Annotated in this window: 38 protein-coding genes, 5 tRNA genes and 6 rRNA genes (2 of these 49 running past the window's edge); 42 read left to right on the top strand and 7 right to left on the bottom strand. The window is 46.3% G+C overall.

The genetic code is table 11. The features are described from left to right. On the bottom strand, positions 1-707 hold the 5' portion of the coding sequence (ribBA, locus tag ACSSU7_RS06265; protein WP_492515719.1) for a bifunctional 3,4-dihydroxy-2-butanone-4-phosphate synthase/GTP cyclohydrolase II. Its footprint begins 388 nt before the window's first position; the window shows 707 of its 1,095 coding nt (coding positions 1-707); it begins with the start codon at positions 705-707; its stop codon lies off the left edge, out of view. Positions 708-730: 23 nt separating this feature from the next. Then, positions 731-1,366, bottom strand: coding sequence for a riboflavin synthase (locus ACSSU7_RS06260; RefSeq protein WP_492515718.1), 636 nt, complete (start codon positions 1,364-1,366; stop codon positions 731-733). 59 nt (positions 1,367-1,425) lie between these two features. On the opposite strand from ACSSU7_RS06260, the gene ACSSU7_RS06255 reads away from it, so the two are divergent. The 20 genes from ACSSU7_RS06255 (at position 1,426) to rrf (ACSSU7_RS06160) (ending at position 22,813) form a co-directional block, all read left to right on the top strand. Beyond that, positions 1,426-2,694 (top strand): lipoprotein-releasing ABC transporter permease subunit, encoded by a 1,269-nt coding sequence (locus ACSSU7_RS06255; RefSeq protein ID WP_492515717.1) that lies wholly within the window; start codon positions 1,426-1,428, stop codon positions 2,692-2,694. Further along, complete coding sequence (gene lolD / locus ACSSU7_RS06250) at positions 2,687-3,373, top strand: lipoprotein-releasing ABC transporter ATP-binding protein LolD (RefSeq protein WP_492515716.1); 687 nt, start codon at positions 2,687-2,689, stop codon at positions 3,371-3,373. The genes ACSSU7_RS06255 and lolD overlap by 8 nt, the downstream gene beginning before the upstream one ends. A 3-nt stretch (positions 3,374-3,376) precedes the next feature. Next, a complete protein-coding gene (locus tag ACSSU7_RS06245) occupies positions 3,377-5,758 on the top strand; it encodes a DNA internalization-related competence protein ComEC/Rec2 (RefSeq protein ID WP_492515715.1) in 2,382 nt (793 codons plus the stop codon). Positions 5,759-5,961: 203 nt separating this feature from the next. Further along, a complete protein-coding gene (locus ACSSU7_RS06240) occupies positions 5,962-6,567 on the top strand; it encodes a MotA/TolQ/ExbB proton channel family protein (protein WP_331020286.1) in 606 nt (201 codons plus the stop codon). A gap of 28 nt (positions 6,568-6,595) precedes the next feature. Next, positions 6,596-7,021: an ExbD/TolR family protein gene (locus tag ACSSU7_RS06235; RefSeq protein WP_492515714.1), complete on the top strand. Its 426-nt coding sequence runs from the start codon at positions 6,596-6,598 to the stop codon at positions 7,019-7,021. Positions 7,022-7,078: 57 nt separating this feature from the next. Continuing rightward, a complete protein-coding gene (gene msbA / locus ACSSU7_RS06230; RefSeq protein WP_492515713.1) occupies positions 7,079-8,851 on the top strand; it encodes a lipid A export permease/ATP-binding protein MsbA in 1,773 nt (590 codons plus the stop codon). Positions 8,852-8,862: 11 nt separating this feature from the next. Then, positions 8,863-9,867, top strand: a complete 1,005-nt coding sequence (gene lpxK, locus ACSSU7_RS06225) for a tetraacyldisaccharide 4'-kinase (RefSeq protein ID WP_492515712.1) — start codon at positions 8,863-8,865, stop codon at positions 9,865-9,867. Beyond that, positions 9,868-10,050: a Trm112 family protein gene (locus ACSSU7_RS06220; RefSeq protein WP_492515711.1), complete on the top strand. Its 183-nt coding sequence runs from the start codon at positions 9,868-9,870 to the stop codon at positions 10,048-10,050. It begins immediately after the preceding gene. Then, positions 10,034-10,819 (top strand): 3-deoxy-manno-octulosonate cytidylyltransferase, encoded by a 786-nt coding sequence (kdsB, locus tag ACSSU7_RS06215; protein WP_492517767.1) that lies wholly within the window; start codon positions 10,034-10,036, stop codon positions 10,817-10,819. The genes ACSSU7_RS06220 and kdsB overlap by 17 nt, the downstream gene beginning before the upstream one ends. Positions 10,820-10,977: 158 nt before the next feature. Further along, positions 10,978-11,054 (top strand) — tRNA-Met (locus tag ACSSU7_RS06210). A gap of 406 nt (positions 11,055-11,460) precedes the next feature. Beyond that, a 16S ribosomal RNA gene (locus ACSSU7_RS06205) occupies positions 11,461-12,998 on the top strand. A 103-nt stretch (positions 12,999-13,101) separates the two neighbouring features. Continuing rightward, positions 13,102-13,178, top strand: a tRNA-Ile gene (locus ACSSU7_RS06200). 15 nt (positions 13,179-13,193) lie between these two features. Beyond that, positions 13,194-13,269: transfer RNA gene (locus ACSSU7_RS06195), tRNA-Ala, on the top strand. A 367-nt stretch (positions 13,270-13,636) separates the two neighbouring features. After that, a 23S ribosomal RNA gene (locus ACSSU7_RS06190) occupies positions 13,637-16,532 on the top strand. Positions 16,533-16,735: 203 nt separating this feature from the next. After that, a 5S ribosomal RNA gene (gene rrf / locus ACSSU7_RS06185) occupies positions 16,736-16,849 on the top strand. A 575-nt stretch (positions 16,850-17,424) separates the two neighbouring features. Next, a 16S ribosomal RNA gene (locus ACSSU7_RS06180) occupies positions 17,425-18,962 on the top strand. A 103-nt stretch (positions 18,963-19,065) separates the two neighbouring features. After that, positions 19,066-19,142, top strand: a tRNA-Ile gene (locus ACSSU7_RS06175). Between the two features lie 15 nt (positions 19,143-19,157). Then, a tRNA-Ala gene (locus tag ACSSU7_RS06170) sits at positions 19,158-19,233 on the top strand. Between the two features lie 367 nt (positions 19,234-19,600). Beyond that, a 23S ribosomal RNA gene (locus tag ACSSU7_RS06165) occupies positions 19,601-22,496 on the top strand. Positions 22,497-22,699: 203 nt separating this feature from the next. After that, positions 22,700-22,813 (top strand): 5S ribosomal RNA (rrf, locus tag ACSSU7_RS06160). The 16S, 23S and 5S rRNA genes sit together here with 5 tRNA genes alongside, the layout of an rRNA operon. A 280-nt stretch (positions 22,814-23,093) precedes the next feature. Here rrf (ACSSU7_RS06160) and ACSSU7_RS06155 read toward each other — a convergent pair. Continuing rightward, a complete protein-coding gene (locus ACSSU7_RS06155) occupies positions 23,094-23,483 on the bottom strand; it encodes a PilZ domain-containing protein (RefSeq protein WP_492515710.1) in 390 nt (129 codons plus the stop codon). Positions 23,484-24,166: 683 nt separating this feature from the next. Between ACSSU7_RS06155 and aceE the strand changes: the two genes are divergently transcribed. The 6 genes from aceE to ACSSU7_RS06125 all read left to right on the top strand — a co-directional run bounded on the left by aceE (position 24,167) and on the right by ACSSU7_RS06125 (position 35,071). Beyond that, positions 24,167-26,836 carry a pyruvate dehydrogenase (acetyl-transferring), homodimeric type gene (gene aceE, locus ACSSU7_RS06150; protein ID WP_492515709.1) on the top strand — a complete coding sequence of 890 codons (2,670 nt, stop codon included), beginning with the start codon at positions 24,167-24,169 and terminating at the stop codon, positions 26,834-26,836. A gap of 12 nt (positions 26,837-26,848) precedes the next feature. Further along, positions 26,849-28,174 carry a dihydrolipoyllysine-residue acetyltransferase gene (gene aceF / locus ACSSU7_RS06145; protein WP_492515708.1) on the top strand — a complete coding sequence of 442 codons (1,326 nt, stop codon included), beginning with the start codon at positions 26,849-26,851 and terminating at the stop codon, positions 28,172-28,174. A 365-nt stretch (positions 28,175-28,539) separates the two neighbouring features. Continuing rightward, positions 28,540-31,050, top strand: a complete 2,511-nt coding sequence (locus ACSSU7_RS06140) for a sensor domain-containing protein (protein WP_492515707.1) — start codon at positions 28,540-28,542, stop codon at positions 31,048-31,050. 253 nt (positions 31,051-31,303) lie between these two features. Next, positions 31,304-33,070 carry a dihydrolipoyl dehydrogenase gene (gene lpdA, locus ACSSU7_RS06135; protein ID WP_492515706.1) on the top strand — a complete coding sequence of 589 codons (1,767 nt, stop codon included), beginning with the start codon at positions 31,304-31,306 and terminating at the stop codon, positions 33,068-33,070. 94 nt (positions 33,071-33,164) lie between these two features. Then, on the top strand, positions 33,165-33,680 hold the full coding sequence (locus tag ACSSU7_RS06130; protein ID WP_492515705.1) for a hypothetical protein: 516 nt from the start codon (positions 33,165-33,167) through the stop codon (positions 33,678-33,680). Continuing rightward, positions 33,677-35,071 carry an FAD-binding oxidoreductase gene (locus tag ACSSU7_RS06125; protein ID WP_492515704.1) on the top strand — a complete coding sequence of 465 codons (1,395 nt, stop codon included), beginning with the start codon at positions 33,677-33,679 and terminating at the stop codon, positions 35,069-35,071. Before ACSSU7_RS06130 ends, ACSSU7_RS06125 begins: the two co-directional genes overlap by 4 nt. Before the next feature lie 43 nt (positions 35,072-35,114). On the opposite strand, the gene ACSSU7_RS06120 is transcribed toward ACSSU7_RS06125, so the two are convergent. The 3 genes from ACSSU7_RS06120 to birA form a co-directional block, all read right to left on the bottom strand. After that, entirely contained in the window at positions 35,115-35,783 is a 669-nt protein-coding gene (locus ACSSU7_RS06120; protein WP_492515703.1) for an SPOR domain-containing protein, read from the bottom strand. Between the two features lie 11 nt (positions 35,784-35,794). Further along, positions 35,795-36,610, bottom strand: coding sequence for a type III pantothenate kinase (locus ACSSU7_RS06115; RefSeq protein ID WP_492515702.1), 816 nt, complete (start codon positions 36,608-36,610; stop codon positions 35,795-35,797). Between the two features lie 80 nt (positions 36,611-36,690). Next, a complete protein-coding gene (gene birA / locus ACSSU7_RS06110; RefSeq protein WP_492515701.1) occupies positions 36,691-37,683 on the bottom strand; it encodes a bifunctional biotin--[acetyl-CoA-carboxylase] ligase/biotin operon repressor BirA in 993 nt (330 codons plus the stop codon). 181 nt (positions 37,684-37,864) lie between these two features. On the opposite strand from birA, the gene ACSSU7_RS06105 reads away from it, so the two are divergent. The 12 genes from ACSSU7_RS06105 (at position 37,865) to ACSSU7_RS06050 (ending at position 52,304) form a co-directional block, all read left to right on the top strand. Next, entirely contained in the window at positions 37,865-39,631 is a 1,767-nt protein-coding gene (locus ACSSU7_RS06105) for a glutamine--tRNA ligase/YqeY domain fusion protein (RefSeq protein WP_492515700.1), read from the top strand. Beyond that, a complete protein-coding gene (locus ACSSU7_RS06100; protein WP_492515699.1) occupies positions 39,632-40,348 on the top strand; it encodes a hypothetical protein in 717 nt (238 codons plus the stop codon). Positions 40,349-40,356: 8 nt separating this feature from the next. Next, positions 40,357-40,929 carry a flavin reductase family protein gene (locus ACSSU7_RS06095; RefSeq protein ID WP_492515698.1) on the top strand — a complete coding sequence of 191 codons (573 nt, stop codon included), beginning with the start codon at positions 40,357-40,359 and terminating at the stop codon, positions 40,927-40,929. A gap of 86 nt (positions 40,930-41,015) precedes the next feature. Next, positions 41,016-42,128, top strand: a complete 1,113-nt coding sequence (corA, locus tag ACSSU7_RS06090; protein WP_492515697.1) for a magnesium/cobalt transporter CorA — start codon at positions 41,016-41,018, stop codon at positions 42,126-42,128. 180 nt (positions 42,129-42,308) lie between these two features. Next, the gene (gene purL / locus ACSSU7_RS06085; RefSeq protein WP_492515696.1) at positions 42,309-46,232 is read left to right on the top strand and encodes a phosphoribosylformylglycinamidine synthase; all 3,924 of its coding nucleotides are present in this window, start codon (positions 42,309-42,311) and stop codon (positions 46,230-46,232) included. A 144-nt stretch (positions 46,233-46,376) separates the two neighbouring features. Further along, a complete protein-coding gene (locus ACSSU7_RS06080) occupies positions 46,377-46,862 on the top strand; it encodes an ankyrin repeat domain-containing protein (protein WP_492515695.1) in 486 nt (161 codons plus the stop codon). Positions 46,863-46,973: 111 nt separating this feature from the next. Next, on the top strand, positions 46,974-47,366 hold the full coding sequence (locus ACSSU7_RS06075; protein ID WP_492515694.1) for a c-type cytochrome: 393 nt from the start codon (positions 46,974-46,976) through the stop codon (positions 47,364-47,366). Then, positions 47,359-48,639, top strand: coding sequence for an FCSD flavin-binding domain-containing protein (locus ACSSU7_RS06070; RefSeq protein ID WP_492515693.1), 1,281 nt, complete (start codon positions 47,359-47,361; stop codon positions 48,637-48,639). Before ACSSU7_RS06075 ends, ACSSU7_RS06070 begins: the two co-directional genes overlap by 8 nt. 58 nt (positions 48,640-48,697) lie before the next feature. Beyond that, positions 48,698-49,900, top strand: coding sequence for a PQQ-dependent sugar dehydrogenase (locus tag ACSSU7_RS06065; protein ID WP_492515692.1), 1,203 nt, complete (start codon positions 48,698-48,700; stop codon positions 49,898-49,900). Positions 49,901-49,909: 9 nt separating this feature from the next. Then, entirely contained in the window at positions 49,910-50,500 is a 591-nt protein-coding gene (locus ACSSU7_RS06060; protein WP_492515691.1) for a hypothetical protein, read from the top strand. Positions 50,501-50,613: 113 nt separating this feature from the next. After that, entirely contained in the window at positions 50,614-51,468 is an 855-nt protein-coding gene (locus ACSSU7_RS06055) for an SMP-30/gluconolactonase/LRE family protein (protein ID WP_492515690.1), read from the top strand. 47 nt (positions 51,469-51,515) lie between these two features. Beyond that, positions 51,516-52,304: a ferritin-like domain-containing protein gene (locus ACSSU7_RS06050; RefSeq protein ID WP_492515689.1), complete on the top strand. Its 789-nt coding sequence runs from the start codon at positions 51,516-51,518 to the stop codon at positions 52,302-52,304. A gap of 4 nt (positions 52,305-52,308) precedes the next feature. Here the strand turns inward: ACSSU7_RS06050 and serB are convergent, their stop codons facing one another. Beyond that, the gene (gene serB, locus ACSSU7_RS06045; protein ID WP_492515688.1) at positions 52,309-53,148 is read right to left on the bottom strand and encodes a phosphoserine phosphatase SerB; all 840 of its coding nucleotides are present in this window, start codon (positions 53,146-53,148) and stop codon (positions 52,309-52,311) included. A 138-nt stretch (positions 53,149-53,286) separates the two neighbouring features. On the opposite strand from serB, the gene sucC reads away from it, so the two are divergent. The 4 genes in view from sucC to ACSSU7_RS06025 are tightly spaced (at most 46 nt apart) and all read left to right on the top strand, a layout consistent with a single transcriptional unit that may run on beyond the window. Next, positions 53,287-54,450: an ADP-forming succinate--CoA ligase subunit beta gene (gene sucC / locus ACSSU7_RS06040; RefSeq protein ID WP_486210947.1), complete on the top strand. Its 1,164-nt coding sequence runs from the start codon at positions 53,287-53,289 to the stop codon at positions 54,448-54,450. Next, the gene (gene sucD / locus ACSSU7_RS06035) at positions 54,447-55,328 is read left to right on the top strand and encodes a succinate--CoA ligase subunit alpha (protein WP_492515687.1); all 882 of its coding nucleotides are present in this window, start codon (positions 54,447-54,449) and stop codon (positions 55,326-55,328) included. Before sucC ends, sucD begins: the two co-directional genes overlap by 4 nt. A 28-nt stretch (positions 55,329-55,356) precedes the next feature. After that, complete coding sequence (locus ACSSU7_RS06030) at positions 55,357-56,310, top strand: ankyrin repeat domain-containing protein (RefSeq protein WP_492515686.1); 954 nt, start codon at positions 55,357-55,359, stop codon at positions 56,308-56,310. A 46-nt stretch (positions 56,311-56,356) separates the two neighbouring features. Next, a protein-coding gene (locus ACSSU7_RS06025; RefSeq protein WP_492515685.1) for an NAD+ synthase crosses the window boundary here: on the top strand, positions 56,357-57,671 show its 5' portion. It continues 305 nt past the right edge of the window; only the first 1,315 of its 1,620 coding nucleotides appear in the window; its start codon is at positions 56,357-56,359; the stop codon falls past the right edge of the window.

The raw sequence follows: 57,671 nt of genomic DNA, 5'->3' as shown, positions 1-57,671 counted from the left end.
TGTGTTTCTTTGGCGATTTTATCTTGGTACGCAATCAGCTTCATTTCACCGTAAGGGGTCTGCACCATACGCTCTGCAGAACGCTCAATCAGGCTTTCAGTCTCAGCGCGATAGTGGATTAAGTCTGCAATCGTGCCAATTTTAAGCTTGTGTTCCGCAGCAAATGTCATTAAGTCAGGCAAGCGCGCCATGCTGCCATCATCTTTTAAAATCTCACAGATGACGCTTGCCGGCTCTAGGCCTGCAAGGTGTGCTAAGTCGCAGCCGGCTTCGGTATGGCCAGCTCGCACCAATACGCCACCATCCATAGCACTAAGCGGGAAAATATGGCCTGGGCTTACAATGTCTTGCGGTTTAGCTGCCTTCGCTACGGCTGCTTGTATCGTTCTGGCGCGGTCAGCAGCAGAAATGCCGGTGGTGACACCTTCAGCCGCTTCAATAGATACGGTAAAGTTGGTGCCCATGCGTGCGCCGTTTTTTTGTACCATTTTGCTCAAATTGAGCTGATGGCAGCGTGACTCTGTGAGTGTTAGGCAAATCAGGCCACGCCCATACTTTGCCATAAAGTTGACATGTTCGGCCGTTGCAAATTGTGCTGCAAGCACTAAGTCGCCTTCATTTTCACGGTGTTCGTCATCGACCAGCACCACCATGCGGCCCTGTCTGATTTCTTCGATAATTTCTTTGGCTGGGCTTATGTTGTTCATAAGTGTTTCTGTGTGATTCATGGCTAGTGCCCCTGCTTTTCTGGTGATACTTGTGTTGCCATTTGGTCTTCTGTTGACCACTGTGTCATGCGCTCTACGTAACGTGCAATCTGGTCTACTTCCAGATTCACAGGAGACCCTTCACTTAAAAGATTTAAGGTGGTGTGCTCCAGTGTGTGCGGTATTAAATTGATGCTGAAATCATCCCCCGTGATTTTGTTCACAGTGAGACTCACGCCATTGACGCAAATGGAGCCTTTAATCGAAATGTATTTTGATATGGCATGCGGTGCGCGAATATCCAGTTGCCAGCACTCGCCTAAAGACTGAAATTTTAGCACCTTGCCCACGCCATCTACGTGCCCGCTCACTAAGTGCCCACCAAGCCGATCGGATAAACGCAGGGCTTTTTCCAAATTGACAGGATGGGTCTTATCTAGTCCGACGGTCACGGAGAGCGTTTCCAGAGAGACGTGTGCCTCAAAGTGTGATTCGCTCATGTTAACCACGGTTAAACACGTACCATTGACTGCGATACTGTCGCCTAGATTCACATCGCTCATATCGAGCGCTGCACTGGCTATAAAAAGATGCATATCTGCGCCAATGGGATTGGCTTGCGTGATTGCGCCGACTGATTGAATGATTCCTGTAAACATAATTGGAATTTTAACAGATAACACTAGATAACGATTAGAAGCCTGCTAAAATCTGCCCTATGAAATCTTTACCATACGAATTATTTGTCGGTTGGCGCTACACACGCGCCAAGCGCAAAAATCACTTTATTTCATTTATTTCTTTGACCAGTATGATAGGCATTGCGCTTGGGGTAGCGGCGTTAATTGTTGTACTTTCGGTGATGAATGGTTTTCAAAAAGAGCTACGTACCCGTATTTTAGGCGTGGCCTCACATTTGGAAGTGACGGGTGGTGGTAATCAGCTCACAGATTGGCAGTCGGTAGCGGCTTTTTCTGCCAGGCAGCCCAATGTGCAGGCGAGCGCTCCTTACATTAGCGCACAAGCCATGTTGAGTTATGATCAAGGCGTGCAAGGGGCAATCGTACGTGGTGTGATTCCTAGCGCGGAAGATAAAGTAGCCGACCTAGGTAAACACATGAAAGTGGGCCGGCTGGAAGATTTGCGCGCTGGAGAGTTCGGCATTATTTTAGGTGTAGATTTAGCACAGGCGCTAGGTGCACAAATTGGCGACAAAGTGGTTTTAATGGCGCCGCAAGGGCAGTTCACGCCTACCGGTGTGGTCCCGCGTTTGAAGCAATTTACCTTGGTTGGCCTGTTCCAAATCGGGATGTATGAGTACGATGCCGGTTTGGCGCTGATTCATCTTGATGACGCCGCCAAGCTATACCGGATGGGCGATAAGGTTTCTGGCGTACGTTTAAAACTTGCTGACTTGTTTGATGCACCGACTGTGGCCGCGCATATTTCTGACCAACTCAATGCACAAGCCAATAGAAATGGTGATTATTACGTCTCTGACTGGACACGCCAGCATGCTAATTTTTTCCGCGCAGTACAAATGGAAAAACGCGTCATGTTTATTATTCTGACGCTGATTGTGGCGGTGGCTGCTTTTAATATCGTTTCTACCTTAGTGATGGCAGTGACCGACAAGCGTGCTGATATTGCCATTATGCGTACCTTTGGCGCCAGCCCAGGCAGTATTATGAAAATATTCATCGTGCAAGGCGCGTTGATTGGCGTGATTGGCACCGCATTAGGCGCGTTATTTGGTATTTTGATTGCACTCAATATCGATACCATTATCCCGTTTATAGAGGGCCTGTTTAACGTGCAGTTTTTGGCAAAAGATGTTTACTACATTAGTGATTTACCATCCGATTTAATCTGGTCGGATGTTGCCACTATCGTCACGGTTTCATTCTTCTTAAGTTTACTAGCAACGCTCTACCCGAGTTTTAAAGCCAGTAGAATCAACCCAGCAGAGGCGTTGCGTTATGAGTAGCCAGATTTCACAGCGAGTGATTGCATGTCAGAGTTTGTATAAAACCTATCAGGGGCTAGATGTTGCAGTGCTGAATGGCATTGATTTAAGCGTCAATACTGGTGAGCAAGTCGCTATCGTCGGCGCTTCCGGTTCTGGCAAAAGTACGTTGTTGCATTTGCTGGGTGGGTTAGATATTCCTAGCAGTGGCGATGTGCACATCCTTGACCAGAACCTTGCAAAATTGTCTGAAGCACAAAAGGGTAATTTACGTAATCAGTCCCTAGGCTTTGTGTACCAATTTCATCATCTGTTGCCAGAATTTACAGCGCTGGAAAACGTAGCCATGCCGCTTTTGATTCGCCGTGTTGCGCGTGAGCAAGCACTTACAACCGCGAGCGAAATGCTGGAAAAAGTCGGGCTAAAGCATCGTTTGGAGCATATGCCAGGCGAGCTTTCTGGCGGGGAGCGTCAGCGTGCCGCGTTGGCGCGTGCCATGGTCACTGCGCCGCAATGCATTCTTGCCGATGAGCCTACTGGCAATCTGGATCGGCACACGGCGCATGCGGTGTTTGATTTGCTTCTGGAAATGAATCAGACTCAGCATGTGAGTTTAGTGGTGGTAACGCATGACTTGGAACTGGCAGCAAAAATGCAGCGGCGTTACAAGCTGATTGACGGTCAGTTGGTGACTTTGTAGCACATGATTGTTTTTGCACTGGGGTTTGTTTTAGGTGCATTCTGTTTGCAGCAAATGCCAGTGCTGCCAGACCTGATCTGGTCGCTATTAATAATCTTACCTTTTGTTTGCATTTATCTTTATCTCCGCAGCACGCAATTTAGATACATTGCCCTGTTCCGACTGCCGTTGTGGTTGTTAATTGCAGTGATGCTCGGCTTCTTCTGGGCTGCAGCTTTTGCCAGCCTCCGACTAGCCGATGCGCTGCCTGCCCATTGGCAAAACAAGCCTATCGAATTGGTTGGTGTGGTGGCAAGCGTGCCGGCACTGACTGAGCAGGGTACGCGTTTTAATTTTACGGTTGAACGTGTAGTCACTAAAAATGCAGTTGTTCCCAAGCATATCTCGCTTAGTGTTTACCGCAAACGCGATTACCTAACCCAAGTGCAAGATGGCAGCCAATTCTTGGATTATCAGCCTGGTCAGCGTTGGCGTTTAACGGCCAAGCTTAAGCGCCCGCACAGCGTACAAAATCCACATGGTTTTGATTTTGAGTCATGGTCATTAGCTGAGAATATTCGTGCCACCGGCAGTGTGAAAGGCAAGCCTACCATGCTTGATGCGTTTGTCTGGCAGCCGCAATATGTGGTCGAGCGTATTCGCCAACTGGTTAAGCTGCGCATCGCCAATGTGCTGGCCGATAAGCCATATAATGGGGTGATACAAGCGCTGGTGATGGGGGATGATAGCCAGATTTCGGTACAGGACTGGCAGTTATTTTTACGCACTGGCATTACCCATTTGATGAGTATCTCGGGCCTACATATCACCATGCTTTCTGGGTTGATGTTTATGTTGGTGAGCTTTGTTTGGCGGCGCATTCCGCACTTTGCTAATCAAATTCCAACGCGTAAAGCCGCAACTTTTGCTGCCGTTATCACAGCGCTTGCCTATGGGTTGGTTGCTGGTTTTTCGGTGCCAACGCAGCGTACTTTGTATATGTTGATGGTATTTGGTGTCGCATTGTGGAGCGGGCGGCAGTTTGCAATTACGCAAGTATTGGCGTTGGCTTTACTCATTGTCGTGTTCATCGACCCATGGGCCGTAATTTCTGCCGGTTTTTGGCTATCTTTTGGCGCAGTTGCTCTGTTAAGTTTTGCCATGGGTGCTAGGGTAGCGCAGCCACACTGGCTAAAAGTTGCGGTGCGAACGCAATGGGCAGTCACAATCGGCATGTTGCCATTACTGTTAATCATGTTTCATCAGGCATCGATTATCTCGCCGCTGGCAAATGCCGTTGCAATCCCATTAATTAGCTTTTTTGTCACGCCGCTTGCTTTGTTAGGCAGTTTTTTACCTATTGATTGGCCATTGCATCTAGCTTATTACCTGCTGGATTACTGTGTTGTCTTTTTGCGTTGGTTAAACCAATTGCCGGTTGCGGTCTGGCAGCAGCATGCGCCTGCATTGTGGACACTAGTGCCAGCGTTGCTTGGTGTGGTGTGGATGTTGCTGCCTAGCGGATGGCCTATGCGGTGGTTAGGTGTATTTGGCTTGTTACCTATGCTGTTAATACAGCCGGTTAGGCCCATGCATGGCGACATGAAAGTCACGGTGTTAGATGTGGGGCAGGGTTTGAGTGTAGTGGTGCAGACCTCACAACACACCTTGCTTTATGATGCAGGCGCTAAATTTAACCAGCAAAGCGACGCCGGCAGCCGAATTGTTGTCCCATTTTTGCAGGGTGAAGGTGTGCAAAAACTAGATGGTTTTATTGTAACGCATGATGATAACGACCATAGTGGCGGCATGGCCTCGGTGTTGGCATTAATGCCAGTTGGATGGTTTGCCAGTTCTCTGCCTGACACCACATTGATCCCAATCAATACCGAGCAGATGAAGTGCTACGCAGGGCAGAGCTGGCATTGGGATGGGGTGGATTTTGAAGTGCTGCACCCTAGCTTACAGAATTATGAATACAGTGAAATTAAAGATAATGATCGTAGTTGTGTATTAAAAGTGACGAGTGCATCGGGCAGTTTGCTGCTAACGGGCGATATTGAGCGCAGGGGAGAGTCTGTCTTACTTGCCGCACACCAAGACAGTGTTCTGTTAAAAAGCGATGTTTTGGTGGTGCCGCACCACGGCAGCAAAACGTCGTCTGCCCCAGACTTTATTGAAGCAGTAGCCCCCAGTATCGCCATTTTCACTGTTGGATATTTAAATCGATTTAAGCATCCAAGGCCGGAGGTTGTGGCTAGATATCAAACGATAGACAGTAAAATTATGCGTTCAGATTATCACGGTGCGGTTACGCTGAGCTTTCATAAAACACAATCTTCAGCGCAGATTGAAGTTAATGCTTGGCGAAATCAGCAAAAGCGCTATTGGCATACTGTTTTTTAAAAGAAGGTATGTAATAGCAGGTGAGAGTGCCTTGAGCTGTTGAGAATGCTGTGGTGAGTGGTTGTATTTGACTGCGGTGCAGATGTAATGAATGATGCTAGCGCTTGCCCAAAAGCACATGACAAGCTAAAGTATCGCTGGGCCTGATATTAAGGCATTAGTCACAGAATTTTATTGAGTATTGATTTGAGGGGAATTTAACTGTGTGGGAAATCATTCTAGCTGCTGGTTGGCCGATCTGGCCACTTGTTATTGCATCAGTTATTGCTGTGGCGATTATAGGCGAGCGTAGTTTTGCGTTGCGCGAGAACATCGTATCCCCTAAAAATCTATTACCAGAGTTGCAGGCTTGGTTAGCCAAAGGCGGCATCACCAAAGATACAATTAATCGCTTAGAACAACACTCTCTATTGGGTCGCGTGTTTGCAACGGCGCTGGCCAATGCTAAAAACTCACGTGAAGTGACCAAAGAGTCTATCGAAGAAACCGCGCGTGCGGTTGCGCATCAGATGGAAAAATATCTTTCTACACTAGGCACCATTGCCACGGTATCACCTTTACTCGGTTTGTTAGGTACAGTGATTGGTATGGTTGAGTTGTTCGGTGCGTTTACTACGCAAGGGCACGACGTAGCACAATTTGCGCGTGGTATTTCCGTCGCTTTATATAACACTGCTGCGGGTATCGTAGTGGCCGTGCCTGCGATGATTGCCTATCGCTATTTCCGCACAAAAGTAGATGCGTTGCTGATTGAGATGGAGCAGCAAGCCATTAAGTTGGTTGAAATTATTCATGGCGAACGTCAGTAATTAGCGCGATAGTTTAAGGAAGCACCAAATGGATTTTCAGCGTGGGAAAAAACACGAAGAGCTAGAAATCAACTTTATTCCGTTGATCGATGTATTGTTGGTGATCATTATTTTTCTGATTGTCAGCGCTACATTTTCACGCACGAACGAGTTGCAGATTAATCTGCCAACTGCCGAGGCTAATGCACCTCAGGATAAACCGTTGACAATTGAAGTGGCTGTAGATGCTACCGGTAAATATTTGATTGACGGTAAGCCTTTGGCTGACGGCTCAGTGGCCGCAATTAGTGCGGCGTTGCAGGCTGCAGCAAAGGTCGGCACCCAAGAGCCAACTATCGTGATTAATGCTGATGCAAACACTACGCATCAGTCTGTAGTGAATGTAATGGAAGCGTCGCGAGTAGCTGGCTACTCAAAAATTACATTTGCTACACAAGTGCAATCTGGGTCTTGAGTTTCAAATACTCAATCCTTTTTGCATTTTCTTTCAATTCTAAATAGACGTTAGCCCATGTCTAACTCAAATCTTAAAAAATCCAAATCTAAAATAAATACGGCAGTGCATATACCAAACGCAAAGGTTTTATATTTGCGTTTGTTTCATTATGCGTGGCAATACAAATACATTTTTATGGTGAGCATTTTCGCGTTAGTGCTGCTCGCTGGCAGTAATACCGCATTTCTGGCGTTAATCAAGCAGGTTACTGACGAAGGCTTCGCGAAAAAAGCGGAAAGCCAAACTATATTATTACCGCTGATGGTGGTTGCCCTAATGGTAGCAAGAGGTGTTGCTGGGTTTATTTCAGATTACTGTATGCGTGTGGTTGCAAGGCGTGTGGTGGAAGATTTTCGCCGGGAAATGTTTGCCAAGCTGATGTTGTTGCCGGTGCAGTATTTTGATGCAAGGTCAGCGGGTTCAGTGGTTTCTAAATTTACCTATGATGTGGAGCGCCTCTCAACTGCAACTACACGGTCTTGGATGAACGTGCTGCGCGATGCATTAACTGTGGTGGGCTTGATTGGGTATATGCTGTATTTGGATTGGCGCTTGACGCTGATTTTTGCGATTGTGCTGCCATTTATCGCAATGTACTTAAAAAAGATGACGCCTAAGTTAAAGTCAAACGCTAAGCAGGTACAGCATAGTGTTGGTGAAATGACTAAAACTGCAGAAGAGGCAATTGCTGGGCAGCGAATCGTTAAGATTTTTGGCGCACAAGATTTTGAGTTTAACCGTTTCGCTCAGATTATCGCCAATAACCGGAAAATAGAATTACGCGTAGCACGTATTGCGGGCCTTAGCAGTTTTGTTGTTGAGTTATTTGCAGCCTTGGCATTGGGTTTGGTGATTTACTATGCGATTGGTAATTTCAGCGTAGGTGAGTTTGCTGCCTTTGTTGGCGCTTTGCTAATGCTAATCTCACCTATTAAACATATCGCCGCCGCTAACGAAGACTTGCAAGTCGGCTTGACTGCAGCGCAAAGTATTTTTGAGGTTGTAGACAGCCAGCCTGAAGTGGATCAAGGAAATGCGACGATAGCGCGAGCAAAAGGCGATATCGAGTTTAAAAACGTTACCTTGCATTACGCTGACACCCATAAGCCCGCATTAGACAATTTGAGCTTTAGTATCAAAGCAGGTGAAAAGATTGCACTGGTTGGGCGCTCTGGTGGTGGTAAGACCTCGCTGGTAAATTTACTGCCTAGATTTTATGCCTTAGAGCAGGGTGCTGTGTTGTTAGATGGCATAGACTGCAGCACCATACAGCTTAAAAATTTGCGCCAGCAATTTGCATTGGTTAGCCAAGATATTATTTTGTTCAATGATACTATTTTCAATAACATTGCCTACGGTGTGTTGCGTGGCGCCACGGAAGAAGAGGTTGTGGCCGCAGCAAAAGCAGCCCATATCTGGGAGTTTATCCAGCAACTGCCGAATGGCTTGCAAAATGAAATTGGCGATCGCGGTGTGAAACTCTCTGGTGGCCAGCGTCAGCGCCTAGCCATTGCACGTGCTATTCTTAAAAATGCGCCAATTCTATTGTTGGATGAGGCAACCTCTGCGCTAGATACCGAGTCTGAGCAGCATGTACAGCAAGCGATGGATGCATTGATGCGTAATCGCACCAGTATTGTCATTGCTCATCGCTTGAGCACAATCGAGAACGCAGATCGCATCATGGTGATGGAGCATGGCCGTATTGTTGAGTCTGGCTCGCATCAAGAGTTAATGACGCTTGATGGTTACTATGCCAAGTTATATCAAAAGCAATTTAGCGCATAAATGTGAGTGTGATGGCTAATTGGTTGCAAAAGCAGTGGCTTACTTTCACGCTGTGGCATTTGCTGCTATTGCCCCTCTCTTGGCTTTTCTTAATAGTCACCGCCTTTAGGCGATCTCTCTACAAGCGGGGCTTTTTAAGTAGCTACCGACTTCATGTTCCCGTTATTGTTGTCGGCAATATCAACGTAGGTGGCGCAGGCAAAACTCCAGTGGTGATCTGGCTGGCAGAGCATTTAAAGCAAGCTGGATATACGCCTGGCGTTATTAGCCGTGGCTATGAAAGCAATTTGGTTGGCATTGCTTCAGTGTCGCCTAAGAGTAGGCCTTCTGCCGTAGGTGATGAGCCAGTTCTGATTGCCACGCGTACTGCATGCCCTGTTTTTGTTGGGGCGCAGCGAGCGGAGGCTGGCTTGGCTTTGTTGAAAGCACACCCCGAGTGCGATATTCTGATTAGTGATGATGGTCTGCAGCATTATGCATTGCAAAGAGATGTGGAGCTGGTGGTTGTTGATAGTACAAAGAGATTTGGTAATGGCTTACTTCTGCCGGCAGGTCCGCTACGTGAGCAACAAAGCCGATTGAAAACGGTAGATGCAATCGTAAGTAATGGATCCGCATTCAATTTAAATGCGCTTGTCACGCCACCGCTTATAGAAATGCAATTAAAGGCGGCTAGCTTTTACAATCTTCTTCATCGTCAATCGGTGCTGGCACCAGCAGATTTTGCAGGAAAGTCCATCACAGCAATTGCAGGCATCGGTAATCCAGATAGATTTTTTAACCAATTAAGTGCGATGGGTTTGAATTTTAAACGCAAGGCATATAATGATCATTATCAATATTGCGCGCAGGATTTTGCGAGTCTTGAAACGGATATCGTCATCATGACCGAAAAAGATGCGGTTAAATGTGCATCGTTTGCCCAATCTAATTTCTGGGTGTTGCCCGTAAGTGCGGAGATTGATGCGCAGTTGATGACCGTCATATTAAATAAACTAGATAGATTGAGAAATTAAATGGATGTAAAGCTTTTACAGATTCTAGTCTGCCCAGTCACCAAGGGGCCTTTGATTTATAACAAAGCAACTAATGAGCTGATTTCTAAATCGGCGCGTTTGGCATACCCAGTTCGTGATGGTATTCCTGTGATGCTGGAAGATGAGGCTCGTAAACTCGCGGATGATGAAGAAATTGCATAATTGCTCAGAAGCAGTGCCAGAATTTCATGTAGTAATTCCTGCGCGTTATTCAAGTACCAGATTACCAGGGAAGCCTCTGTTAGATATTGCAGGGAAACCTATGGTCGTGTGGGTGGCCGAGCGCGCAAAAAATAGTGGGGCTAAACAAGTGATCGTGGCTACAGATGATGAGCGGGTGGCAACAGCTGTTCATCAACATGGTTATGCCGCTTTGATGACAAATGCTCATCATGTAAGCGGTACGGATCGCATTGCCGAGGTTGCCGCTATCGAAGGCTGGCATGATGATGCGATTGTGGTTAATGTGCAGGGTGATGAGCCGTTAATCGATGCTAACCTTATTATTGAGGTTGCTAAAACCCTATCGGCGAGCAGTCATGCAGTCATGGCGACCGCCTGCCACGCTATTACAGAAAAAACAGACTTTACCAACCCTAACGTGGTTAAAGTAGTGGTGGATGTAAATGGCTATGCCATGTATTTTAGCCGAGCGCCTATTCCGTATCCTAGGGATACATATAGTAGTGCGAATGAACTGGTGTTAGGTATTCCTGCTTATAGGCATATAGGTATATATGCATATCGCGCTAGTTTTCTAAAGCAGTATGCTAATCTTGCGCCAGCCGCGATAGAACAATTTGAATGTTTGGAGCAATTGCGTGTCTTATATCAAGGCTACAAAATAGCAGTAAGCGTTTCAGATAACGCACCTGTAGCAGGTGTGGATACAGAAAGTGATTTAGTGCGCGTTCGTGCATTAATGGCTTAATTTAACTAAGTTGTTAATCTATATGGGGTTTACTGAAATCGGCCCAGTAAGCTGATTGTATTTATCATAAATTCTCACAATAGTTCTTGCAGAAGCCATCCGCCTTTGCTATAGTCTCACCTCTCGACGCAACATGTATTAAGTGATGTCGAGCCGGACGCGGGATGGAGCAGTCTGGCAGCTCGTCGGGCTCATAACCCGAAGGTCACAGGTTCAAATCCTGTTCCCGCAACCAAGTATTTATGGTGTGTTATACGGTTAATTTTAATTAGTAAATATTACGAAATTAAGGTTGACGGGCGATAAAAGCTCTGTATAATGCGCACCTCGTTAACGCAAAGCGTAACGACGGAAACGAAAAGTTCTTTAACAATATAACAACTGATAAGTGTGGGTGCTTGTGAATGAAGCAGCTGACTTAATCGCAACTAACTTGTTTTAGTGTTTACATTAAAATTTAACTTAGTTGATTGGCATTAAGATCAGACTCAGAAAAACAAGTGCTTACACTTAAATTTATGACAAGATTGTAGTAATACAAACCTTGACAATGAATTTGAGTCATTACTTAATTATCTTAAGTAATAAAGCAAAAGCGAAATAACCACCTCGCAAGAGGAAAAAAGTAATAGTCAGAAATTAAACTGAAGAGTTTGATCCTGGCTCAGATTGAACGCTGGCGGAATGCTTTACACATGCAAGTCGAACGATGATTTCTAGCTTGCTAGAATGATTAGTGGCGAACGGGTGAGTAATGTATCGGAACGTATCCAATAATGGGGGATAACTAATCGAAAGGTTGGCTAATACCGCATACGCCCTACGGGGGAAAGCAGGGGATCTTCGGACCTTGCGTTAATGGAGCGGCCGATATCTGATTAGCTAGTTGGTGAGGTAAAAGCTCACCAAGGCGACGATCAGTAGCTGGTCTGAGAGGACGACCAGCCACACTGGAACTGAGACACGGTCCAGACTCCTACGGGAGGCAGCAGTGGGGAATTTTGGACAATGGGCGAAAGCCTGATCCAGCCATTCCGCGTGAGTGAAGAAGGCCTTCGGGTTGTAAAGCTCTTTCGCAAGGGAAGAAACGATGCAGTCGAATAAACTGTGTTAATGACGGTACCTTGATAAGAAGCACCGGCTAACTACGTGCCAGCAGCCGCGGTAATACGTAGGGTGCAAGCGTTAATCGGAATTACTGGGCGTAAAGCGTGCGCAGGCGGTTTTGTAAGTCAGATGTGAAATCCCCGAGCTCAACTTGGGAACTGCGTTTGAAACTACAAGACTAGAATATGTCAGAGGGGGGTAGAATTCCACGTGTAGCAGTGAAATGCGTAGAGATGTGGAGGAATACCAATGGCGAAGGCAGCCCCCTGGGATAATATTGACGCTCATGCACGAAAGCGTGGGGAGCAAACAGGATTAGATACCCTGGTAGTCCACGCCCTAAACGATGTCTACTAGTTGTTGGTGGAGTAAAATCCATGAGTAACGCAGCTAACGCGTGAAGTAGACCGCCTGGGGAGTACGGTCGCAAGATTAAAACTCAAAGGAATTGACGGGGGCCCGCACAAGCGGTGGATTATGTGGATTAATTCGATGCAACGCGAAAAACCTTACCTGGCCTTGACATGTAACGAACTTTCCAGAGATGGATTGGTGCTCGAAAGAGAACGTTAACACAGGTGCTGCATGGCTGTCGTCAGCTCGTGTCGTGAGATGTTGGGTTAAGTCCCGCAACGAGCGCAACCCTTGCCATTAATTGCCATCATTTAGTTGGGCACTTTAATGGGACTGCCGGTGACAAACCGGAGGAAGGTGGGGATGACGTCAAGTCCTCATGGCCCTTATGGCCAGGGCTTCACACGTAATACAATGGTCGGTACAGAGGGTTGCCAAGCCGCGAGGTGGAGCCAATCCCAGAAAGCCGATCGTAGTCCGGATTGTAGTCTGCAACTCGACTACATGAAGTCGGAATCGCTAGTAATCGCGGATCAGCATGTCGCGGTGAATACGTTCCCGGGCCTTGTACACACCGCCCGTCACACCATGGGAGTGGGTTTTACCAGAAGTAGTTAGTCTAACCGTAAGGAGGACGATTACCACGGTAGTATTCATGACTGGGGTGAAGTCGTAACAAGGTAGCCGTATCGGAAGGTGCGGCTGGATCACCTCCTTTCTAGAGACGTCTTTACTTTGCAAGCATTCACACTTATCAGTTGTTAGTAGTCAGCAGCATCAATGATTGACCAAACATTGGCGGAAACGCTAGTAAACCTTGAGGGTCTGTAGCTCAGCTGGTTAGAGCACCGTCTTGATAAGGCGGGGGTCGATGGTTCGAGTCCATCCAGACCCACCAGATTCACCTGAAAATGGGGGATTAGCTCAGCTGGGAGAGCACCTGCTTTGCAAGCAGGGGGTCAACGGTTCGATCCCGTTATCCTCCACCAAGTATTTGATGCTGTATGTAAGAAATTAGAAGTAAGTGTTACTTTGGTGTTTAAAGCCAAGTGAATATTTACTTCTAGTTTTTAACTAGACTGTTCTTTAACAAAATGGAAGAAGTAAAGTGAATACACATTATTGTGATGATATGTGTGTATTCAAAATGGGTAGTAATTGATTGCAAAATCGAAACATTTTGCTTTAGCTTGAGTTTCAAGAATGAAAGTTCTTAAAAACAAGTGAAGTAAAATAAACCAGTTAATGTTGTATAACCTTGCAGCATTAACGAAGTTGCTTTAGAAAAGCCTATGACGGATGTCTCATGCATCATGGGATCTGAATTTAAAAAGGGTTCAGGTTTTAACGTTATAGGATCAAGCGAATAAGTGCATATGGTGGATGCCTTGGCGATTACAGGCGATGAAGGACGTGATAGCCTGCGTAAAGTTTCGGGGAGCTGGCAAATAAGCTTTGATCCGGAAATGTCCGAATGGGGAAACCCACCCGCAAGGGTAACCGCTCCTGAATATATAGGGAGATGGTGGCAAACCGAGTGAACTGAAACATCTAAGTAGCTCGAGGAAAAGAAATCAACCGAGATTCCGTAAGTAGTGGCGAGCGAACATGGAATAGCCTGTTATTTTTAGCACATGCGATAGTAGAACGGAATGGAAAGTCCGGCCATAGAGGGTGATAGCCCCTTATACGAAATCCCGTGTGTGGAACTAGGGTAACGACAAGTAGGGCGGGGCACGAGAAACCTTGTCTGAACATGGGGGGACCATCCTCCAAGGCTAAATACTCGTAATCGACCGATAGTGAACCAGTACCGTGAGGGAAAGGCGAAAAGAACCCCGGGAGGGGAGTGAAATAGATCCTGAAACCGTATGCATACAAACAGTGGGAGCGGACTTGTTCCGTGACTGCGTACCTTTTGTATAATGGGTCAGCGACTTACATTCAGTAGCAAGCTTAACCGATAGGGGAGGCGTAGCGAAAGCGAGTCCGAATAGGGCGTCTAGTTGCTGGGTGTAGACCCGAAACCAAGTGATCTATCCATGGCCAGGATGAAGGTGCCGTAACAGGTACTGGAGGTCCGAACCCACAAATGTTGAAAAATTTGGGGATGAGCTGTGGATAGGGGTGAAAGGCTAAACAAACTTGGAAATAGCTGGTTCTCTCCGAAAACTATTTAGGTAGTGCCTCGTATATCATTCTCGGGGGTAGAGCACTGTTATGGCTAGGGGGTTCATAAGAACTTACCAAACCATTGCAAACTCCGAATACTGAGAAATGCAATTACGGGAGACAGACCATGGGTGCTAACGTCCGTGGTCAAGAGGGAAACAACCCAGACCGACAGCTAAGGTCCCAAATGACGTGCTAAGTGGAAAACGAAGTGGGAAGGCATAGACAGCCAGGATGTTGGCTTAGAAGCAGCCATCATTTAAAGAAAGCGTAATAGCTCACTGGTCGAGTCGTCCTGCGCGGAAGATGTAACGGGGCTAAGCACGTAACCGAAGCTTCGGATGCTACATTCTTCGGAATGTATGCATGGTAGGAGAGCGTTCTGTAGGCCTGCGAAGGTGTTCTGTGAGGAATGCTGGAGGTATCAGAAGTGCGAATGCTGACATGAGTAGCGATAAAGGGAGTGAAAAGCTCCCTCGCCGAAAACCCAAGGTTTCCTGCGCAACGTTCATCGGCGCAGGGTGAGTCGGCCCCTAAGGTGAGGCAGAGATGCGTAGCTGATGGGAAACAGGTTAATATTCCTGTACCTGTATACAATGCGATGTGGGGACGGAGAAGGTTAGGTCAGCCGGGTGTTGGATGTCCCGGTTCAAGCGTGTAGGCAGATTCTTTAGGCAAATCCGGAGAGTCGTTAATGCCAAGGCGTGATAACGAGCGTACTTGTACGTGAAGTGATTGATACCATGCTTCCAAGAAAAGCCACTAAGCTTCAGTTGTATAGAGACCGTACCGCAAACCGACACAGGTGGGTAGGATGAGAATTCTAAGGCGCTTGAGAGAACCCGGGAGAAGGAACTCGGCAAATTAGCACCGTAACTTCGGGAGAAGGTGCGCCCCGGTAGAGTGTAGAGACTTGCTCTCGAAGCTCGATGGGGTTGCAGTGAAAAGGTGGCTGCGACTGTTTAATAAAAACACAGCACTCTGCAAACACGAAAGTGGACGTATAGGGTGTGACGCCTGCCCGGTGCTGGAAGATTAAATGATGGGGTGCAAGCTCTTGATTGAAGTCCCAGTAAACGGCGGCCGTAACTATAACGGTCCTAAGGTAGCGAAATTCCTTGTCGGGTAAGTTCCGACCCGCACGAATGGCGTAACGATGGCCACACTGTCTCCTCTCGGGACTCAGCGAAGTTGAAATGTTTGTGAAGATGCAATCTACCCGCGGCTAGACGGAAAGACCCCATGAACCTTTACTGTAGCTTTACATTGGACTTTGACAAGATTTGTGTAGGATAGGTGGGAGACTATGAAGCGGTGTCGCTAGATATCGTGGAGTCAACCTTGAAATACCACCCTGATGTTGTTGAGGTTCTAACCTAGGTCCGTAATCCGGACTGGGGACCGTGTATGGTGGGCAGTTTGACTGGGGCGGTCTCCTCCCAAAGAGTAACGGAGGAGTGCGAAGGTAACCTAGGTACGGTCGGAAATCGTACTGATAGTGCAATGGCATAAGGTTGCTTGACTGCGAGACGGACAGGTCGAGCAGGTGCGAAAGCAGGTCATAGTGATCCGGTGGTTCTGTATGGAAGGGCCATCGCTCAACGGATAAAAGGTACTCTGGGGATAACAGGCTGATTCCTCCCAAGAGTTCATATCGACGGGGGAGTTTGGCACCTCGATGTCGGCTCATCACATCCTGGGGCTGTAGCCGGTCCCAAGGGTATGGCTGTTCGCCATTTAAAGTGGTACGTGAGCTGGGTTTAAAACGTCGTGAGACAGTTTGGTCCCTATCTGCCGTGGGCGTTGGAAATTTGAAGGGACCTGCTCCTAGTACGAGAGGACCGGAGTGGACAGATCTCTGGTGGACCGGTTATCACGCCAGTGGTATAGCCGGGTAGCTAAATCTGGAAGAGATAAACGCTGAAAGCATCTAAGCGTGAAACTCGCCTTGAGATGAGATTTCCCTGGGGGTTTAACCCCCCTAAAGAGTCGTTCGAGACCAGGACGTTGATAGGACGGATGTGGAAGCGCAGTAATGCGTTAAGCTGACCGTTACTAATTGCTCGTGAGGCTTGATCCTATAACCTTAAAACTTGAAGCAATTCGAGATTAATGGTTGTTTTAAAGCTAGATAATGTAATCAATACCCCGTTTGACCCCATACCTAAAGGTATGAAGACTTTACTTCTTCCAATTTGTTACAGACGCCTCATGAAAATGAGACGGCAACACAGCATAATCGCTTGTGTGTTTGAAGGCTAAACATGCGAGACACCAGTTATGCTTGGCGGCCATAGCGGTTTGGAACCACCCCTTCCCATCTCGAACAGGGCCGTGAAACGAACCAGCGCCAATGATAGTATGCTCCTTGCATGCGAAAGTAGGTCACTGCCAAGCTATTTATACCAAAAACCCCATTACACATGTAGTGGGGTTTTTTATTTATGTAAGCGCCTAATTTTAAGATGTAACAATTATGTAACAGATTAAAAAATAGTGTTTGGATTGGGCTAAGGTGCTGTAGAATGCGCACCTTGCTAACGAAACACTGTTGGCGAAAAGCAGTAGAAGGCGCAGTAAAAAGTACGGTTAATTTTAATTAGTAAATATTACGAAATTAAGGTTGACGGGCGATAAAAGCTCTGTATAATGCGCACCTCGTTAACGCAAAGCGTAACGACGGAAACGAAAAGTTCTTTAACAATATAACAACTGATAAGTGTGGGTGCTTGTGAATGAAGCAGCTGACTTAATCGCAACTAACTTGTTTTAGTGTTTACATTAAAATTTAACTTAGTTGATTGGCATTAAGATCAGACTCAGAAAAACAAGTGCTTACACTTAAATTTATGACAAGATTGTAGTAATACAAACCTTGACAATGAATTTGAGTCATTACTTAATTATCTTAAGTAATAAAGCAAAAGCGAAATAACCACCTCGCAAGAGGAAAAAAGTAATAGTCAGAAATTAAACTGAAGAGTTTGATCCTGGCTCAGATTGAACGCTGGCGGAATGCTTTACACATGCAAGTCGAACGATGATTTCTAGCTTGCTAGAATGATTAGTGGCGAACGGGTGAGTAATGTATCGGAACGTATCCAATAATGGGGGATAACTAATCGAAAGGTTGGCTAATACCGCATACGCCCTACGGGGGAAAGCAGGGGATCTTCGGACCTTGCGTTAATGGAGCGGCCGATATCTGATTAGCTAGTTGGTGAGGTAAAAGCTCACCAAGGCGACGATCAGTAGCTGGTCTGAGAGGACGACCAGCCACACTGGAACTGAGACACGGTCCAGACTCCTACGGGAGGCAGCAGTGGGGAATTTTGGACAATGGGCGAAAGCCTGATCCAGCCATTCCGCGTGAGTGAAGAAGGCCTTCGGGTTGTAAAGCTCTTTCGCAAGGGAAGAAACGATGCAGTCGAATAAACTGTGTTAATGACGGTACCTTGATAAGAAGCACCGGCTAACTACGTGCCAGCAGCCGCGGTAATACGTAGGGTGCAAGCGTTAATCGGAATTACTGGGCGTAAAGCGTGCGCAGGCGGTTTTGTAAGTCAGATGTGAAATCCCCGAGCTCAACTTGGGAACTGCGTTTGAAACTACAAGACTAGAATATGTCAGAGGGGGGTAGAATTCCACGTGTAGCAGTGAAATGCGTAGAGATGTGGAGGAATACCAATGGCGAAGGCAGCCCCCTGGGATAATATTGACGCTCATGCACGAAAGCGTGGGGAGCAAACAGGATTAGATACCCTGGTAGTCCACGCCCTAAACGATGTCTACTAGTTGTTGGTGGAGTAAAATCCATGAGTAACGCAGCTAACGCGTGAAGTAGACCGCCTGGGGAGTACGGTCGCAAGATTAAAACTCAAAGGAATTGACGGGGGCCCGCACAAGCGGTGGATTATGTGGATTAATTCGATGCAACGCGAAAAACCTTACCTGGCCTTGACATGTAACGAACTTTCCAGAGATGGATTGGTGCTCGAAAGAGAACGTTAACACAGGTGCTGCATGGCTGTCGTCAGCTCGTGTCGTGAGATGTTGGGTTAAGTCCCGCAACGAGCGCAACCCTTGCCATTAATTGCCATCATTTAGTTGGGCACTTTAATGGGACTGCCGGTGACAAACCGGAGGAAGGTGGGGATGACGTCAAGTCCTCATGGCCCTTATGGCCAGGGCTTCACACGTAATACAATGGTCGGTACAGAGGGTTGCCAAGCCGCGAGGTGGAGCCAATCCCAGAAAGCCGATCGTAGTCCGGATTGTAGTCTGCAACTCGACTACATGAAGTCGGAATCGCTAGTAATCGCGGATCAGCATGTCGCGGTGAATACGTTCCCGGGCCTTGTACACACCGCCCGTCACACCATGGGAGTGGGTTTTACCAGAAGTAGTTAGTCTAACCGTAAGGAGGACGATTACCACGGTAGTATTCATGACTGGGGTGAAGTCGTAACAAGGTAGCCGTATCGGAAGGTGCGGCTGGATCACCTCCTTTCTAGAGACGTCTTTACTTTGCAAGCATTCACACTTATCAGTTGTTAGTAGTCAGCAGCATCAATGATTGACCAAACATTGGCGGAAACGCTAGTAAACCTTGAGGGTCTGTAGCTCAGCTGGTTAGAGCACCGTCTTGATAAGGCGGGGGTCGATGGTTCGAGTCCATCCAGACCCACCAGATTCACCTGAAAATGGGGGATTAGCTCAGCTGGGAGAGCACCTGCTTTGCAAGCAGGGGGTCAACGGTTCGATCCCGTTATCCTCCACCAAGTATTTGATGCTGTATGTAAGAAATTAGAAGTAAGTGTTACTTTGGTGTTTAAAGCCAAGTGAATATTTACTTCTAGTTTTTAACTAGACTGTTCTTTAACAAAATGGAAGAAGTAAAGTGAATACACATTATTGTGATGATATGTGTGTATTCAAAATGGGTAGTAATTGATTGCAAAATCGAAACATTTTGCTTTAGCTTGAGTTTCAAGAATGAAAGTTCTTAAAAACAAGTGAAGTAAAATAAACCAGTTAATGTTGTATAACCTTGCAGCATTAACGAAGTTGCTTTAGAAAAGCCTATGACGGATGTCTCATGCATCATGGGATCTGAATTTAAAAAGGGTTCAGGTTTTAACGTTATAGGATCAAGCGAATAAGTGCATATGGTGGATGCCTTGGCGATTACAGGCGATGAAGGACGTGATAGCCTGCGTAAAGTTTCGGGGAGCTGGCAAATAAGCTTTGATCCGGAAATGTCCGAATGGGGAAACCCACCCGCAAGGGTAACCGCTCCTGAATATATAGGGAGATGGTGGCAAACCGAGTGAACTGAAACATCTAAGTAGCTCGAGGAAAAGAAATCAACCGAGATTCCGTAAGTAGTGGCGAGCGAACATGGAATAGCCTGTTATTTTTAGCACATGCGATAGTAGAACGGAATGGAAAGTCCGGCCATAGAGGGTGATAGCCCCTTATACGAAATCCCGTGTGTGGAACTAGGGTAACGACAAGTAGGGCGGGGCACGAGAAACCTTGTCTGAACATGGGGGGACCATCCTCCAAGGCTAAATACTCGTAATCGACCGATAGTGAACCAGTACCGTGAGGGAAAGGCGAAAAGAACCCCGGGAGGGGAGTGAAATAGATCCTGAAACCGTATGCATACAAACAGTGGGAGCGGACTTGTTCCGTGACTGCGTACCTTTTGTATAATGGGTCAGCGACTTACATTCAGTAGCAAGCTTAACCGATAGGGGAGGCGTAGCGAAAGCGAGTCCGAATAGGGCGTCTAGTTGCTGGGTGTAGACCCGAAACCAAGTGATCTATCCATGGCCAGGATGAAGGTGCCGTAACAGGTACTGGAGGTCCGAACCCACAAATGTTGAAAAATTTGGGGATGAGCTGTGGATAGGGGTGAAAGGCTAAACAAACTTGGAAATAGCTGGTTCTCTCCGAAAACTATTTAGGTAGTGCCTCGTATATCATTCTCGGGGGTAGAGCACTGTTATGGCTAGGGGGTTCATAAGAACTTACCAAACCATTGCAAACTCCGAATACTGAGAAATGCAATTACGGGAGACAGACCATGGGTGCTAACGTCCGTGGTCAAGAGGGAAACAACCCAGACCGACAGCTAAGGTCCCAAATGACGTGCTAAGTGGAAAACGAAGTGGGAAGGCATAGACAGCCAGGATGTTGGCTTAGAAGCAGCCATCATTTAAAGAAAGCGTAATAGCTCACTGGTCGAGTCGTCCTGCGCGGAAGATGTAACGGGGCTAAGCACGTAACCGAAGCTTCGGATGCTACATTCTTCGGAATGTATGCATGGTAGGAGAGCGTTCTGTAGGCCTGCGAAGGTGTTCTGTGAGGAATGCTGGAGGTATCAGAAGTGCGAATGCTGACATGAGTAGCGATAAAGGGAGTGAAAAGCTCCCTCGCCGAAAACCCAAGGTTTCCTGCGCAACGTTCATCGGCGCAGGGTGAGTCGGCCCCTAAGGTGAGGCAGAGATGCGTAGCTGATGGGAAACAGGTTAATATTCCTGTACCTGTATACAATGCGATGTGGGGACGGAGAAGGTTAGGTCAGCCGGGTGTTGGATGTCCCGGTTCAAGCGTGTAGGCAGATTCTTTAGGCAAATCCGGAGAGTCGTTAATGCCAAGGCGTGATAACGAGCGTACTTGTACGTGAAGTGATTGATACCATGCTTCCAAGAAAAGCCACTAAGCTTCAGTTGTATAGAGACCGTACCGCAAACCGACACAGGTGGGTAGGATGAGAATTCTAAGGCGCTTGAGAGAACCCGGGAGAAGGAACTCGGCAAATTAGCACCGTAACTTCGGGAGAAGGTGCGCCCCGGTAGAGTGTAGAGACTTGCTCTCGAAGCTCGATGGGGTTGCAGTGAAAAGGTGGCTGCGACTGTTTAATAAAAACACAGCACTCTGCAAACACGAAAGTGGACGTATAGGGTGTGACGCCTGCCCGGTGCTGGAAGATTAAATGATGGGGTGCAAGCTCTTGATTGAAGTCCCAGTAAACGGCGGCCGTAACTATAACGGTCCTAAGGTAGCGAAATTCCTTGTCGGGTAAGTTCCGACCCGCACGAATGGCGTAACGATGGCCACACTGTCTCCTCTCGGGACTCAGCGAAGTTGAAATGTTTGTGAAGATGCAATCTACCCGCGGCTAGACGGAAAGACCCCATGAACCTTTACTGTAGCTTTACATTGGACTTTGACAAGATTTGTGTAGGATAGGTGGGAGACTATGAAGCGGTGTCGCTAGATATCGTGGAGTCAACCTTGAAATACCACCCTGATGTTGTTGAGGTTCTAACCTAGGTCCGTAATCCGGACTGGGGACCGTGTATGGTGGGCAGTTTGACTGGGGCGGTCTCCTCCCAAAGAGTAACGGAGGAGTGCGAAGGTAACCTAGGTACGGTCGGAAATCGTACTGATAGTGCAATGGCATAAGGTTGCTTGACTGCGAGACGGACAGGTCGAGCAGGTGCGAAAGCAGGTCATAGTGATCCGGTGGTTCTGTATGGAAGGGCCATCGCTCAACGGATAAAAGGTACTCTGGGGATAACAGGCTGATTCCTCCCAAGAGTTCATATCGACGGGGGAGTTTGGCACCTCGATGTCGGCTCATCACATCCTGGGGCTGTAGCCGGTCCCAAGGGTATGGCTGTTCGCCATTTAAAGTGGTACGTGAGCTGGGTTTAAAACGTCGTGAGACAGTTTGGTCCCTATCTGCCGTGGGCGTTGGAAATTTGAAGGGACCTGCTCCTAGTACGAGAGGACCGGAGTGGACAGATCTCTGGTGGACCGGTTATCACGCCAGTGGTATAGCCGGGTAGCTAAATCTGGAAGAGATAAACGCTGAAAGCATCTAAGCGTGAAACTCGCCTTGAGATGAGATTTCCCTGGGGGTTTAACCCCCCTAAAGAGTCGTTCGAGACCAGGACGTTGATAGGACGGATGTGGAAGCGCAGTAATGCGTTAAGCTGACCGTTACTAATTGCTCGTGAGGCTTGATCCTATAACCTTAAAACTTGAAGCAATTCGAGATTAATGGTTGTTTTAAAGCTAGATAATGTAATCAATACCCCGTTTGACCCCATACCTAAAGGTATGAAGACTTTACTTCTTCCAATTTGTTACAGACGCCTCATGAAAATGAGACGGCAACACAGCATAATCGCTTGTGTGTTTGAAGGCTAAACATGCGAGACACCAGTTATGCTTGGCGGCCATAGCGGTTTGGAACCACCCCTTCCCATCTCGAACAGGGCCGTGAAACGAACCAGCGCCAATGATAGTATGCTCCTTGCATGCGAAAGTAGGTCACTGCCAAGCTATTTATACCAAAAACCCCATTACACATGTAGTGGGGTTTTTTTACGTCTGTACGCATGCAGCAATGTTGCTACGGTTCAGACCTCTCTATCAAGACTAGCCATCTGCATCGACTCACGCATTAGGTGACTAAGTTAGCACTTTCTGTATGGGCGACACTATAGGTTCAATAGGTGCTGAAGTCGGCTTCAATTGAGTATATTTATATGATTGGCGAAGTAGAAGCCTGTTGTATTGGCTATTTGCATTAGGTCGGATGTGTACCTCACTGTCTGCAGCACTACATTTTCATTTTTATGTTATTTAACATGTGGCTGAGTTCAGTACTTAATAGACTTTCACTGCCGGTATTGAGTAAAATCAGCTTTCGTAAGCTTGTCATACTGTCTACATCCATATGTAAGGCTTCTAGCCCGATGAGGCAACCTTCATGATGAACAACTTTTCCTTGCATTGTGATTTTTTCACCATTGCTACCAAGTGTGAGTGTCATGACGCAGCTGCGGAGCTGTATAAAGCCCGTAATGGGCTTGTCAGTTTCAACTAATGCGCCTTTGAGTGATATATCGAGTAATTGGGCTGTGTGAATATCATCTAATAAACGGATGTTAAGTTGGACGGTGGCATCGAAATGAATGCGTGAATAGTGTCTGGACTCATTGATAAGCATACGTACTCTCCTATAGCCACATACATGAAAAGAATAGTTTTACTTAGCTCTATATTGTTAATATACGCTTATCACTGATTTAAAGCACATGTATCTAACATACATTTCATCAATAGGTTTATTAGTCTCTTCACCTTGCGCTTTTAATGATTGGTTTATGCCCTTAACACAGGTTAAAAACTAGATTGTTTGTGCGAGAGCATGGTGCTAGATCAGTTAAGTTTGCTCACGATGCATTTAATTTTATTTTTTGTGTTTGGAGTAATTTAATTTGGGGGTTTTTGCTGAATGTATCGTTAACGAATCGTGCTTTAATGCCGTTGGTTAGTTGTGATTAGATGGTATTTTATGCTTAATTTAATGCATTTTTAGCGACAATGGCTACATTTTTAAGTAACTTAATTAATATGTAAAAGGTCTTAACTCTTATAGTAAATGTGGTGATTATGTATATGATATATGTGCAAAATGCTTAAAAAACACGACTAAACTTGACCAAAACCACTAAAAAAGACACACTACTGTTTTATAAAAAATTAAATTACAACGCATTTTGAATGCGCGGTATTTCAGACACGCTGTATTTGCTTTTGTTTCCTGAGTCGATTGATGATTACACCAGAGATGTTAGGTGTAATACGACTAAACAAGTAGGCAAATGCGGCTCACGGAGCTACAACTGAATGTCATTGAACACACCTTTGAATAATCCCGATATTGATAGTCAAGAAACTCAAGAGTGGCTTGATGCTTTAATGGCCGTTATTGAAAATGAGGGCACAGAGCGTGCGCATTTCTTACTTGAGGCGATGATTGATAAAGCGCGTCGCTCAGGTAGTAACTTACCTTATAAAGCAACAACAGCGTATTTAAATACGATTCCTACACATTTACAGGCAAAGTTGCCTGGCGACCCAGAAATGGAGCGTAGAGTACGTGCATTAGTGCGCTGGAATGCAGTGATGACTGTGTTGCGTGCGAATGAGAAGTCACCTGGTGTAGGCGGGCATATTGCAAGCTTCCAGTCAGCAGCTACTCTGTATGACACTGGCTTTAACTATTTCTTCCGTGCGCCGAATGAAAACTTTGGTGGTGACTGCGTCTATTTCCAAGGCCACTCATCACCTGGTGTGTATGCACGTGCATTCTTAGAAGGCCGTATTACAGAAGAGCAGATGGATAACTTCCGTCAGGAAACTGGCGGCAATGGTTTACCTAGCTACCCACACCCTTGGTTAATGCCAGATTTTTGGCAATTCCCTACGGTGTCTATGGGCTTAGGGCCTTTAGCTGGTATTTACCAAGCGCGTTTCTTGAAGTATATCCATGATCGCGGTATTGCTGATACTAGCGACCGTAAAGTATGGGTGTTCTGTGGTGATGGTGAGATGGATGAGCCTGAGTCATTAGGTGCGATTTCATTAGCGAGCCGTGAAAAACTAGATAACTTGATTTTTGTGATTAACTGTAACTTGCAGCGCTTGGATGGTCCAGTGCGCGGTAACGGCAAAATCATCCAAGAGTTGGAGTCAGACTTCCGTGGCTCTGGCTGGAACGTATTGAAAGTAGTTTGGGGCTCTTACTGGGATCCTTTATTGGCGATGGATAAAGATGGCTTGCTCAAAAAACGCATGGAAGAGTGCGTGGATGGCGAGTACCAAAACTTTAAACAAAAAGGTGGCGCGTATACACGTGAGCACTTCTTTGGTAAATATCCAGAGTTGAAAGAAATGGTTGCGGCCATGAGTGACCAGGATATCTGGCGCTTGAACCGTGGCGGTCATGACCCACATAAAGTATTTGCTGCTTACAATGCCGCAGTAAATCATAAAGGTCAGCCAACTGTAATTTTAGCTAAAACTGTTAAAGGTTACGGTATGGGCGATGCTGGTGAGGGTCAAAACACCACACACCAACAAAAAAGCATGGATATTGAGTCACTTAAAAAATTCCGTGATCGCTTTGACTTGCCAATCACAGATGAGCAGGTTGAGAGCTTGAGTTTCTACAAACCAGCTGAAGATTCACCTGAAATGAAATACATGGCATCACGCCGTGAAGCGATGGGCGGCTTTGTGCCACAACGTCGCCGTAAAGGTAATGAGCTTACTGTGCCTGCATTGTCTGCATTTGAAAATATGCTGACGGCTACTGGCGACCGTGAAATTTCTACCACCATGGCATTTGTACGTATTTTATCTACCTTGGTGCGTGATAAGCAGATCGGTAAGTATGTCGTACCTATCGTCCCGGATGAAGCGCGTACTTTTGGTATGGAAGGTATGTTCCGCCAGTTGGGTATCTACGCGAGCCAAGGTCAGTTATATGAGCCACAAGACTCAGACCAAGTGATGTTCTACAAAGAGTCAAAAGACGGTCAGATTCTTGAAGAGGGTATTAACGAGGCGGGTTCGTTCTCAAGCTGGCTAGCTGCTGCAACGTCATACTCTGTGACTGGCGTGCAGATGATTCCGTTCTACATTTACTACTCTATGTTTGGTTTCCAACGTGTTGGCGACTTGGCTTGGATGGCTGGTGACTCACGTGCGCGTGGTTTCTTGTTAGGTGCGACGGCAGGCCGTACTACATTGAATGGTGAAGGTTTGCAGCATGAAGATGGCCATAGCCATTTGATGTCGGCAACGATTCCGAATTGTATTTCTTATGACCCAACATTCTCTTATGAGTTGGCCGTGATCATTCAAGAAGGCTTGCGCCGCATGGTGCAAAACCAAGAGGACGTGTATTACTACATTACCCTGATGAATGAGAACTATAGCCATCCAGCAATGCCTGAAGGCAGTGCTGACGGTATCCTTAAAGGGATGTATAGCTTTAGCAAATCTAAAGCTAAGGGTGAAAAAGTGCAGTTGATGGGTAGTGGTGTGATTCTACGTGAAGTGATTGCCGCTGCTGAATTGTTGGAAAAGGACTGGGGCATCTCTGCTGACGTGTGGAGCGTACCTAGCTTTACCGAGCTACGTCGTGAAGGCCTGGAGTGTGATCGCTGGAATATGCTAAATCCGGAAAAGCCGCAAAAAGTGAGCTATGTTGCTGCTAGCTTAAAAGATGCGACAGGCCCTGTGATTGCATCTACTGACTACATGAAGAGCTTTGCTGAGCAAATCCAACGTTTTGTACCAAACAAATTTGTAGCGCTGGGTACGGATGGTTTTGGTCGTTCAGATAGCCGCGAAGCATTGCGCGACTTCTTTGAAGTGAATCGCTACTATGTAGTTGTTGCGGCGCTAAAAGCGTTGAGTGATGAAGGTAAGTTGCCAGTTGCTAAAGCGGCTGAAGCCGTTAAAAAATACAGTTTGGATGCTAATAAGCCAAACCCAACGACAGTTTAAGGATACGCATAGATGGCAGTTCAAGATATTTTTGTCCCGGATATCGGTAATTTCGATAGCGTGGATGTAATTGAAGTATTAATTAAAGCTGGTGATGTGATTGCCAAAGATGACTCCTTGATTACTGTAGAGTCAGATAAAGCTTCTATGGATATTCCTGCGCCTTTCGCTGGTGTTGTGAAAGAAGTGAAAATCAAGGTTGGTGACAAAGCGGCTCAAGGTACATTGTTAATCACAATGGACGTGAGCGATGCTGCACCAGCTGCCGAGGCTAAACCTGCTGTGGCACCTGCGGTTGTGGAAGCGCCAAAGGCGGTGATTCCTGAGCCAACTAGACCTGCGCCAGAGCCACCAAAACCAGTGCAGCCAGCACAACAGCCAGTACCTGTAGCTGAAAGTGTTGTTGTCGCTTCAGGCAAGCTTTCACATGCGAGCCCATCAATCCGTAAGTTTGCGCGTGAGTTGGGCGTGAACTTGGCCTTGGTAAGCGGTACAGGCGCTAAGAATCGTATTTTACAAAGTGATGTACAAGCCTATGTGAAAGGTGAGTTAGCAAAACCACGTACGGAAAACATGGCGGCTGGTGTCAATGGTTTAGCTACATTGCCAATGCCAGTGATTGACTTTAGTAAGTTCGGTGCGATTGAGACTAAGTCCTTATCACGTATTAAGAAACTTTCTGGCGCAAACTTGCACCGTAACTGGGTAACTGCACCACATGTGACACAGTTTGATGAGGCAGATATTACGGATCTGGAAGATTTCCGTAAGTCTATGCAGGCCGATGCTGAGAAGCGTGGCGTTAAACTGACGATGTTGGCGTTTTTAATTAAAGCCTCAGTCAATGCATTAAAAGCTTATCCTAATTTCAATGCTTCACTTTCTCCTGATGGTGATAACTTGATATTGAAAAACTATTTCAATATCGGTTTTGCCTGTGACACACCTGATGGTTTGGTGGTGCCAGTGGTGCGTGATGTGCATCAAAAAGATGTGCTGGATATTGCGCGTGACTTGATGGATTTATCTGCAAAAGCACGTGAGCGCAAGCTAAAAGTAGAAGAGATGCAGGGTGGCTGCTTCACTATCTCAAGTCTTGGCGGTATTGGCGGTACGATGTTTACGCCTATCATCAATTGCCCAGAGGTGGCGATTTTAGGTGTTTCACGTTCGTCTATGCAGCCTGTATATAACAAAGACACTAATGGCTTTGAGCCGCGCTTGATTTTGCCGATGTCATTGTCGTATGACCATCGTGTGATTGATGGTGCCGATGGCGCGCGCTTTACTAGCCATATGCGTATGATGTTAAGTGATGTGCGTAGACTATTGCTGTAGTTAACTGAGTAGTTTTGAGTGCCTTGCGTTTGCTGTTAGGCACCATCAAAAAAAGGACTGATTTCTGTAGATACAGAACAGTCCTTTTTTTATTTTTATAATCGCGATATTGATATCAGAAGCGATTCTGTGGTCTAGATTGCGTGGAAGGACTACTAATTTTTAAAATTTAAATAGCTATAAATCTAATTTATCGCTTTACGATTATCTACATGGGGATATAGACTAAAACAAAAGTGTATTTTAGATGTTGTAATGTTGCATTTAAGTGACTGATACCACGTAGCTTGTGGCTACTTATCATAGTTGTAGATTTCTCAATGGATGTGCATTCTTAGTAATGAACTGGTAATCGAGAGGGTAATATGGAGTGGTTTGGTCAAACATTAGGGGGGCAGTCATTGCTTCCTCATGGATATTGCCTTACATGGAATCCGTCCTTGCTTTGGACGCTGGTGGTTTCAGATGCGGTGATTGCACTATCCTATTTTTCAATTCCTTTTGCATTATGGTACTTTGCAAAAAAACGTCCAGATATTCCATATAGATGGTTAATGGTTGTGTTCGGGGTGTTTATTGTTGCGTGTGGTGTCACACACATTTTTGACATTCTAAACATATGGCATCCCTCTTACTGGGCAAGCGCATACGCCAAAGCTTTTACCGCTATCGTTTCTTTTGCTACCGCTATTGCACTTTGGTGCATTATGCCTTTAGCGCTTAGAGCCCCTTCTGCACAAAGCTTACAATTGCTCAATCAAGAGTTAGCACGTTCACATGCTGAGCTAGAAACTCGGGTGCAGCAGAGAACCGCTGAGTTAACCTCTGCCTTAAGCCAAAGCCGTCGTTTGAGTGAGGCGTTGGATCATATCCCCGCTTTTGTATACATTAAGGATATCAACGGTAAGTATGTTTATGCAAATCGCATGACATTAGACTTTTTTAAGTGCTCAGTTGATGAGTTGGTGCAGATAGATGAGAGTAAATACTTCTCAGCAAAAACGCTTGCCAGAATTAGGGATGTTGATAAAAGAGTTTTAGAGCGTGGGGAGGATGCTAGCGAAGAGATTGAAGCAATTTCTGACGATGATAAAAAACGTACTTTCTTGCAAATCAAAACCCCGATTTATGAAGAGGACGTGGGCCGTAGCATTGGCGGCTTATGTGGAATTTCTACAGATATTACTGACCTTAAAAATGCTGAGATATCGTTGCGCATCGCGGCTACTGCATTTGAATCCTCAGATGGTATCTTAATCACAGATGCCGACTGCTCGATTCTGCAGGTTAATCCTGCCTTTACTGCAATCACAGGCTATTCTGCCGAAGATGTGGTTGGTAGAAATCCTAATATATTAAGCTCCGGCCGGCATGACCGTCTGTTTTATCAGGCGATGTGGGATAGAGTTAATACCACAGGTACATGGTGCGGAGAGATATGGAATCGACGCAAAAATGGCGAAATTTACCCAGAGCGTATCACCATCTCAGAGGTGAAAGACAACGACGGTAAAGTCACCAACTACGTGTCTGTGTTTACAGATATTAGCGAGAGTAAGGCCTCATCTGAGCAAATTGAGCATTTGGCATTTTATGACCCATTAACGAACCTGCCTAACCGCTTGCTGTTGCTGGATCGTGTGCGACAGGCATTTTCTTCCAGTAGCCGTACTGGCAAAAAAGGTGCATTGCTGTTTGTTGATTTGGATCACTTTAAGGTGCTTAACGACACATTAGGCCATAGCACCGGTGATTTGCTGTTGAAGCTGCAAGCTGAGCGCTTGAGCCATTGTGTGCGGGCAGGTGATACCGTGGCGCGTTTTGGTGGTGACGAGTTTGTTGTTGTGCTTGAGGATCTAGACCGAAATGCGACCGATGCTGCAGCGATTGCGGAGCAAATTGGCAATAAAATACTATCAACTTTACATGAGCCATGCCTGTTTGGTACACACCAATATCAAAGTACTTCTAGTATCGGTATCACTTTATTTAGCGGCGATGAACATGAGATTGAGGACTTGCTGAAGCAAGCGGATATTTCTATGTATCAAGCGAAAAAAGCTGGCAGAAATACACTGCGCTTCTTTGACCCAGCCATGCAGGAAAAACTAAGTGTGCGAGCAAGCTTGGAAAGTGAGTTGAGATATGCAATTGAGAAGCATCAACTTGCACTTTATTACCAAGTACAAGTGGATGATAATCAGCGCATGGTTGGTGCGGAGGCATTAATTCGCTGGATACACCCTGAGCGGGGTATTGTATCTCCAGTGGATTTTATTCCGATTGCAGAGGAAAGTTCATTAATTTTAGATGTTGGACATTGGGTGATTGATACTGCTTGCAAGCAATTGGCCGATTGGGCAAAAAGTGCTGAGAAGAAGCATTTAATGATTGCTGTGAATGTGAGTGCGCATCAGTTTAGAGCGCTGGACTTTGTGCAATCTGTGCATCAAGCAATTGATCTACATAAGATTGATGCGTCTCGTTTGAAGCTGGAGTTAACCGAGAGTGTGATTTTAGAAGATGTAGATGAGGTGATTGCGAAAATGCACGCCCTCAAAGCACTGGGCGTTAGGTTGTCGCTAGATGACTTTGGTACAGGCTACTCTTCGCTTTCTTATCTGAAAAAGCTGCCGCTTGATCAGGTGAAGATTGATCAGAGTTTTGTGCGGGATTTGGCCTATGACCCTAACGATGCCATCATGGTGAAGACGATTATCGACTTGGCGAACAACTTCCGTATCAATGTGATTGCAGAGGGCGTAGAAACCGAGCTTGAGTTGGAAATTTTGAAAGATTATGGATGCAGGCTTTATCAGGGCTATTTGTTTGGCAAACCTGTTCCTATCGAGCAGTTCCAATTTTCTCTTGCCTAATCGTTAATTTGTAGTCTGCCTTATCACGCCCTCAATGGCACACAGGCCATCCATAGATGCAGTTGAGGGCGCTCTAAACCGCTAATTGCGTTTTAGCCACGTTTCCCTTTGCTTAGCTTCGGCACTCAGTATCAGCATAATACTGTTTAGATTTTGCTGCATCGCAGCAAGGTTATTGCATGTTAGTAGGCGATAAAATGAGAGGTTTGATGTTAAAATTGCAACAAATAACCAAAGTTTACAAAGGGTGTGCATGAGTAATTTAGTTGAAGTATTGGTGCCGGATATCGGTAACTTTGATAGTGTTGATGTGATTGAAGTGCTTGTTAAGGCTGGTGACACAATTGCTAAAGAAGATTCTTTGATTACTGTAGAGTCTGATAAAGCGTCTATGGATATTCCATCTTCACATGCTGGTGTTGTAAAAGAAATTAAAGTTAAAGTTGGTGACAAGGTAGCAAAAGGCTCACTAATCTTATCAGTAGAGGCTGCTGAAGCAGTCGTGCAAGTTAAAGCTGAGGCACCTGCTCCTGTTGTGGCTCCTGTGGCGACCCCAAGTGCAGCACCGGTTGCGGCTGTTGCAGTTGGCAATAGCGATATCAATACACAGGTTGTGGTGTTAGGTAGCGGCCCAGGCGGCTATACCGCAGCTTTCCGCGCGGCAGATTTAGGCAAGCAAGTAGTGCTAATTGAGCGCTACGCGACATTAGGCGGCGTTTGTTTGAACGTAGGCTGTATTCCATCTAAAGCCTTACTGCACACTGCAAAAGTGATTACAGAAGCAGAAGAGTCTAGCCATCATGGTGTGAAGTTTGGTGCGCCGCAAGTGGACTTGGATCAATTGCGCAGCTGGAAAGCCAACGATGTGGTTGGTAAGTTGACCGGCGGCTTAGCCGCAATGGCGAAGCAGCGTAATGTGACTGTGGTGCAAGGGGTGGGCAAGTTTACCAGCGCGAACCAAATTGCGGTAACCGCAGAAGATGGCAAAGTAACAACGGTAGGCTTTGAAAACGCGATTATTGCTGCCGGCTCACAAGCGACTAAGTTCCCGGGTGTTGAAGCCGATGAGCGCATTATGGATTCAACCGGCGCCTTGGCGTTAGCTGATGTGCCTAAACGTATGCTTGTGATTGGCGGCGGCATTATCGGTCTTGAAATGGGTACCGTATATGATGCGTTAGGCTCAAAAGTAAGTGTGGTTGAATTTACCGATGGCCTGATTCAAGGTTGTGACCGTGATTTAGTGCGTCCATTACAAAAACGTATGGAAAAACGTTTTGAAGCGATTATGCTTAATACCAAAGTGGCGAAGATGGAGCCTAAGGCAGACGGTATTCATGTCACCTTTGAAGGTGTGAATGGTAATGAGGATGCACCTAAGGGTGTTGAAGTGTATGACCGCGTATTGGTGTCAATTGGTCGTCGCCCAAATGGTAAAAACATCGGTGCGGAAAACGCAGGGGTGGCCGTGGATGATTATGGCTTTATCAATGTGGATAAACAAATGCGTACCAATGTGCCGCACATTTTTGCGATTGGCGATATTGTCGGTCAACCAATGTTGGCACACAAAGCAACCCATGAAGCTAAAGTAGCGGCGGAAGTGATTGCCGGTGAAAAAGTAGAGTTTGTTGCATCAGTGATTCCATCTGTTGCCTATACAGACCCTGAGGTAGCATGGGTTGGCGTAACGGAGATTGAAGCCAAGGCCAAAGGCATTGCTATTGAGAAGGCAAGCTTCCCATGGGCGGCAAGTGGCCGTGCGTTATCGATTGCACGTACTGAAGGTGCAACCAAGCTGATATTTGATAAAGAAAGCCATCGCTTAATTGGCGCAGGGATTGTTGGGGTAAATGCTGGCGAGCTATTGGCCGAGGCAGTATTGGCGATTGAAATGGGCGCAGATGCACATGATTTAGGCTTAACTATCCATGCTCACCCAACTTTATCTGAAACCGTGTGTTTCGCGGCAGAGATGAAAGAGGGCACGATTACCGATTTGTATATCAAAAAACGCTAGAATCTTAAGCGTTAGTATCTTAAATTGTTTCAACGCCTAACTAGCCTGACATATTGATATGTCAGGCTAGTTTTAATTCAAGAAGGCCATGCCAATGAAGAAGTTATTTCAATATAGTTCTCTAGCGCTGACGGTCATGATGTTTAGTGGCTGTGCATCACTCACTAAAGACACCTATCAACGTATGCAGATAGAGACTTATTCAAAAAACAATTCTTTTGTTAGTAACGCTAAATGCAGAGCTAAAAATGAGTATGGTGATTGGGTTGCTTTTACCTCGGGGACACTTACCATACATCGTTCTGATCAGAATTTATTAATCAGTTGTGAAAAAGAGGGTGAAGCGACTGGATATGCGACAGTGATATCACGCGCCAATAACGGTATGTACGGTAATATACTTTTACTTGGTGGTCTTGGTGTTGGTGCAATTATAGATCGTCAGAACGGAACTGCTTACAGTTATCCCGACTGGATTAGAGTGATAATGGGTGATAGTTTAGTGTTTGATCGTAAGAATAATGAAAAGGATCAGGTGATGCTTGGTAGTCCACCAGTACCGAACGATAAAAAAACCTTAGTAGAAAATGTCCTAAATTACCTACCATGACCAACACATCTTATGCAGCAACCGCTAGCGACGCTTTTTTAAGTGAACTGCAATCAGTTTTACCAAAAGAAAGGGTCTATACCGACCCTGTAGATTGCTATGCCTATGCTTACGATAACTCGCGTAATTATCATAGCCCTATCGCTGTTGTTTTCCCGCTCACCATAGAAGAAGTGCAAAGTGTCATCGTACTTTGTAATGCGCATAAAATACCTGTGGTGCCACGTGGGCGTGGTACTGGTACTGCTGGCGGCAGCGTGCCTGAAATGGGTGGCGTTGCGCTTTCATTGGAGCGTATGGATAAAATTATTAGTATCGACCCTGATAATCGTATGGCGATTGTTGAGCCGGGCGTGCTGAACCAAGTGTTGCAAGATGAGATTAAACCGATTGGTTTTTTTTGGCCACCAGACCCCTCGAGCGCTGCGTATTGCAGCATAGGTGGCAATCTGGCGACTTGTGCCGCGGGGCCGCATGCGGTGAAATACGGTGTGGCGCGCGACCATATTCTGGGCTTAAAAGCCGTGACCGGCAAAGGTGAAATCATTAAAACCGGCTGTTATACCAGTAAGGGCGTAGTAGGTTACGACCTTACTCGTTTGTTGGTAGGGTCTGAGGGCACATTGGCTGTGATTTGTGAGGCGACTTTGAAGTTGACGCCTCTGCCTAAGTTTACAGGCGGCATTACTGCAGAGTTTGTAGATACTGAAAGCTGTGCCAAAGCGATTGCTGCCATTATGGCGCAGCCTTATACCCCGAGCGCTTTAGAGTTTTTAGATAACGGTGCGTTAACATTGATTCGTGGCCGCCATCAAAACTTATTGCCTGAAAATGCACGCGCTTACTTGATGATTGAGGTTGATGGCTCGCAGCAGGAGATTGCTGAAGCCACGGATGCTATTTTGCAGGCATGCCAAGTAACTGGCCTGATTGAGGCTAAGCCAGCGCATGATACTAAAGCGTTGTGGGCTGCACGCAAGGCATTGTCACCTTTACTAAAGGACATTGCGCCTAAAAAGATTAATGAAGATATTGCCGTGCCGGTTTCTCATCTGCCTGCGTTACTGACTGGCTTAGAGCAGCTTGCGGCGCAGCATCAAATCTCAAATGTGAATTTTGGCCATGCGGGCAATGGCAATATTCACGTGAATTTGCTGGTGAATCCAGATAATGCTGATGAGATGAAACGTGCTTATCAGTGTTTAGATGAGGTGTTTAGCCTGGTGCTGTCGCTACAAGGTACCTTGTCTGGCGAGCATGGCGTAGGCATGGCAAAACGCCCCTTTGTGCCGCGTGAGATTGATGCAACAACCATAGGCGTGATGAAGTCGCTTAAGCTGACTTTTGACCCGAACAATGTGTTAAATCCGGGCAAGCTGTTCCCTGCATAATTTAATCATGCCTGAGGGGTAACGGCAGATTGGGTGAAGAGGCTTAAGTCGCGCTGCAGCTAACTTCTTTAAGTTCTGCTGCCGGAAAGCTTGGTTTTAGCTTTTTGATCTCTGCCACTTCATTTTCAGTCAGGTTTTTGAGTAGCAGGCTGGAATAGCTTTTACCTTGGTTACGTAAAGACTTTTCTACGTTTTTAATCCCTTTGGCCTGCAGCTCTTTTTGTAAGTGGATGGCTAATTGCTCATCACTAAAAATACCAAATGAAATTGCATTTTTCCATTTAGGCTCCTGCACCACAAATACGTCGGTTATGCCCTGTGCTTTAAACTCAGCAGCTTTTTTGAACGCCTCGGCGGTTGTTTTAAATGGCGGCCTGTACACCCAAAATCGTTTAGATTCTTGTATGGGTTGCTCTTTCACTGTGGCTTGTAGTGATAGCTTGCCTAGCTCACCTTGCGCATTAGCGATGTTGGCATCTGAAAATACGCTCCATTCAAAACAAACGTCGGCCACAGGCTCAGGCTTAATCACTGCAACTTTCTGTTCTTTTTTGCTCAGTGCATCAATTTGCTGTTGAGATAATACTTTGATTTTCTCCGGTGAAATCTCTGCCTGTTGCGTTGGGGCTGGTTTGGGTAATACTACGTCACGATTGAAATAGCCAAATAACCCAATGTTAATGAATGCTAGTAGCCAAAAAAGGTATTTCATGACAATGTGCTTTATGAGGTTGTGTGAATTGCAGGCTGTGCCAGTAGATACAAGCCTTGCAACACTAAATTATCTACGATGGTAACAGTTTTTTTGTTGTGTTCAATGGCACTGTACGTTGAATCTTGTTGCGTAAGGGCTTGCTGTATCGCGCTAGCATTGCCACCGCTAATAATCAGTTTAGGCGTTTGGTTCTGTTGCTCAACTGCTTGCAGCATCTGTGTAATGGCGCCCAAAGTGGCATGAATGGCTCCACTGTAGATAGCATCACTCGTGTTATTGGCAAGTGGTGTAATGACGGTTTTCTGGTCAGCCAGTGCCACGGTTTTGGGTAGCTGCGCGGTGGCTGCCCCTAAGCTTGTTTGCATCAGTTCTATACCGGGCAATATCATGCCGCCAATAAACTCGCCGTAGCTACGGCCTGCATCTTCTCGGTGAATAATAGCATCGATGGTGGTGGCAGTGCCTGCGTTAACCACGACGCAGGTGGCATGATGTAAGTGCCATGCTGCAATTAACGCAGCCCAGCGATCGGTGCCTAGCGATGCTGGGGTGGCGTAGTTGTTAACTACCTCAGCGGCTTGCTTGCTTGCAGTGACCCAAGTGATGGTGGCTGTGTATAGGCTTATACGTTGTTGGAGCTGCTCTGCATGCTGCGCACCGGCAACGTTAGAAATCACGATTTGATTACAGTCGAGCGTATCCGGTAGTAGCTTGGCGGTTGTAATTTCTGCGTTTAAGCACGCGTCTTGATGGCAGATGTTTCCACTCGCATCAAACAATGCCCATTTTGTTTTTGTGTTGCCAGCGTCAATTGTTAACACCATTTTTATGCGCGCCAATGCGAAAGAAATTAATGATTGCGTATTATTCTAACACTAAGTTTTTTTACCTCAGTGTTTTAACATCAAGCGCTATAGGCTTGTGTGGCGCTACGCAGGCTGATTTCACCTGACATCATTTTTTGCACGCCGTTAGCGGTTTCTATAATTAAGGTTCCATTGTCACTAATGTCCTGTACTACGCCAGTCACTTCGCTGCCATCAGGCATCAGCATGCGTACTGGTTGCTGATGATAAGCGTGGTGCGCCGTCCACTCTTCACGCAGTGCATCAAAGCCAGATTTTTCAAAGGTTAACAACACCTCAGCTAAGTGCTTGAGCAGCGTTGTCATCAATGCATTTGGGTTAACGCTGAGTGGCGTAGCATGACTTAGGTCAGTCACTGGCTGGTCAATTTTTTGTAACAGTTGTTCGGGTAAGTGCAGGTTGATGCCTACGCCAATCACAGCCGTGCTGGGGCCTTCCATATCCCCTTGCAGTTCAATCAGTATGCCTGCCAGTTTTTTCTGGTTGACCAATATGTCATTAGGCCATTTGAGTTGGGCTGTTGTGGCACCTAGTTCATGCAGGCCGCGAATAAGCGCTACACCTACGGCTAAACTTAAGCCGGATAGCGCAGCCGCCCCGCACTGAAAACGCCATAACAGTGAGAAGGTCAAACTCGCACCAAGGCTGGCTTGCCACTCGCGGCCACGTCGACCGCGGCCATTGGTTTGCAGGTTGGCAATCACACAAGTGCCATGCGTTTTGGCGCTCATGTTTTGCATCAAATAGCTGTTGGTGGAATCTATAGTGTCAAACACCTCTACATTCAGCCATGCTTGCTGCGGGCTCATGCTACTGATAATGGCTGGTTTATCCAGCAGGGTGAGTGCTTGCGCTAGCTTATAGCCGCGCCCACGGACGGAGAATATTTCAATGCCTAAGCTTTCTGCATGTTGCAATGCGTTCCATACTGTAGCGCGGCTCACATTCAAATGCTGTGCAATGGCCTCGCCAGAGTGAAACTTGCCATCAGCAAGCAGTTTTAATATCGGGAAAGTCAGGCTGTTCATCATGGGCTAAGTTTAGCATAGGCGTGTTGATAAGCTGAATTTGACCATAGTTTGCGGTGTGCTTCTTAAATAATGGCATAGAGATTAGTTGCTAAGCTTGGTTCACGTAATCAATTTCTACAGGTACACATACAAGTAAGTAAGCTGGTGTAAAATAACGGCAACTTAAATTGAATTTGTTGCTATGTCATCTGAAAAAACACCAATCCCTGCTGCCTCTAATTTTATCCGTGCGATTATTGAGAAAGACCTCTCACAAAGTAAATATGCCACCAAAAAGTGGGCAGGTAGCCCAGGCGATGCTGCGCATCAAGACACAGGCATTGTAGATGCAGCTAAAATTCGCACGCGCTTTCCGCCAGAGCCTAATGGCTATTTGCACATTGGGCATGCTAAATCTATTTTCTTAAACTTTGGCTTAGCGCGCGATTTTGATGGTATCTGTCATTTACGTTTTGATGACACCAACCCAGAAAAAGAAAGCCAAGAGTACGTAGATAGCATTTCAGATGCAGTGAAATGGCTAGGCTTTGGTTGGGATAACGCCAATGAAAGCAATCTGTATTTCGCCAGCAACTACTTTGATTTAATGTACCGCGCGGCTGAAAGCCTAATTGAAACTGGTCATGCGTATGTGGATGAACAAAGCGCAGACGAAATGCGCATTAACCGCGGCACGCTGACCGAAGCAGGTAAAGATTCACCTTTCCGTGGCCGCACTGTTGCCGAAAACTTAGCGCGCTTCCGTGAAATGCGCGATGGTAAGCATGCTGATGGCAGCATGATATTGCGCGCCAAAATCGACATGGCATCCCCTAACATCAACATGCGCGACCCTGCGATTTACCGCGTGCGTCGCGCACACCACCATAACACTGGCGACCAATGGTGCATTTACCCAATGTACACCTTTGCCCACCCGATTGAAGATGCACTAGAGCGCATTACCCACTCTATCTGTACGCTAGAGTTTGAGGACCAACGCCCATTCTACGATTGGCTGTTAGAGCGCTTGGCAGAAGCTGGCTTATTGGCGCACCCATTGCCAAAACAATACGAATTTGCACGTTTAAACCTCACCTATGTCGTGCTTTCAAAACGTAAGCTGATTCAATTGGTAGAAGAAAAACACGTGAGCGGCTGGGACGACCCACGCTTGCCAACCATTGCCGGTGCGCGCCGCCGTGGCTACACCGCCGCTGGCTTTAAATTATTTACCGACCGTATTGGCGTGAGCAAGGCTGACTCTTGGATCGAATACAGCATTCTTGAAGACTGCATGCGTGAAGTGCTCAATACAGATGCCGAGCGCCGCATTGCAGTGCTAGACCCAATTAAACTGGTGATTGATAACTACCCAGCAGACCAAAGCGAAGACTGCTTTGCCCCTAACCACCCACTCAAGCCAGAGTTGGGCAAACGTACCGTTCAGCTCACCAAAGAACTTTGGATCGAGCGCGAAGACTTTATGGAAACGCCAACCAAAGGCTTTTTCCGCTTAACACCAGAAGGCATGGTACGCCTGCGTTACGGTTATGTGGTGAAATGCACCGGCTGCGAAAAAGATGCAGATGGCAACGTGACCGTTGTGCATTGCGAATACCTGCCAGATACTAAATCAGGCACACCGGGCTCAGATAGCGTAAAAGTAAAAGGCAATATCCACTGGGTAAGCGTGGCGCATGCCTACGAGGCAGAAGTACGCTTGTATGACCGCCTGTTTAAAGAAGCGCATCCGGGCGAAGGTGACCGTGACTTCTTGGATGATATTAACCAAAACTCAGTGCAAGTGATTACTACGCAGTTAGAGCTAAGCTTGAAAGACGCAAAACCAGAGGAAAGCTTCCAATTTGAGCGTCACGGCTACTTTGTTGCAGATAGAAAAGACAGTGTGGCTGGTAAGCCGGTGTTTAATAGAACGGTGACGTTGAAGGACGCTTGGCAGAAATAAATGAATAAGATTATCTCAATAGGCGCTGCGTTTCTTTTAGGTGTGGGTGCTGGATGGATTGTGCAGGGCCGTCATTGGGATGCTTTTCTTACCTCATACATTCCAGCGTTAGCGACACTGCTAGCAGCTTTTTATGGCGCTAAATATGCATTTCAATTTCAAAAAGATAAAGAGCTTGATGATATAAAAAAGCAAAATATTGCAAATGCGAATGCCGCAATTTTCGATTTAATGCGGATGGCAAATACTCTTTTTGTTTATCAGCGAGACTTGATCCAGCCTATTAAAACTAGTCCTTTTTATTTTGTTGAGTTGATGCCTTCTCCACAGTTTGAGAAGTTAGTTAAGTTAAATATTCAAGGTCTATATTTCATATTAGAAACGGATTATAGAAACCTTATCGGTGCAATCATAGTTGAGGAGGAAAGATATCGAAGTGTTATTGACTCAATTAACATGAGATCTAAATTGCATTTAGAAGAGTTTCAACCTGCACTAGAGAGGACTGTATTGCCTGATGCGCATTCTCTTGAGTCCATCAGAAACGTAGTAGGAGATCGCATTTATGTAAGTCTTAAATCTTCTACTGACCAAGTGATAGATCAAGTAGAGAGTTACATTGCAAGCCTTGAGGAAGTGGGTAATAAATTGACTCAATGTATGAAACAAATATATCCAGATGATGTAATTATTAGCTTTATACTTCCACGGAATTGATTATCTTCATGCCTATCAAGATACTACTCGGTCAATCCTACCGCCTCCTCAATCACGGTCCCACCGTGCTTGTCACCGCTGCTCACGGTGAACAGCTCAATATCATGGCGGCCGCATGGAATATGCCGCTGGATTTTGACCCACCTAAAATCGCTATCGTCATTGATAAAAAAACTTATACGCGTGAGCTGATAGAGGCTTCTGGCAGTTTTGCCATTAACGTGCCATGCCGTGCGCAGGCAGAGATGGTGGTGCGGGTGGGCGCTAGCTCAGGGCGTGAGCTATTAGGAAAAGATGCGGATAATAAGTTTGCCGCGTTTGATTTACCCACGTTTGCTGCCAGCAAGATTGCCGCACCCCTAGTCACGGGCTGCGTGGCTTGGCTGGAGTGCAAGCTGATTGCCGAGCCGCATATTCAGAATACTTATGATTTGTTTTTAGGCGAAGTGGTCGCGGCGCATGCGGATGAGCGTGTGTTCTCAGACGGGCACTGGCATTTTGAAGGACATGATGAGTTACGCACCATACACCATGTGGCAGGTGGTAACTTTATGGCGATAGGCGAGGCGTTTAAAGCATAAGCGCTTAATACACAAGTGTTTGTTACACGGGCACTTAATGTATAAGTGCTTAAATATATGCACTTAAATATAAGTCAGGTTAATCAATGAAAAAACGGCGTAAACCTAAAAAGCATCTTTCTACAAAAATTGGTATGGCGCCGGGCTCGCTAGTCTATGTGGGTAGCATGGATGCAGATGCCGCAGAAGTAGCTAAGCCTATCGTAAGCGTAATGGCTTATGACGCCGCAGAGTTGACCGAGCAAGTGTTAACTGCCGAGGCGCTTGCCAGCTTTAACTTAAGCGATTACACCAGTGCTGGCAAGAAGGTTTGGTTGAATGTGCACGGTGTGCATGATGCTACGCTGATTAAGCAAATTGGCGACTTATTCCACTTGCACCCCTTGGTACAGGAAGACATTCTCAATACCGAGCAGCGCCCGAAAATAGACGAGTTTGATGATTATGTGTTCATGGAAACCCGTTGCTTTAGGTATGACAAACTTGCGATGGCGATGGATTCTGAGCAGGTGAGCTTTGTATTAGGGCGAGATTACTTGCTCACGTTTCAAGAGCGCTCTACCGGTAATTTTGAGCCAGTGAGAACGCGCATGCGTGCAAGCCGTGCGCATATTCGTGAGTTGGGCGTAGATTACTTAGCCTACGCGTTGCTAGATAGCGTGGTGGATAGGTACTTTAGCGTGCTGGAGGCGGTGGGTGATGCGAGCGAGGCGCTTGAAGAGGTGCTGCTGCGTAAACCAACCAATACGGAGCTGCATGCGATTCATCAGCTTAAGCATGTGAGCATTGAGCTGCGCCGCGCCGTGTGGCCGCTGCGTGAGGTGATTAACACCTTAACCCGTAACGAAAATGATTTTTTCAAACCCACTACCATGCCGTATCTGCGCGATGTGTACGATCATACCGTGAGTTTTATTGAGTCGCTAGAATCTATCCGCGATGCATTAAGCGGCATGATGGATATTTACATGGCGAGCGTAAGCCAACGCGTTAACCTAGAGGTGCGTGCCTTAACCGTGGTGGCAATGCTGTTTATGCCAGCAACACTGATTGCCGGTATTTTTGGTATGAACTTTCATGAGATGCCATGGCTGGCTGATAAAGACGGCTTTTGGTGGGCAATGGGCTTAATGCTGAGCATCGCGCTGGTGATGCTGACCATCTTTTGGCGCCGGCAGTGGTTAACCAGTAAAACCTAGGGTTCTGTTAGATTTCATCAGGCAAGCTTTAAGCGTATATTTAATCTCTAATACAGTTTTTTGCGTTGCGTACCTAACTCAAAATATCTTGATTAATTTGCCTGACAGATTAGCGACTTAACACGCGCTAATCTGTTAAAATCTCGGTTTATTCTTGTCCTTGATATTTAGCTGAGTTTAATGAGCCAATCTAATCCAAACACACAAATGATCAGCCTGCGTGGCAGTGCTGCTTTATCACCTTTCAGAATTGAAAAAATTCAAAATAAACTGAATGAAATCTGTCCAAACATTGGGCATATTTACGCTGAGTTCTGGCATTTTGTATGGGTAGATGGTGCGTTGTCAGCCCAGCAAGAAAATACGCTGAATCAGATTTTGACCTACGGCCCTAGCATGCAGGCTGAAGAGCCAAATGGCGAGTTTATTCTGGTGTTGCCGCGCGTGGGGACGATTTCTCCTTGGGCATCACGTGCTACAGACATCGTGCAACATTGCGGCTTGCCTGAAACACAGCGCGTAGAGCGTGGTATTGCTTACTATGTGCAAACCAAAAGCGGCCAGCCTTTAAGCGCTGATGAGCGCCAATTGTTGTTGCCATTGATTCATGACCGCATGACAGAAAACGTATTTGCGAACAAACAGGACGCTGGCAAGTTATTCCATACCGATACACCTAAACCATTAAGTACGATTGATGTGTTGCAGGGCGGTAAAGCTGCGCTAAACCAAGCGAACAACGAAATGGGCTTGGCGCTATCACCGGATGAAGTGGATTATCTTTTTGATAACTTCACTAGAATGCAACGTAACCCAACCGACGTTGAGTTAATGATGTTTGCGCAGGCAAACTCTGAGCATTGCCGTCATAAAATCTTTAATGCAGATTGGGTGATTGATGGCGAGCAACAAGAGTTGTCCTTGTTTGCCATGATTCGCAACACACACAAATTAAACCCAGGTAAAACTGTGGTGGCTTACTCTGATAATGCTTCAATCGTGGCGGGTCAGCAAGCTAACGAGCCAACTAAACGTTTTTACCCGGCAGAAAATGGCGCGTACCGCTTTATTGAAGAAGATATGCACTTCTTGATGAAGGTGGAAACGCATAACCACCCAACCGCAATCTCTCCATTTGCGGGTGCAGCGACTGGTGCCGGCGGTGAAATCCGCGACGAAGGTGCAACCGGTAGCGGCTCTAAACCTAAAGCAGGTTTAACTGGCTTCTCTGTATCTAATTTAAATATCCCTAACTTTACCCAGCCTTGGGAGTCAGAGGCTTACGGTAAACCTAACCGCATTGCTTCACCATTACAGATTATGGTGGATGGCCCATTAGGCGGTGCTGCTTATAACAATGAGTTTGGTCGTCCTAACATTACTGGCTATTTCCGTACTTTGGAAATTGAAGCGCCAAGCGCCAATGGTAATGCTGAGGTGCGTGGCTATCATAAGCCGATTATGTTGGCAGGCGGTATTGGTAATATCTCTGCGCAACACTCTAAAAAGAACCCAATCCCACCAGGTGCGGTATTGATTCAATTGGGTGGCCCTGCGATGTTGATTGGCTTGGGCGGTGGTGCTGCTTCCAGTATGGATACCGGCAGCAACGTAGAGAATTTGGACTTTGATTCTGTACAACGCGGTAACCCTGAACTAGAGCGCAGAGCGCAAGAAGTAATCGACCGCTGCTGGCAGTTGGGTGAAAACAACCCGATTTTAAGTATTCATGACGTAGGTGCGGGTGGTATTTCTAATGCATTCCCAGAGCTAGTGAACGATGCCGGCGTGGGTGCGATATTCCAATTACGCGATGTAAACAATGAAGAGCCGGGCATGTCTCCACGCGAGCTTTGGAGCAACGAGGCGCAAGAGCGTTACGTGATGGCGATTGCGCAAGAAGATTTGCCGCGCTTTAAAGAGATTTGTGCACGTGAGCGTTGTCCTTACGCGGTGGTAGGTTACGCCACAGAAGAGCGTCACTTAACGGTGGCTGATAGTCATTTTGACAATAAACCAGTAGATATGGATTTATCTGTATTGCTAGGTAAACCGCCAAAAATGACGCGTGATGTGAAAAGCGCAGCAGCAGTGCTGAAAGCGTTTGACACGAGCAAGGTAGATTTAAAAGATGCAGCAGCACGTGTGTTGCGTTTGCCGGGCGTTGCCGATAAAACTTTCTTGATTACGATTGGTGACCGCTCAGTGACTGGCTTGGTGGCGCGTGAGCAAATGGTTGGCCCATGGCAAGTGCCAGTGGCGGACGTTGGCGTGACCTTGGCAGGCTATGAAACCTACCGCGGTGAAGCTTTTGCCATTGGCGAAAAAGCACCGTTAGCATTGGTGAACGCACCGGCTTCTGGCCGTATGGCGATTGGTGAATCTATTACCAATATCGCAGCCAGCTTGATTGACGACATCAGCGACTTGAAACTTTCAGCTAACTGGATGGCGCCAGCTGGACATGCTGGCGAAGATGCTGCACTGTTTGAAACAGTGAAAGCGGTGGGTATGGAGTTATGCCCACAATTGGGTGTAAGCATCCCAGTGGGTAAAGACTCCATGAGTATGAAAACCGTATGGAATGACGACGGCGAGAATAAGTCTGTGACCTCACCAATTTCATTGGTGGTAACAGCATTTGCTGCAACGCCAGATGCACGTAAAACATTAACCCCACAGTTGCAAACTGGCATTGCCTCACAATTGATTTTAATTGATTTGGGCGCAGGTAAAAACCGTATGGGCGGCTCAAGTCTAGCTCAGGTATATGGTGAAGTGGGCAATGTTGCACCGGATGTGGATGATGCAAATCAACTTAAGCATTTCTTCAATACGATTCAGCAGTTGAATAAATCAGGCAAGATTCTGGCTTACCATGACCGTTCTGACGGTGGCTTATTTACCACCTTGGTTGAGATGGCATTTGCTGGTCACTGTGGTTTGAGCGCAGACGTATCTAGCTTGCCAGGCAGCTTGGTTGAGGCGTTATACAACGAAGAGCTTGGTGCGGTGATTCAGGTACGTGCAGAAGATACGCAAGCAGTAGTTGCTCAGTTTAACGGCTTGGCACATGTAGTGGCAGAAGTGACTACAGCTAACCAAATTGAGATTAAACAAAATGGCCAAGTAGTGTTTGCCGATACGCGCGTTAACTTGCACCGTATGTGGTCTGAAACTACTTACCATATGCAAAAGCTGCGTGATAACCCAGTAAGTGCACAGCAAGAGTACGATAGATTGCTGAACGATGCTGACCGTGGTTTGTTTGCAGAATTAACATTTAACCCAAGTGAAAATATTGCCGCGCCTTACATTGCAACTGGTGCGCGTCCTAAAATGGCTATCTTGCGTGAGCAAGGCGTGAACGGCCATGTGGAAATGGCTGCGTCATTTGACCGCGCTGGTTTTGCCGCTTATGACGTACATATGAGCGATATTATTGCCGGCCGTGTATCTCTGAAAGACTTTGCGGGTGTGGTTGCCTGCGGTGGCTTCTCTTATGGTGACGTGCTTGGCGCGGGTGAGGGCTGGGCTAAGTCTATCCTGTTTAACGCACGTGCACGTGATGAGTTCTCTGCGTTCTTTGATCGCCAAGATAGTTTTGCGCTTGGTGTATGTAACGGCTGCCAAATGATGAGTAATCTGCGCGAGTTGATTCCAGGCGCGGCACATTGGCCACATTTTGTGAAAAATAAATCAGAACAATTTGAAGCACGCCTCAGCATGGTTGAAGTTTTAGCGTCTCCATCTATCTTCTTTAATGGCATGGCTGGCAGCAAAATGCCAATTGCTGTGGCACATGGTGAAGGTTTTGCGGAATTTTCTCAGCCAAATGCTGTCAATGAGCTGTTAGCACAAAAATTAGTGACGATGCGTTTCATTGACCATGCATCAACACCTACCGAAGTGTACCCGTTGAATCCTAACGGCTCACCACAAGGGGTCACTGGATTAACCAGCACGGACGGGCGTTTTAGTATTATGATGCCACATCCTGAACGTGTGATTCGCAACGTGCAGAATACATGGCAACGTTGCGATGATGCTGAAGATAGTGCTTGGATTCGTATGTTCCGCAATGCAAGAAAATACATTGCTTAAATATGGGTTTGATGGACAGGGCTCTGCTAATTGGGGCTCTGTTAATAATGGCTTTAAATAGACCTTAAAAGTAATTATTTTGGTCTATACGGTTTTAATAGTGACAAAAATAAATTTTAATAAATGACTTTGGAGAAAAGCAGCATGAATTTTTTTAGAACACTTGTTTTAGCATTAGCCCTTTTTTACCCAATCGCATCCATGGCAGAACTGAGCGACGATGACCATATGCGTTATACCGAGGCTTTGCGTGATGGCAATGTGAAGCTTGTTAAAAAGTATTTGGATACCAATGCTAAACCAAATGACAAGTTTTTCGGCTGGTCTGCATTACAAATTGCTGCAACTAAAGGCCAGCTTAAAGTCGTTGAGTTATTAATTGAACGTGGTGCTGACCTTAACTACCAACATCCGATCAGCAAAAACACGGCTTTTCATATGGCGGCGTTTGGTGGTTATTCTGATGTGGTGAAATTGCTAGCGGCTAAAGGTGCTGACGTTAATATTAAAATGCGTGCTGATGTTTCTATTATTCGTGCCGTGCGTGATGAGGGTAGTACTAAGATGGTAGAGTTACTCACCTCACTTGGCGTGAGAGATGATGGCTGTTTAGAAGAGAAGTGTTTCTAATCAATTGAACTTGGTCTCTTGGCACTAGTCACTATGGATTGGTGCCATAGATAGTCTGGTTGTAGTAAGTTTGATTATTTGTAGTGGTGTTTCTAATACGATGAAGAGCCCATGAAAACATTTATTCTAAATTTTATACTGATATCCTCAGTTGTTTTGCCTCTACCGGGCAAAGCTGCTGAGGATTTTGTTTATGCGCAGCAGAGTTTGCATACCCGAACATTGGCGGCCTCCTGTGCTGCATGCCATGGTACCAATGGTAATGCGGTGAAAATGAATGCTGAGTTTGATGCAACCGCACTCGCGGGGCTAGATAAAGCTTACATAGAGCAGCGTTTGCTTGATTTCCGCACAGGTGTGCGTCCAGCGACCGTGATGCACAGGCATGCAAATGGTTTGACGCTAGATGAAATTAAGCAGCTTGCAGATTATTTCTCACGTCAAAAACCTGAGAAACACACCATGCCAGAACCACAAACGCTAAAGGCGGTGCAGGATGAATAACACAGCTGATTTTAATCGCCGTGATTTTATTAAGACTGTAGGCGTCTTAGGCGCGTTGGCGTTCACCCCACATGCGGTTGCGATGGGTAAAAAACCACCGATTGGTCGTGTCGTTGTGATTGGTGGAGGCTACGCCGGTACCAGTGCCGCTAAATATATTCGTATGTGGAGTATGGGTAGTATTGAAGTGGTGGTGATTGAACCGTCACCGCAGTTCGTGTCCTGCCCGCTGAGTAATTTAGTGTTAGGTGGTAGCCAGCAGATTAATGACCTGACCTTTGGTTATGATTTGCTGAAAAAACATCATGGCATACAGTGGGTACAAGATACCGTTACTGGCATCAATAGCGATGCTAAAAAAGTGACGATGCAACGTGGCGAAATTAGTTATGACCGTTTAATTGTTGCGCCAGGCGTAGATTTTATTTATGACCATTTGCCGCAGCTAAAAACTGCTGAAGCGCAAAAGCAGATTCCCCATGCTTGGAAGGCTGGTTGGCAAACCGTTAATTTGCGGCAGCAGCTGGAAGTTATGCCCAATGGTGGTGTGTTTGTGATCACTATCCCCAAAGTACCATATCGTTGCCCGCCTGGGCCTTATGAGCGTATTTGCCAAGTAGCTTATTATTTGAAAGCACATAAGCCTAACAGTAAGATTATTGTGCTGGATGCTAATGCTGAAATTGTTTCTAAAAAAGGCCTCTTTACTAAAGTTTGGGCTAACAATTATGCCGGCATGATTGATTATCGCCCTGATAATGCAATTGTCTCCGTAGATGTGCAAACTAAAACCGTGAGTACGGAGTTCGAACAGGTAAAGGCGGATGTGTTGAATGTGATTCCTCCACAGCGTGCTGGTAAGCCGGCACAGATGGCAAATCTGCTCGCGTCTGATTATCCATGGTGCGAGGTTGATTTTTTAAGTTATGAATCTAAAACAGTCGCGAATGTACATGTGATTGGTGATAGTGTGGCCTCTGGTTTACCCAAATCTGCGCATATGGCAACGTCACAAGCGCGTGTTTGCGCGAGTGCGATTGTGGAGTTGATGCAGGGCAGAAGCCCTGACCCTGCACCGGTATTTGCCAACACCTGTTACAGTTTTGTTGATGACAAACAGGCAATGCATGTAGCCAATGTGTATCGATACGATGCCGCAAAAAAGATTATGGTATCGGCGGAAGGCGGCGGTGTTTCACTCGCCCCTTCAGATAAAGAGGGCGCTTATGCTAAGGCTTGGGCCCATAATATATGGTCTGATGTGCTGACCTAACTTGTGGGTTTTGTCTGCGGTAAGAGAATAATATTTAAAGGTGCATCATGTTTTGGGAGTGGTTATTTTTACAGTTAAAAAATACATAGCATTGCTCGCTGGCTTGACGCTACTTGCTGTACAGCCAGCTTGCTCTGCTGATTTATCCAGTATTCACTTGCCTGACGGTTTTAAAATTGAGGTGTTTGTCGATTTTAATACCAAAAACGGTGCGCAGTTATCTGGCCCTAGGATGATGGCGCTGGATGCAAAAGGTAATCTGTATGCGTCTACCGTCGGCAGTAACCGTGTAGTCATGCTGCCAGACCGTAATCGAGATGGTGTTGCTGATGAGGTGGTAACCGTTGCGCAGAACCTAAATGCGCCGCAAGGGCTCGCGTTTGTTGGTGATAGCTTGTTGATTGCCAACCAAGATGGCGTGGTCCGTGTAACCCCTGAGCGTGAGGGCTGGTCAAAACCGCAAGCCTTTATTACTAACCTGCCTACAGGTGGGCATACACTTAAAAACATTAGGTTAGGGCCGGATGGTTTTTTGTATATCAACGTAGGCTCGAGTTGTAATGTTTGTATAGAAAATGAGCCGATGCGGGCGACCATGCTCAGATACACCGTTGAGGGTAAGCCAGCAGGGGCATTAACTACCTTGGGGCGCCACCAGCAGTCTGCCATATTTGCACGTGGTTTACGTAACTCACAAGGCTTTGCATGGCACCCGTTGACTGGCGCGATGTATGCTACCAATAATGGTGCGGATAACCGCAGTGGCACACTAGGCGGTGCGGTAAATGATGAATTGCCGCCTGAGCATTTAAATAAGATTGAGGCAGGTAAACATTACGGCTGGCCTCATTGTTGGGGTGGTAGCAAGGAAATTGGTACGCAGTTTGAAGACCCTAACTTTAAGGGTGCCGCTGGTTTTTGTGATACCACACAAGCGCCAGCAGTGAGTTTTAAAGCACATACCACTCCTATCGGCATTACCTTTTTAGACAAGGCCAATTGGCCGTCAGCTTATAAAACAGATGCTATTGTGGCGTTACATGGCTCATGGAACCGTAAACAGCCTGCTGGTTATCAGTTAGTTAGAGTAAAATTCAAGGCCAACGAGCCACTGACAGTGGAAGATTTTGCAACCGGCTGGCTGTCGAATCAACAAGCGTGGGGCCGGCCTGTCGATGTTTTGGTAGGGGCGGATGGTGCGCTTTATGTATCGGATGATAAAGCCAATATGATTTACCGTATTAGTTATAAAATTAAGTAGAGAAACTGTATGAAAATGAATGTAATTAAATTAATCGCGCTGTTAGCCATAGGTGGCAGCGTTAACGCATATGCAGCAGAGCCTGTAGGTAATAAGTTGTCATCTAAACTGTTGATGTATATTCAGCCTGTTGATTATACAAATCCAATCAAGCTTTGGCATCCATACCAAGATTACTGGTTTTACCAAGGGCCTGTTGTTGAGAAAATTGCAATGTCTAAGCTTACAGCAGCATATGGAGATGTGGCTGTATGTGAGGGCAATCAATCTGCTAAAGCCTTGGTCTGGTTGCAGCCGGAGTTGTTTTATAACCCGCAAGTGCAGATGTTTTATGCAGAGGTAACGGCCAGCGCTTATAAAGGCGTTGGTGAGCATGTGGCTACCCATGTTGGCCACGCTCAAGTACATGGCGTATTAGGCATACAGCCTGAGTCTTGGATAGAAAAAGCTTATACGCTTGCTGTTGCTGATGCAGTTGCTCAAATGCAGGCAGATATCGCCTTGCAAACATATATGAGCGGCCCCGCGCAAGTTGGCAATACACCTTGCAGTATGGTGACTTTGTTTCCAACACCTAAAGTGAGAGCGATGGCATTTTAAGCTAGGTTACCTGCTGTTGTTGCATGAGTCGTGGGTTGAGTGCAGTTTTTTTGGGGATAAACATGATAAGAAATTATATAAAATTAAGCGTGTTAGTAATGGCAGGTGTGTTGATGGCAGGGTGCCAATCCACAAAGGCTTTGACCTATGCTTCAAAGAAAATCACAGGGTTAAAAACGCCTGAATCTGCGGTGCAGGCAAAAGATGGCAGGATATTTATCTCTGAAATTAATGAGTTTGGTAAAGATGGCGATGGCCGCATCAGTGTGGTGGATCCGCGTGGCAATGTCTCTGTATTTGCCAGCAACTTAGATGACCCTAAAGGCTTAGCAATTATCGGGGATTATTTATATGTGGCCGATAAAACCAAAATACTCAAAATCAATGCTAAGGGGCAGGTGAGTGTATTTGTAGCGCCTGAGGCGTTTCCCAATGTGCCGCTTTTCTTAAATGACCTTGAGGCAGACTTGCAAGGCAACTTGTATGTAAGCGATAGCGGCGACTTATTTAACACGGGTAAAGGCGGCGCGATATATAAAATTACCCCGCGTGGCGAAGTTAAGTTATTGATTAAAGATACGCAAGATCCACGTGTAAAGGCACCTAACGGTTTGCTCGCAGACGATACTGGCAATAATTTGATTTACGTGGATTTCACTTCTGGCATTCTGTATAGCTTAAATACATCGACTGCGGAGCTTACGGATTTAGCCGAGGGCTTTGGTGGCGGCGATGGTGTAGTGCACCACTCTAGCGGTGTGATGTATGTGAGTGATTGGAAAAATGGCAAAGTCTTTAGCGTTAATATGATGGGGGATGTTTCCCTGATTAAAGCGGGCTATCAATCTGCGGCAGATATTGCCATCACCAAAGATGAGCGATATTTATTGGTGCCGGATATGAAAGCGGGAGAGTTAGATTTCATCGCGTTAGATGGCGCTAAACCAGCAACATCGCATCATTATTAATAATCGCCAGCATTAAGGGAATAAGGTTTAATGAACGGAAAGCATCAATGCAAGAATTAAGGCAGGCAGCGCTCAGCTGCTTGGCTGACTGCCAGCTTATACACAAAACCAGCGCAGTGGCTGCGCTGTATCAATCATGGCAATCAGGCGAATTGGTGCTGGATGCCGAGCGTGAGCTGGTGTCTACGCAGCCGATTCCAGGTCGTCCGGAGCTCCCGGTGTTAGTTTCTCCACTCGAAGTAGGTAAACGCTCAATGCGCACTGCGGAAGGGCGTGCCGGCTTGATTCATGCCTTGGCGCATATTGAGTTTAATGCGATTAATTTGGCCTTGGATGCCGTTTGGCGCTTTGCCGGTATGCCTCAGCAGTATTACGCGGATTGGTTAAAAGTGGCGGCTGAAGAAGCTTATCATTTTGGTTTACTCAATGCACATCTGCAAACCATTGGTTACCAGTATGGTGATTTTACTGGTCATGACAGCCTGTGGGAAATGGTGGCACGTACGCAAGATGATGTGTTAGCAAGAATGGCGCTGGTGCCACGCACCATGGAGGCACGTGGGTTAGATGCCAGCCCAGCGTTAAGAAATAAATTTGCGCAAATTGGCGATGTTGCCATGGCAGGAATTCTGGATATTATCCTGCGCGATGAGATTGGCCATGTTGCGATTGGGAATGTTTGGTTTAATTGGCTGTGTAGCAAACGTGCATTAGAGCCGATTGCCACTTATGCTGCGTTGGCTCAGCAGTACAGCGCGCCAACCTTGCGTAAGCCTTTTAATTTAGAAGCTAGGCGCAAAGCAGGCTTTACTGAAGCCGAGCTGGCGCTGTTGTGATTGACTAGCTGGCGAATAAATTAATCACGCCGTCTAAGCCCATGTGGTTGAGCGCATAGCTTGCCTGCGCTTGCACCACTGGTTTTGCATGGTACGCAATCCCGACACCGGCGGCAGACATCATTTTCAGGTCATTAGCACCATCACCAATGGCAATGGTTTGTGTTGCACTAAGGCCTAAACGGTCACGCAGTTTCACTAACTCATCCGCTTTGGTTTGTGCATCCACAATATTACCTAAAATCTTACCTGTGAGCTTGCCATCGATAATTTCCAAGGTATTAGCAACGGCGTAATCCAGCCCTAACATCGCCTTCACCCGGTCTGCAAAGAAGTTAAAGCCACCAGATACCAATAGTGTGGTGATATTGTTTGCTTTACAGTTATCTATCCACTGCTGGGCACCAGGGTTGAGCTGCAGGCGCTCGTTCAGCACGCGCATCAGGTCTGACTCTTGTAAGCCTTTAAGTAATGCCACTCGCTCGCGTAGGCTTTGTGCAAAGTCTAACTCGCCTTGCATGGCGCGTTCGGTGATAGCGGCCACTTGTGGTTTTAAGCCGACCATATCCGCAATTTCGTCGATGCACTCGATGCTGATGAGTGTGGAATCCATATCCATGACACATAAGCCATAATGTTGAATCAGCTGGTCGTTTTGTACATATGCGCAGTCTATTTTTTGTTCTGCACAAAACTGCTGAACGGATGGGTTTATTTCAGACTGGTTGGCCAGATAGTAGCCATGTTGCGCGATTTGAACAAATTGCACGCTAGAGGCGCAGAGTTGGTGAATATGAGCTAAATGTGCAAAAGTAATGGCCTTGCCTTGAACAACTAAACGCATAAGTAAACAATCTGAACGTAAAGTTTTATTATACACTCGACTATCCACTTGATTAATGGCATCAACTTACATTACTTTGCTAGCGCATTTCTCTGAATTGCGAGAAAATGTGCATAACCTTTAAATCGAGCTATTTTTATGAATTTGCATGAGTATCAAGCGAAAACACTACTTCAAAAATATGGTATTCCAGTGCCTCGCGGTCAAGTTGTTGCAGTTGCGAAAGAAACGGTAGGCGTAACTACCGAAATCGCCAGCGATGGCTGGGTAGTAAAAGCGCAAGTACATGCTGGCGGCCGTGGTAAAGCAGGCGGTGTTAAAGTGGTGAAGTCTGCTGCTGAAGCGCAGAATGTTGCGGGTGAGTTGTTAGGCAAAACGCTAGTTACTTATCAGAATGCGCCAGATGGGCAACCTGTGAATCAGGTATTGGTGGAAGAAACACTGCCTATCGCACGCGAGTTGTATTTATCCATGTTGGTAGATAGAACATTAGAGCGTGTAGTGGTGGTGGCGTCAGTGGCTGGCGGTATGGATATTGAAGAAATTGCACAGACTAGCCCAGAAAAAATCTTGCAAGAGGTATGCGATCCGCTCAATGGCCTAGTGGATTTCCAAGCACGTAACTTAGCATTTAAGCTCGACTTAAGTGGTGACCAAATCGGCGCGTTTACCAAGCTGCTAAAAGGTTTGTACCGCTTATTTAAAGATAATGATTTAGCTTTGTTGGAAATTAATCCATTAGTGGTGACCACTGACGGAAAGCTCTATGCACTAGATTGCAAAATGAGCGTAGATGACAATGCTTTGTATCGTCAAAAAGCGTTAGCCGAGCAACGTGACTGGAGTCAAGAGGACAGCAAAGAAGCGGTCGCCCATCATGCAGGATTAAACTATATTGCGCTTAACGGCAATATTGGCTGTATGGTTAACGGTGCTGGCCTAGCCATGGCGACGATGGATTTGATTAAACTACATGGCGGCATGCCTGCTAACTTTTTGGATGTGGGCGGTGGTGCCACAGCGGAAACCGTCGCCAAGGCGTTTAAAATTATCTTGGCTGATAGTAATGTGAAAGCAATTTTAGTGAATATTTTCGGCGGTATTATGCGTTGCGATATTATTGCAGAAGGCATTATTACTGCGGTGCGTGAAGTTGGTATGCAAATCCCTGTGATTGTGCGTTTAGAAGGTACGAATGTGGATTTAGGTAAAAAAATGTTACAAACAAGCGGGCTTAATATTATTTCGGCTGAAGGTTTAACAGATGCTGCACAGCAAGCAGTAAAGGCGGTGGTAGCATGAGTATCTTAGTTAATAAAAACACAAAAGTGTTATGCCAAGGCTTCACCGGTAAACAAGGTACTTTTCACTCTGAGCAAGCACTTGCTTATGGTACAAAAATGGTCGGTGGCGTTACTCCGGGTAAGGGTGGGCAGCTGCACTTAGGCCTACCAGTATTTAACACCATGCGCGATGCGGTGCGCACTACAGGCGCAAATGCCAGTGTGATTTATGTGCCGCCGGCATTTGCGGCGGACTCTATCTTAGAAGCTAGCGATGCAGGTATCGAGCTGATTATCTGTATTACTGAAGGTATCCCAGTTTTAGATATGCTGAATGTAAAAGCAGCATTGAAAGCCAATGGTACGCGTTTAATCGGGCCAAACTGCCCAGGCGTGATTACACCAGATGAGTGCAAAATCGGCATTATGCCTGGCAGTATTCATTTGCGCGGCAAAGTAGGCGTGGTGTCACGCTCAGGCACGCTTACCTATGAGGCGGTGCATCAAACCACTGCATTGAACTTGGGTCAAAGCACTTGTGTCGGTATTGGTGGTGACCCAATCAAAGGGCTTAATTTTATTGAGTGCTTAGAAATGTTTGAAGCCGATGCTGAAACTGAAGCCATTATTATGGTGGGTGAAATCGGTGGCTCAGATGAAGAAGCTGCGGCTGAGTTTATTAAGAGCAATGTACGTAAGCCAGTGGCTGCTTATATTGCAGGCCAAACTGCGCCAGCGGGTAAACGTATGGGTCATGCAGGTGCGATTATTTCTGGCGGTAGCGGTAAAGCAGCAGATAAGATTCGAGCCTTGGAAATTGCAGGTGCGGTAGTTGCAAGCTCTCCTGCGGGCTTGGGTGAAGCTGTGCTGGCAGCGATGCGTCAGAAAAATCTTTGATTTAGAGAGCGATTACTTAGTGAAACCTATGCAAACATTGGCTATACGCTTATTTACCCTACTGTTTACAGGCTTGCTGTCTGTTTCGCAGGTTTACGCGGCAGAGGATATTGCCTATTTGCTGACGGCAGCTTCAAAGGGTGATGTAGCAACCGTCAATGCGATGCTGGCGAGTGGCGCAAATCCTAATATCAAAGACGAAGAGGGCATTACTGCGTTGATGTATGCTGCGCGTAAAGATAACGCGGATGTGGTTGCTGCGCTTGTTGCCAAAGGTGCCGATATTAACGCTAAGGACAACGATGCCTGGACTGCTTTAATGTATGCAGCGAAAAAGAATCACGTTGCTACAGTTAAAAAACTACTGGAGCTGGGTGCTAATTCGGCCGCAAGAGATGGCGCAGGCTGGAGTGCTTTTGGCTTAGCCGCCTCTTCTGGGTATTCTGCAACCGTTGCTTTACTAGTTAAGCATGGTGCAGATGTTAATATCAAAAGTGATGATGGCAAAACGGTATTAATGCACGCTGCTAAAAGCGGTGATGTGGAAACAGTGCGAGTATTGCTAGAGAACAAAGCCGATGTCAGCATGCAGGATAGCTTTGGCGTTACTGCAATGATGATTGCTGCGCGCGAAGGACATGCTCCAGTCGTAGATTTTTTACTTAAGCATGGTGCGCAGGTTAATCAGAAAGACTCAACCAAGTGGACTGCACTCACTTGGGCGGTAAAAAAAGCAAAAATTGAGGTGGTGAAAGTGTTAGTCATGGCTGGCGCGAATGTGAATAATCTTGATTCACAAGGCACACCGTTGCTACATATTGCTGTTGATAATGGCGATGCTGAAATGGTGAAATTGCTACTCGATCATCAGGCAAAAGTGAAGGCTAAAGATCAGTATGGATTAACGGCTTTGGTTTATGCACTTAAGGGGCAGCATACTGAAATCATCAAATTGATTAAAGATGCTGGCGGTAGCTATTGATGCCTAGGCGATTTGTTTCTATCTAAATTAAAGTAGTTATTCATCAATGAAAATTGCAATCGCGCAAATCAACTGTATTGTCGGAGACTTAGCCGGTAATGCAAAAAAAATCGTTTCTTATGCCACTATGGCTAAAGAGCAGGGCGCAACTTTAGTGGTAACGCCCGAGCTTTCCTTATGCGGTTACTCCCCTGAAGATTTACTATTACGTCCAGACTTTCTACTGGCCTGTGATGATGCACTGGCTGTGCTTGCCAAGCAATTGTCAGATATGACGGTGATTGTCGGGCATCCGCATCAAGTGGGCGACCAGTGTTTTAATGCAGCCTCCATTTTAGAGGGTGGCAGCATAGTTGCCACTTACCATAAGCAAGCCTTGCCTAATTATGGCGTGTTTGATGAAAAGCGTTATTTCACGCCGGGCTCTGAGGCGCTGGTGTTTAATCATTGTGGAGTTAAGGTCGGTTTATTAATTTGCGCCGATGTCTGGGAGCCAAAGCCGGCATTGTTGGCGAAGGTGGCGGGTGCTGAGCTATTAATTGCAATGAATGGCTCACCTTATCATATGAAAAAGCAGAGCACCCGGTTTGAGGTGTTAAAGCAACGCGCTGTAGAAAATAATCTGCCAGTGGTTTATGTCAACATGGTGGGCGGCCAAGATGAGTTGGTGTTTGATGGCGCCTCTTTTGTATTAAATGCGCAAGGTGAAGTTGTTGCTGAGTTGGATGTATTTGAGTCGCAACTGGAGGTGATTGAGTTTGACCACGCCCAGCCCATCTATGGGGATGTTACGCAAAGCCTGTCACTTGAAGCAACGGTCTATAAAGCATTAAAATTAGGACTTGCCGATTATATTAATAAAAATGGTTTTCCTGGCGTGGTCATTGGCCTCTCCGGTGGCGTAGATTCTGCCTTAACGTTGGCATTGGCGGTAGATGCCATCGGTGCGGACAAGGTGCATGCAGTAATGATGCCATCTGAGTTTACTGCGGATATGAGCGTGAATGACGCACGTGAAATGGCAGATATTGTTGGCGTAGAATATAGTGAGATTGCGATTAAGCCGCTGTACGAAACTTATTTAGTTGCACTGTCACCTCAGTTTGGCGATATGCCATTTGACGCTACTGAAGAAAACCTGCAGGCGCGTATCCGTGGCATGTTGCTGATGGCAATATCCAATAAATTTGGCAGCATCGTGGTGACAACCGGCAATAAGAGCGAAATGGCAGTTGGCTACTGCACGCTGTATGGCGACATGGCAGGCGGCTTTGCTTTATTGAAAGATGTGCCTAAAACCTTGGTTTATCGCTTATGTGCGTATCGTAATCAGCTCTCTAGGGTGATTCCTGAGCGCATCA

This window comes from Methylotenera sp. E1MeOHC1 (assembly GCF_058745595.1).
Note: the sequence above shows the minus strand (reverse complement) of the source record. Positions and strands in the feature narration are given on the sequence as shown.

Coding starts and splice junctions, on each gene's coding strand:
- ACSSU7_RS06255 (WP_492515717.1), top strand. CDS start 1,426: ATGAAATCTTTACCATACGAATTATTTGTCGGTTGGCGCTACACACGC.
- ACSSU7_RS06115 (WP_492515702.1), bottom strand. CDS start 36,610: ATGGTGTTAACAATTGACGCTGGCAACACAAAAACAAAATGGGCATTG.
- ACSSU7_RS06105 (WP_492515700.1), top strand. CDS start 37,865: ATGTCATCTGAAAAAACACCAATCCCTGCTGCCTCTAATTTTATCCGT.
- ACSSU7_RS06075 (WP_492515694.1), top strand. CDS start 46,974: ATGAAAACATTTATTCTAAATTTTATACTGATATCCTCAGTTGTTTTG.
- aceF (WP_492515708.1), top strand. CDS start 26,849: ATGGCAGTTCAAGATATTTTTGTCCCGGATATCGGTAATTTCGATAGC.
- ACSSU7_RS06070 (WP_492515693.1), top strand. CDS start 47,359: ATGAATAACACAGCTGATTTTAATCGCCGTGATTTTATTAAGACTGTA.
- ACSSU7_RS06245 (WP_492515715.1), top strand. CDS start 3,377: ATGATTGTTTTTGCACTGGGGTTTGTTTTAGGTGCATTCTGTTTGCAG.
- serB (WP_492515688.1), bottom strand. CDS start 53,148: ATGCGTTTAGTTGTTCAAGGCAAGGCCATTACTTTTGCACATTTAGCT.
- ACSSU7_RS06235 (WP_492515714.1), top strand. CDS start 6,596: ATGGATTTTCAGCGTGGGAAAAAACACGAAGAGCTAGAAATCAACTTT.
- ACSSU7_RS06130 (WP_492515705.1), top strand. CDS start 33,165: ATGAAGAAGTTATTTCAATATAGTTCTCTAGCGCTGACGGTCATGATG.
- ACSSU7_RS06140 (WP_492515707.1), top strand. CDS start 28,540: ATGGAGTGGTTTGGTCAAACATTAGGGGGGCAGTCATTGCTTCCTCAT.
- sucD (WP_492515687.1), top strand. CDS start 54,447: ATGAGTATCTTAGTTAATAAAAACACAAAAGTGTTATGCCAAGGCTTC.
- corA (WP_492515697.1), top strand. CDS start 41,016: ATGAAAAAACGGCGTAAACCTAAAAAGCATCTTTCTACAAAAATTGGT.
- ACSSU7_RS06220 (WP_492515711.1), top strand. CDS start 9,868: ATGGATGTAAAGCTTTTACAGATTCTAGTCTGCCCAGTCACCAAGGGG.
- lolD (WP_492515716.1), top strand. CDS start 2,687: ATGAGTAGCCAGATTTCACAGCGAGTGATTGCATGTCAGAGTTTGTAT.
- lpxK (WP_492515712.1), top strand. CDS start 8,863: ATGGCTAATTGGTTGCAAAAGCAGTGGCTTACTTTCACGCTGTGGCAT.
- sucC (WP_486210947.1), top strand. CDS start 53,287: ATGAATTTGCATGAGTATCAAGCGAAAACACTACTTCAAAAATATGGT.
- aceE (WP_492515709.1), top strand. CDS start 24,167: ATGTCATTGAACACACCTTTGAATAATCCCGATATTGATAGTCAAGAA.
- ACSSU7_RS06125 (WP_492515704.1), top strand. CDS start 33,677: ATGACCAACACATCTTATGCAGCAACCGCTAGCGACGCTTTTTTAAGT.
- ACSSU7_RS06155 (WP_492515710.1), bottom strand. CDS start 23,483: ATGCTTATCAATGAGTCCAGACACTATTCACGCATTCATTTCGATGCC.
- ACSSU7_RS06060 (WP_492515691.1), top strand. CDS start 49,910: ATGAAAATGAATGTAATTAAATTAATCGCGCTGTTAGCCATAGGTGGC.
- ACSSU7_RS06100 (WP_492515699.1), top strand. CDS start 39,632: ATGAATAAGATTATCTCAATAGGCGCTGCGTTTCTTTTAGGTGTGGGT.
- ACSSU7_RS06030 (WP_492515686.1), top strand. CDS start 55,357: ATGCAAACATTGGCTATACGCTTATTTACCCTACTGTTTACAGGCTTG.
- msbA (WP_492515713.1), top strand. CDS start 7,079: ATGTCTAACTCAAATCTTAAAAAATCCAAATCTAAAATAAATACGGCA.
- purL (WP_492515696.1), top strand. CDS start 42,309: ATGAGCCAATCTAATCCAAACACACAAATGATCAGCCTGCGTGGCAGT.
- ACSSU7_RS06050 (WP_492515689.1), top strand. CDS start 51,516: ATGCAAGAATTAAGGCAGGCAGCGCTCAGCTGCTTGGCTGACTGCCAG.
- kdsB (WP_492517767.1), top strand. CDS start 10,034: ATGAAGAAATTGCATAATTGCTCAGAAGCAGTGCCAGAATTTCATGTA.
- ACSSU7_RS06260 (WP_492515718.1), bottom strand. CDS start 1,366: ATGTTTACAGGAATCATTCAATCAGTCGGCGCAATCACGCAAGCCAAT.
- ACSSU7_RS06055 (WP_492515690.1), top strand. CDS start 50,614: ATGGCAGGGTGCCAATCCACAAAGGCTTTGACCTATGCTTCAAAGAAA.
- ACSSU7_RS06080 (WP_492515695.1), top strand. CDS start 46,377: ATGAATTTTTTTAGAACACTTGTTTTAGCATTAGCCCTTTTTTACCCA.
- ACSSU7_RS06120 (WP_492515703.1), bottom strand. CDS start 35,783: ATGAAATACCTTTTTTGGCTACTAGCATTCATTAACATTGGGTTATTT.
- ACSSU7_RS06095 (WP_492515698.1), top strand. CDS start 40,357: ATGCCTATCAAGATACTACTCGGTCAATCCTACCGCCTCCTCAATCAC.
- lpdA (WP_492515706.1), top strand. CDS start 31,304: ATGAGTAATTTAGTTGAAGTATTGGTGCCGGATATCGGTAACTTTGAT.
- birA (WP_492515701.1), bottom strand. CDS start 37,683: ATGATGAACAGCCTGACTTTCCCGATATTAAAACTGCTTGCTGATGGC.